Annotated in this window: 58 protein-coding genes and 1 pseudogene (1 of these 59 cut by a window edge); 34 read left to right on the forward strand and 25 right to left on the reverse strand. The window is 69.4% G+C overall.

All coding sequences use genetic code 11. The features are described 5' to 3' along the window. Positions 1-504, forward strand: a pseudogene (locus AXK61_RS25430) (3-hydroxyacyl-CoA dehydrogenase); the annotation flags it as partial. A gap of 192 nt (positions 505-696) precedes the next feature. Here AXK61_RS25430 and AXK61_RS14835 read toward each other — a convergent pair. The 3 genes from AXK61_RS14835 to AXK61_RS24425 all read right to left on the reverse strand — a co-directional run bounded on the left by AXK61_RS14835 (position 697) and on the right by AXK61_RS24425 (position 4,104). Then, positions 697-1,881 (reverse strand): acetyl-CoA C-acetyltransferase, encoded by a 1,185-nt coding sequence (locus tag AXK61_RS14835; protein WP_068746047.1) that lies wholly within the window; start codon positions 1,879-1,881, stop codon positions 697-699. A 108-nt stretch (positions 1,882-1,989) separates the two neighbouring features. Then, positions 1,990-3,150: a steroid 3-ketoacyl-CoA thiolase gene (locus AXK61_RS14840; protein WP_068746048.1), complete on the reverse strand. Its 1,161-nt coding sequence runs from the start codon at positions 3,148-3,150 to the stop codon at positions 1,990-1,992. 591 nt (positions 3,151-3,741) lie between these two features. Continuing rightward, on the reverse strand, positions 3,742-4,104 hold the full coding sequence (locus AXK61_RS24425; protein WP_082789360.1) for a zinc ribbon domain-containing protein YjdM: 363 nt from the start codon (positions 4,102-4,104) through the stop codon (positions 3,742-3,744). A 381-nt stretch (positions 4,105-4,485) separates the two neighbouring features. On the opposite strand from AXK61_RS24425, the gene AXK61_RS14845 reads away from it, so the two are divergent. The 7 genes from AXK61_RS14845 (at position 4,486) to AXK61_RS14875 (ending at position 10,309) form a co-directional block, all read left to right on the forward strand. After that, positions 4,486-5,757, forward strand: coding sequence for an APC family permease (locus AXK61_RS14845; RefSeq protein ID WP_068746049.1), 1,272 nt, complete (start codon positions 4,486-4,488; stop codon positions 5,755-5,757). 19 nt (positions 5,758-5,776) lie between these two features. Continuing rightward, positions 5,777-6,076 carry a PadR family transcriptional regulator gene (locus tag AXK61_RS14850; protein ID WP_068746108.1) on the forward strand — a complete coding sequence of 100 codons (300 nt, stop codon included), beginning with the start codon at positions 5,777-5,779 and terminating at the stop codon, positions 6,074-6,076. A 61-nt stretch (positions 6,077-6,137) separates the two neighbouring features. Continuing rightward, positions 6,138-6,512, forward strand: coding sequence for an ArsR/SmtB family transcription factor (locus AXK61_RS14855; RefSeq protein WP_068746050.1), 375 nt, complete (start codon positions 6,138-6,140; stop codon positions 6,510-6,512). Then, complete coding sequence (gene arsB / locus AXK61_RS14860; RefSeq protein ID WP_068746052.1) at positions 6,509-7,624, forward strand: ACR3 family arsenite efflux transporter; 1,116 nt, start codon at positions 6,509-6,511, stop codon at positions 7,622-7,624. Before AXK61_RS14855 ends, arsB begins: the two co-directional genes overlap by 4 nt. After that, positions 7,624-8,079 carry an arsenate-mycothiol transferase ArsC gene (locus AXK61_RS14865; protein ID WP_068746054.1) on the forward strand — a complete coding sequence of 152 codons (456 nt, stop codon included), beginning with the start codon at positions 7,624-7,626 and terminating at the stop codon, positions 8,077-8,079. Before arsB ends, AXK61_RS14865 begins: the two co-directional genes overlap by 1 nt. Before the next feature lie 40 nt (positions 8,080-8,119). Beyond that, the gene (locus AXK61_RS14870) at positions 8,120-8,779 is read left to right on the forward strand and encodes an arsenate reductase/protein-tyrosine-phosphatase family protein (protein ID WP_068746056.1); all 660 of its coding nucleotides are present in this window, start codon (positions 8,120-8,122) and stop codon (positions 8,777-8,779) included. 108 nt (positions 8,780-8,887) lie between these two features. Continuing rightward, positions 8,888-10,309 (forward strand): FAD-dependent oxidoreductase, encoded by a 1,422-nt coding sequence (locus AXK61_RS14875; protein WP_068746058.1) that lies wholly within the window; start codon positions 8,888-8,890, stop codon positions 10,307-10,309. Between the two features lie 24 nt (positions 10,310-10,333). Here AXK61_RS14875 and AXK61_RS14880 read toward each other — a convergent pair whose 3' ends face one another. Beyond that, a complete protein-coding gene (locus tag AXK61_RS14880) occupies positions 10,334-12,322 on the reverse strand; it encodes a heavy metal translocating P-type ATPase (protein WP_068746110.1) in 1,989 nt (662 codons plus the stop codon). Beyond that, entirely contained in the window at positions 12,319-12,756 is a 438-nt protein-coding gene (locus AXK61_RS14885) for an ArsR/SmtB family transcription factor (RefSeq protein ID WP_068746061.1), read from the reverse strand. Before AXK61_RS14885 ends, AXK61_RS14880 begins: the two co-directional genes overlap by 4 nt. A 108-nt stretch (positions 12,757-12,864) precedes the next feature. Between AXK61_RS14885 and AXK61_RS14890 the strand changes: the two genes are divergently transcribed. After that, the gene (locus AXK61_RS14890; protein WP_231855559.1) at positions 12,865-13,470 is read left to right on the forward strand and encodes a class I SAM-dependent methyltransferase; all 606 of its coding nucleotides are present in this window, start codon (positions 12,865-12,867) and stop codon (positions 13,468-13,470) included. A 93-nt stretch (positions 13,471-13,563) separates the two neighbouring features. Here the strand turns inward: AXK61_RS14890 and AXK61_RS14895 are convergent, their stop codons facing one another. After that, positions 13,564-15,054 carry a multicopper oxidase family protein gene (locus AXK61_RS14895; RefSeq protein ID WP_068746065.1) on the reverse strand — a complete coding sequence of 497 codons (1,491 nt, stop codon included), beginning with the start codon at positions 15,052-15,054 and terminating at the stop codon, positions 13,564-13,566. Positions 15,055-15,082: 28 nt separating this feature from the next. Here AXK61_RS14895 and AXK61_RS14900 point away from each other — a divergent pair, with 28 nt between their 5' ends. Then, positions 15,083-15,271, forward strand: a complete 189-nt coding sequence (locus AXK61_RS14900; RefSeq protein WP_068746066.1) for a hypothetical protein — start codon at positions 15,083-15,085, stop codon at positions 15,269-15,271. A gap of 88 nt (positions 15,272-15,359) precedes the next feature. Here the strand turns inward: AXK61_RS14900 and AXK61_RS14905 are convergent, their stop codons facing one another. Continuing rightward, positions 15,360-16,616: a sensor histidine kinase gene (locus AXK61_RS14905; RefSeq protein WP_068746067.1), complete on the reverse strand. Its 1,257-nt coding sequence runs from the start codon at positions 16,614-16,616 to the stop codon at positions 15,360-15,362. Beyond that, positions 16,613-17,383: a response regulator transcription factor gene (locus AXK61_RS14910; protein ID WP_068746068.1), complete on the reverse strand. Its 771-nt coding sequence runs from the start codon at positions 17,381-17,383 to the stop codon at positions 16,613-16,615. The genes AXK61_RS14905 and AXK61_RS14910 overlap by 4 nt, the downstream gene beginning before the upstream one ends. Positions 17,384-17,736: 353 nt before the next feature. Here AXK61_RS14910 and AXK61_RS14915 point away from each other — a divergent pair, with 353 nt between their 5' ends. Both AXK61_RS14915 and AXK61_RS14920 read left to right on the forward strand, forming a co-directional pair. After that, a complete protein-coding gene (locus tag AXK61_RS14915; RefSeq protein WP_068746070.1) occupies positions 17,737-18,816 on the forward strand; it encodes a PLP-dependent cysteine synthase family protein in 1,080 nt (359 codons plus the stop codon). Beyond that, complete coding sequence (locus AXK61_RS14920; protein ID WP_068746072.1) at positions 18,813-20,159, forward strand: MFS transporter; 1,347 nt, start codon at positions 18,813-18,815, stop codon at positions 20,157-20,159. The genes AXK61_RS14915 and AXK61_RS14920 overlap by 4 nt, the downstream gene beginning before the upstream one ends. A 97-nt stretch (positions 20,160-20,256) precedes the next feature. Here AXK61_RS14920 and AXK61_RS14925 read toward each other — a convergent pair whose 3' ends face one another. From AXK61_RS14925 to AXK61_RS14940, 4 genes are all read right to left on the reverse strand, one after another. Continuing rightward, positions 20,257-21,699 (reverse strand): MFS transporter, encoded by a 1,443-nt coding sequence (locus AXK61_RS14925; protein ID WP_068746112.1) that lies wholly within the window; start codon positions 21,697-21,699, stop codon positions 20,257-20,259. Between the two features lie 70 nt (positions 21,700-21,769). Then, positions 21,770-24,001, reverse strand: coding sequence for a heavy metal translocating P-type ATPase (locus AXK61_RS14930; RefSeq protein ID WP_414930002.1), 2,232 nt, complete (start codon positions 23,999-24,001; stop codon positions 21,770-21,772). Positions 24,002-24,082: 81 nt separating this feature from the next. Continuing rightward, the gene (locus tag AXK61_RS14935; RefSeq protein ID WP_068746078.1) at positions 24,083-25,057 is read right to left on the reverse strand and encodes a heavy metal-binding domain-containing protein; all 975 of its coding nucleotides are present in this window, start codon (positions 25,055-25,057) and stop codon (positions 24,083-24,085) included. Continuing rightward, positions 25,054-25,266 carry a heavy-metal-associated domain-containing protein gene (locus AXK61_RS14940; RefSeq protein ID WP_068746081.1) on the reverse strand — a complete coding sequence of 71 codons (213 nt, stop codon included), beginning with the start codon at positions 25,264-25,266 and terminating at the stop codon, positions 25,054-25,056. The genes AXK61_RS14935 and AXK61_RS14940 overlap by 4 nt, the downstream gene beginning before the upstream one ends. A gap of 232 nt (positions 25,267-25,498) precedes the next feature. Here AXK61_RS14940 and AXK61_RS14945 point away from each other — a divergent pair, with 232 nt between their 5' ends. From AXK61_RS14945 to AXK61_RS14965, 5 genes are all read left to right on the forward strand, one after another. Continuing rightward, positions 25,499-25,768 carry a YHS domain-containing protein gene (locus tag AXK61_RS14945; protein ID WP_068746082.1) on the forward strand — a complete coding sequence of 90 codons (270 nt, stop codon included), beginning with the start codon at positions 25,499-25,501 and terminating at the stop codon, positions 25,766-25,768. Beyond that, positions 25,765-26,154, forward strand: a complete 390-nt coding sequence (locus AXK61_RS14950; protein ID WP_082789363.1) for a metal-sensitive transcriptional regulator — start codon at positions 25,765-25,767, stop codon at positions 26,152-26,154. The genes AXK61_RS14945 and AXK61_RS14950 overlap by 4 nt, the downstream gene beginning before the upstream one ends. 41 nt (positions 26,155-26,195) lie before the next feature. Further along, positions 26,196-27,011: a hypothetical protein gene (locus tag AXK61_RS14955; protein WP_068746084.1), complete on the forward strand. Its 816-nt coding sequence runs from the start codon at positions 26,196-26,198 to the stop codon at positions 27,009-27,011. Positions 27,012-27,047: 36 nt separating this feature from the next. Continuing rightward, positions 27,048-28,379: an MFS transporter gene (locus tag AXK61_RS14960; RefSeq protein WP_068746088.1), complete on the forward strand. Its 1,332-nt coding sequence runs from the start codon at positions 27,048-27,050 to the stop codon at positions 28,377-28,379. A 90-nt stretch (positions 28,380-28,469) separates the two neighbouring features. Further along, positions 28,470-28,937 carry a hypothetical protein gene (locus tag AXK61_RS14965; protein WP_156485679.1) on the forward strand — a complete coding sequence of 156 codons (468 nt, stop codon included), beginning with the start codon at positions 28,470-28,472 and terminating at the stop codon, positions 28,935-28,937. Between the two features lie 18 nt (positions 28,938-28,955). Here the strand turns inward: AXK61_RS14965 and AXK61_RS14970 are convergent, their stop codons facing one another. Next, positions 28,956-29,285 carry a hypothetical protein gene (locus AXK61_RS14970; RefSeq protein WP_068746091.1) on the reverse strand — a complete coding sequence of 110 codons (330 nt, stop codon included), beginning with the start codon at positions 29,283-29,285 and terminating at the stop codon, positions 28,956-28,958. Between the two features lie 109 nt (positions 29,286-29,394). Here AXK61_RS14970 and AXK61_RS14975 point away from each other — a divergent pair, with 109 nt between their 5' ends. Then, positions 29,395-29,802: a hypothetical protein gene (locus AXK61_RS14975; protein WP_068746092.1), complete on the forward strand. Its 408-nt coding sequence runs from the start codon at positions 29,395-29,397 to the stop codon at positions 29,800-29,802. 52 nt (positions 29,803-29,854) lie between these two features. On the opposite strand, the gene AXK61_RS14980 is transcribed toward AXK61_RS14975, so the two are convergent. Both AXK61_RS14980 and AXK61_RS14985 read right to left on the reverse strand, forming a co-directional pair. Further along, positions 29,855-30,202: a hypothetical protein gene (locus AXK61_RS14980; RefSeq protein WP_068746093.1), complete on the reverse strand. Its 348-nt coding sequence runs from the start codon at positions 30,200-30,202 to the stop codon at positions 29,855-29,857. A 36-nt stretch (positions 30,203-30,238) separates the two neighbouring features. After that, positions 30,239-31,336, reverse strand: a complete 1,098-nt coding sequence (locus AXK61_RS14985; protein WP_068746094.1) for an ImmA/IrrE family metallo-endopeptidase — start codon at positions 31,334-31,336, stop codon at positions 30,239-30,241. 278 nt (positions 31,337-31,614) lie between these two features. On the opposite strand from AXK61_RS14985, the gene AXK61_RS14990 reads away from it, so the two are divergent. The 13 genes from AXK61_RS14990 (at position 31,615) to AXK61_RS25030 (ending at position 43,336) form a co-directional block, all read left to right on the forward strand. Then, positions 31,615-32,316 carry a hypothetical protein gene (locus AXK61_RS14990; RefSeq protein WP_068746116.1) on the forward strand — a complete coding sequence of 234 codons (702 nt, stop codon included), beginning with the start codon at positions 31,615-31,617 and terminating at the stop codon, positions 32,314-32,316. Positions 32,317-32,327: 11 nt separating this feature from the next. Continuing rightward, positions 32,328-33,464, forward strand: a complete 1,137-nt coding sequence (locus tag AXK61_RS14995; RefSeq protein WP_231855560.1) for a tyrosine-type recombinase/integrase — start codon at positions 32,328-32,330, stop codon at positions 33,462-33,464. Further along, positions 33,461-35,467, forward strand: a complete 2,007-nt coding sequence (locus AXK61_RS15000; RefSeq protein ID WP_082789364.1) for a tyrosine-type recombinase/integrase — start codon at positions 33,461-33,463, stop codon at positions 35,465-35,467. The genes AXK61_RS14995 and AXK61_RS15000 overlap by 4 nt, the downstream gene beginning before the upstream one ends. Then, a complete protein-coding gene (locus AXK61_RS15005) occupies positions 35,464-35,889 on the forward strand; it encodes a DUF6262 family protein (RefSeq protein ID WP_068746095.1) in 426 nt (141 codons plus the stop codon). Before AXK61_RS15000 ends, AXK61_RS15005 begins: the two co-directional genes overlap by 4 nt. 73 nt (positions 35,890-35,962) lie before the next feature. Next, positions 35,963-36,967, forward strand: a complete 1,005-nt coding sequence (locus tag AXK61_RS15010) for a DUF6414 family protein (RefSeq protein ID WP_068746097.1) — start codon at positions 35,963-35,965, stop codon at positions 36,965-36,967. 308 nt (positions 36,968-37,275) lie between these two features. Beyond that, entirely contained in the window at positions 37,276-37,761 is a 486-nt protein-coding gene (locus tag AXK61_RS15015) for a hypothetical protein (protein WP_068746098.1), read from the forward strand. 16 nt (positions 37,762-37,777) lie between these two features. Beyond that, positions 37,778-38,506 carry an ABC transporter ATP-binding protein gene (locus tag AXK61_RS15020; RefSeq protein ID WP_068746100.1) on the forward strand — a complete coding sequence of 243 codons (729 nt, stop codon included), beginning with the start codon at positions 37,778-37,780 and terminating at the stop codon, positions 38,504-38,506. After that, entirely contained in the window at positions 38,503-39,315 is an 813-nt protein-coding gene (locus AXK61_RS15025; protein WP_068746101.1) for an ABC transporter permease, read from the forward strand. The genes AXK61_RS15020 and AXK61_RS15025 overlap by 4 nt, the downstream gene beginning before the upstream one ends. 211 nt (positions 39,316-39,526) lie before the next feature. Then, on the forward strand, positions 39,527-40,885 hold the full coding sequence (locus AXK61_RS15030) for a hemolysin family protein (protein ID WP_068746118.1): 1,359 nt from the start codon (positions 39,527-39,529) through the stop codon (positions 40,883-40,885). Further along, complete coding sequence (locus AXK61_RS15035) at positions 40,878-41,873, forward strand: CNNM domain-containing protein (RefSeq protein ID WP_068746102.1); 996 nt, start codon at positions 40,878-40,880, stop codon at positions 41,871-41,873. Before AXK61_RS15030 ends, AXK61_RS15035 begins: the two co-directional genes overlap by 8 nt. A gap of 200 nt (positions 41,874-42,073) precedes the next feature. After that, positions 42,074-42,289, forward strand: coding sequence for a CbtB domain-containing protein (locus tag AXK61_RS15040; protein WP_068746105.1), 216 nt, complete (start codon positions 42,074-42,076; stop codon positions 42,287-42,289). Positions 42,290-42,303: 14 nt separating this feature from the next. Then, positions 42,304-43,059, forward strand: coding sequence for a CbtA family protein (locus tag AXK61_RS15045; protein ID WP_068746106.1), 756 nt, complete (start codon positions 42,304-42,306; stop codon positions 43,057-43,059). Between the two features lie 103 nt (positions 43,060-43,162). Continuing rightward, positions 43,163-43,336, forward strand: coding sequence for a hypothetical protein (locus AXK61_RS25030; RefSeq protein ID WP_156485681.1), 174 nt, complete (start codon positions 43,163-43,165; stop codon positions 43,334-43,336). Positions 43,337-43,386: 50 nt separating this feature from the next. Here the strand turns inward: AXK61_RS25030 and AXK61_RS15050 are convergent, their stop codons facing one another. Beyond that, entirely contained in the window at positions 43,387-43,902 is a 516-nt protein-coding gene (locus AXK61_RS15050; RefSeq protein ID WP_068570386.1) for a hypothetical protein, read from the reverse strand. Positions 43,903-44,003: 101 nt separating this feature from the next. On the opposite strand from AXK61_RS15050, the gene AXK61_RS15055 reads away from it, so the two are divergent. After that, complete coding sequence (locus tag AXK61_RS15055; protein WP_068570385.1) at positions 44,004-44,537, forward strand: peptidylprolyl isomerase; 534 nt, start codon at positions 44,004-44,006, stop codon at positions 44,535-44,537. Positions 44,538-44,903: 366 nt separating this feature from the next. Beyond that, a complete protein-coding gene (locus tag AXK61_RS15060) occupies positions 44,904-45,449 on the forward strand; it encodes a C40 family peptidase (protein WP_068570384.1) in 546 nt (181 codons plus the stop codon). Positions 45,450-45,452: 3 nt separating this feature from the next. Here AXK61_RS15060 and AXK61_RS15065 read toward each other — a convergent pair whose 3' ends face one another. Both AXK61_RS15065 and crgA read right to left on the reverse strand, forming a co-directional pair. Beyond that, positions 45,453-45,857, reverse strand: coding sequence for a PH domain-containing protein (locus tag AXK61_RS15065; RefSeq protein ID WP_068570383.1), 405 nt, complete (start codon positions 45,855-45,857; stop codon positions 45,453-45,455). 54 nt (positions 45,858-45,911) lie between these two features. After that, positions 45,912-46,205, reverse strand: coding sequence for a cell division protein CrgA (crgA, locus tag AXK61_RS15070; RefSeq protein ID WP_068570382.1), 294 nt, complete (start codon positions 46,203-46,205; stop codon positions 45,912-45,914). A gap of 81 nt (positions 46,206-46,286) precedes the next feature. Between crgA and AXK61_RS15075 the strand changes: the two genes are divergently transcribed. After that, a complete protein-coding gene (locus AXK61_RS15075; RefSeq protein ID WP_068570381.1) occupies positions 46,287-46,928 on the forward strand; it encodes an aminodeoxychorismate/anthranilate synthase component II in 642 nt (213 codons plus the stop codon). A 117-nt stretch (positions 46,929-47,045) separates the two neighbouring features. Here AXK61_RS15075 and pknB read toward each other — a convergent pair whose 3' ends face one another. The 7 genes from pknB to AXK61_RS15110 all read right to left on the reverse strand — a co-directional run. Then, the gene (pknB, locus tag AXK61_RS15080; protein WP_068570380.1) at positions 47,046-49,028 is read right to left on the reverse strand and encodes a Stk1 family PASTA domain-containing Ser/Thr kinase; all 1,983 of its coding nucleotides are present in this window, start codon (positions 49,026-49,028) and stop codon (positions 47,046-47,048) included. After that, on the reverse strand, positions 49,025-50,476 hold the full coding sequence (locus AXK61_RS15085) for a serine/threonine-protein kinase (protein WP_068570379.1): 1,452 nt from the start codon (positions 50,474-50,476) through the stop codon (positions 49,025-49,027). Before AXK61_RS15085 ends, pknB begins: the two co-directional genes overlap by 4 nt. Beyond that, complete coding sequence (locus AXK61_RS15090) at positions 50,476-51,990, reverse strand: peptidoglycan D,D-transpeptidase FtsI family protein (protein ID WP_068570378.1); 1,515 nt, start codon at positions 51,988-51,990, stop codon at positions 50,476-50,478. The genes AXK61_RS15085 and AXK61_RS15090 overlap by 1 nt, the downstream gene beginning before the upstream one ends. Beyond that, complete coding sequence (locus AXK61_RS15095) at positions 51,987-53,408, reverse strand: FtsW/RodA/SpoVE family cell cycle protein (protein ID WP_068570393.1); 1,422 nt, start codon at positions 53,406-53,408, stop codon at positions 51,987-51,989. The genes AXK61_RS15090 and AXK61_RS15095 overlap by 4 nt, the downstream gene beginning before the upstream one ends. After that, complete coding sequence (locus AXK61_RS15100) at positions 53,405-54,868, reverse strand: PP2C family protein-serine/threonine phosphatase (RefSeq protein WP_068570377.1); 1,464 nt, start codon at positions 54,866-54,868, stop codon at positions 53,405-53,407. The genes AXK61_RS15095 and AXK61_RS15100 overlap by 4 nt, the downstream gene beginning before the upstream one ends. After that, positions 54,865-55,329 (reverse strand): FHA domain-containing protein FhaB/FipA, encoded by a 465-nt coding sequence (locus AXK61_RS15105; RefSeq protein WP_068570392.1) that lies wholly within the window; start codon positions 55,327-55,329, stop codon positions 54,865-54,867. Before AXK61_RS15105 ends, AXK61_RS15100 begins: the two co-directional genes overlap by 4 nt. Positions 55,330-55,424: 95 nt before the next feature. After that, on the reverse strand, positions 55,425-55,726 hold the final stretch of the coding sequence (locus AXK61_RS15110; protein ID WP_068746107.1) for a DUF3662 and FHA domain-containing protein. The gene runs 964 nt beyond the window's last position; 302 of the gene's 1,266 nt are visible here — the last part of the coding sequence; its start codon lies off the right edge, out of view — the gene reads right to left on this strand; the stop codon is at positions 55,425-55,427.

The raw sequence follows: 55,726 nt of genomic DNA on the forward strand, positions 1-55,726 counted from the left end.
AAGATCCGCAAGGAGACCCGCGCCGCCGCCGAGGCCGCCGGCAACCCGCTGCCCGCGCACGGCAGCGACGCCGTCGTCGACGCGATGGTCGACGCGGGCCGCACCGGCCGCAAGGACGGCGCCGGCTTCTACGACTACGTGGACGGCAAGCGCACCGGTCTGTGGCCCGGCCTGAAGGACCTCCTGCCCGCCGGGCAGGACATCCCGCTGCAGGACATGATCGACCGGATGCTCTTCGCCGAGTCGCTCGAGACGGTGCGCTGCTTCGACGAGGGCGTCATGGACTCCGTCGCCGACGCCAACATCGGCTCGATCTTCGGCATCGGCTTCCCCGCCTGGACCGGCGGCGTGCTGCAGTTCATCAACGGCTACGAGGGCGCGAACGGAACCGTGGGCCCCAAGGCCTTCGTCGCCCGCGCGCAGGAGCTGACCAAGTACGGCGAGCAGTTCACCCCGCCCGCCTCCCTGGTCGCCAAGGCCGAGGCCGGCGAGACCTACGAGTAGGACTCACTGAGCCCCAGCAACACTGAGAGGTCCGGCATCACCCACGGGTGATGCCGGGCCTCTCGCCTTCCCGGGGTCGACGGTGCGCGCCGCAGAGCCACATCCCGGGTCGGACGGCCAGCGCCGTGGCGAGATCCAGGCGGTATTGGAGGTGGATTCACGAGATGGGTGGGCGACAGCGCGGGCATGTTGCTAGTAAATCCGGCGTGAAAGCTCGATCCGCTCGATGATGGTGACGTTGGCGGTGCCGCCGCCCTCGCATATCGTCTGGAGTCCGTAGCGGCCGCCGCGGCGCTCGAGCTCGTGGAGCAGGGTGGTCATGAGCTTGGCTCCGGTGGCGCCCAGCGGGTGCCCCAGGGCGATGCCGCCGCCGTTGACGTTGACCTTCTCGTGCGGGATTCCGAGCTCGTCCATCCATGCCAGCGGTACGGAGGCGAAGGCCTCGTTGCACTCGAAGAGGTCGATGTCGTCCACGGTGAGCCTGGTCTTCTGCAGTGCGTGCTGCGTGGCGGGGATCGGGCCGGTGAGCATCCAGACCGGGTCCGCGGCGCGGACCGAGATGTGGTGGATCCGCGCCCGGGGTCGTAGCCCGTGGCGCTGGACGAAGTCGGCGGAGGCCACCATGACGGCGGCGGTGCCGTCGGCGATCTGGCTGGCGACGGCGGCGGTGATGGCGGAGCCCTCGGCGAGCGGGGCGAGCTCGGCCATCTTCTCCAGTGTGGTTCCCCGACGGGGCGTCTCGTCCACCGCGAAGCCCTCGACCGGGGCGATCTCCGCGGCGAACCGGCCCTCGTCGATCGCGGCGATCGCCCGCTCGTGGCTGGCGAGCGCGAACTCCTCCGTGCGGGCGCGGGAGACGCCCCACTTGGTGGCGATCATGTCGGCGCTGGTGAACTGGGAGACCTCGACGTCGCCGTAGCGCTCGCGCCAGCCGATCGATCCGGAGAACGGGTCGTCGAAGCCGTACTCGCGGCCGGCGAGCATGGCGGCGCTGATGGGGATCGCGCTCATGTTCTGCACGCCGGCGGCGACCACCGCGTCGGCGGTACCGGAGAGGATCGCCTGCGCGGCGAAGTGGACCGATTGCTGGCTCGATCCGCACTGCCGGTCGACGGTGACCCCGGGGACGTGCTCGGGCAGGCCGGCGGCGAGCCAGGACGTGCGGGCGATGTTGCCGGACTGCGGGCCGATGGTGTCGCAGCAGCCCATGATGACGTCGTCGACGAGCTGCGGGTCGACGCCGGAGCGCAGGACCGAGGCGCGCAGGACGTGCGCGCCGAGGTCTGCGGAGTGCACCGTCGACAGGGAACCGCCGCGCTTGCCGGACGGGGTGCGCACCGCGTCCAGGATGTAGGCGCCGGGGGCGAGATCGGTCATGACTGCTCCTTCTCGGGGCTGGCGATCCCGAGTTCGAGGATCGCCACTGGCGCAGAAGCCGACCCATATGCCGTTCGTGGACGCGCAGTCAGCGCGGCGCGCATCGGCTCAGATCCGCTCGATGATGGTGCCGGTGGCCATGGCGCCGCCGCAGCACATCGCGATGAGGGCGGTCGAGGCGTCGCGCCGCTCCAGTTCGTGCAGCGCGGTGGTGATGAGGCGGGCGCCGGTGGAGCCGACGGGGTGGCCGAGCGCGATGGCGCCGCCGTTGACGTTGACCTTGTCCGGGTCGGGGCCGATCACCTGCTGCCAGGACAGGACGACGGAGGCGAAGGCCTCGTTGACCTCGAATAGGTCGATGTCGATCAGCGATCGGCCGGAGCGCTCGAGCACGCGCTCGGTGGCGCGGATGGGCCCGTCGAGGTGGTAGTAGGGTTCGCCGCCGACGAGGGCCTGCGAGACGATGCGGGCGCGCGGCGTGAGGCCGAGTGCGGCGGCGCGGTCGGAGTCCATGAGCAGGACGGCGGCGGCACCGTCGGACACCTGGGAGGAGGTCCCGGCGGTGTGTCGGCCCCCGTCGAGCATGGGCTTGAGCTTGGCGAGCCCCTCGGCGGTGCTCTCGCGCGGGCCCTGGTCGCGGGAGACCTCGATGGTCTCGCCGGTCGGCGCGCCGTCGGCCATGGCGGGCGCTTTGAGCGAGACGACCTCGCGGTCGAAGCGGCCTTCGGTCCAGGCCTGCAGGGCTTTGCGCTGGGAGGCGAGGCCGAAGGCGTCGATGTCCTCGCGGGTGAGGCCGCGGCGCTCGGCGATGCGCTCGGCGGCGAGGAACTGGTTGGGCATGTCGATGGTCCACGACGGGGGCCGGGAGTTGCCGAGGCCCTCCGGTCGGTTCGCGCCCAGGGGGATGCGGCTCATGGATTCGACGCCGCAGGAGACGCCGACCTCGATCGCGTCGGTGGCGATGAGGCCCGCGATCAGGCCTGTGGCCTGCTGTGCGGAGCCGCACTGCGCGTCGATGGTGGTGGCGCCGGTCAGCTCCGGCAGGCCGGCGTTGAGCCAGGCCGTGCGCGTGATGTTGCCGGCCTGCTCGCCGGCCTGGGTGACGTTGCCGCCGATGATCTGCTCGACCTGGGCGGGGTCGACGCCCGCGTGGTCGAGGAGTGCGGTGACGGTGCCGCCGAGGAGTTCGGCGGGGTGCAGTCCGCTCAGCCAGCCGCCCCGCTTGCCGATGGGGCTGCGGACGGCGTCGACGATGACGGGGATGCCCATATCGATCGTTCCTCACATTCTCGGCTCGCCCCGATTGGGTCGAGCACGTTCTCGATCGCGGTGCGCTAATCCGACGACAACTGACATGCCACAGAGTCACACTGACTCCTAGTCGCCGGAGCGCGACCACGTAAGGCAACGTACTAGAACATGTTCTAAACGGCAAGACGCAGGCTGGGTGAGGGAACGCCGCTTGACGCGAGGCGCGCCACCAGTGTCCGATCGAGCTGTCGAAGCGCCGGTTTGATAATTAGGTAACCGATTGGCGGATTTGCGACGCAGTAGGTAGCGAGAATGACGTGAACGCGCCCGCCATCTAACCTATTTGAGGCTCTGCCGAAAATGGCACAGTGTATTGTCGCAGCGGGCAAGCAAAGGGAGCCCATCTCGACCCGATGGTGGTGAAATGACGAGTTCGTGCGCTCGGAACGAGCCGACGTGCTAGCGGGAGAGGCGACCCACCTTCGGTGGCGAGAGTCATTAGCCTGCGCTGACGGACGAAGCCGGGCATTCATCGAACTTCGTGGTGGGGTGAAGAATTAGCTGAACGCGACGTGGTGGGCGTGTTTGGCTGCGGGCCAGCGGCGGTGGTCAGAGGGACTTCTTCACGATACTAGATTTTAGTTGCATTCGCCCGAAACCTGGGACAGTCGCATCAATATCGTGTTCGCCGACACCGTCTGTAATCAGCCGGATATTTCGGACCTTGGTGCCAGCCTTGATTGTGCCGCCACCACCGCCTTTGACCTTGATAGTCTTTACCACAGTGATCGCGTCTCCGTCATTCAGTACATTCCCAACGGAGTCCTTCACTTCGTCATTGTGGGGCGTTGTGCTGGGCGTGTCTCTATTCGCTGCCCATTCGTGACCACACATCGGGCAAACCAGTAGCCCTCCCTGCAAGTAGGTGTACATCTCGGCACACTCCGGACATGCAGGCAGCGACTGACTCATGGCTGAAGGATAACTGCTCCATTGTGACAAGTCGCGATCGACCCGCAGCAAGTCAGGACGAATGGCACTAAGGTGCCGCGGTATCGAATATGCCCCCGGCCGCCTCGTTTGCGGGCGATCCCCCGTCGGCACGATGAACGAGACCTGCGGGATGGGACCGCCACCGCTGGTGATCGGGTACAGATGCCGATACGACGACGACGAACCCATCGCCGCTCCCGCCGCACCGTTCGGGAAAGCGCGCGGTTCAGAGGCGACTGCGCGCACGTTGTCGGTGAACTCGTGACGAACATCCGAGCAACGACGCCTCGGCCAGCGATATCGGATGTAGATATCGGCTATCGTTCTCGGACGTACGGTCGTTGAGCGGAGGCGGGTGCGATGGCTACAGAGGCAGCGAACAGCGGGTTGGCGCGGCGACTCGGTCTGGGTGACGCGGTCGTGATCGGTCTCGGATCGATGATCGGCGCGGGGATCTTCGCCGCTCTCGGTCCCGCGGCAGCCACCGCAGGATCTGGCCTCCTGATAGGCCTGCTGGTTGCGGCGGTGGTGGCGTATTGCAATGCGGTCGCTTCAGCGCGGTTGGCGGCGCGGTATCCCCAGTCGGGCGGCACCTACGTCTACGGGCGTGAGCGCCTGGGGCCGTTCTGGGGTTACCTGGGTGGGTGGAGCTTCGTGGTCGGTAAGACGGCCTCGTGTGCGGCGATGGCGCTGACCGTCGGTGCGTACGCGTGGCCGGAGCACGCTCGCACTGTTGCGGTGGCCGCCGTTGTGGCGTTGACCGCGGTCAATTGCCGCGGGGTGCAGAAGTCGGCGATCCTGACCCGAGTGATCGTCGCCGTGGTGCTCGCTGTCCTCACCGCGGTGGTCGTCTCCGCAAACGGGGTCGGCGCCCTCGTCGCGGGCAAGTTGGCGATCGGTTCAGATGTGACCGTGTACGGGGTGTTGCAGGCTGCGGGGTTGTTGTTCTTCGCTTTCGCCGGGTACGCGCGGATCGCGACGCTCGGCGAAGAGGTCCGGGATCCGCAGCGCACGATCCCGCTGGCGATCCCGACAGCACTAGGCCTGGCGCTGCTGGTCTACGCGGCGGTCGCCACGACCGCGCTCGCGGTCCTCGGACCGGAGGTGATGGCCGCATCGATCGCGCCGCTCACCGATGTCGCCCGGGCGACCGAAGTGCCCGGGCTGGTCGTGGCCGTCGCGATCGGAGGTGCCGTTGCGGCGCTCGGGTCGCTGCTATCGCTGATCCTCGGCGTCTCGCGCACCGCCCTCGCGATGGCCCGCGACGGACACCTACCGGCCGCCTTGGCGGCGGTGCATCCGCGGTTCCAGGTGCCGCACCACGCCGAGTTCGCTGTCGGTGTCGTCGTCGCTGTGCTGGTGCTCGCGGTCGATGTGCGCGGGGCGATCGGCTTCTCCTCGTTCGGTGTCTTGCTCTATTACGCCATCGCCAACGCATCGGCGTGGACGCTCAGTCCCGATGAGGGGCGGCCCGCGCGACTGATACCTGTCGTCGGGGCCGGCGGGTGCGTGCTGCTCGCGTTCACGCTGCCCTGGCAATCGGTCGCGGCCGGAGCGGCGGTGGCAGGACTCGGTGGCGCCGTCTACGTGATCCGTCAGCGGCTCTCGGGCAGGCGAGGCGACGTTCGGTAGGGTGCCCGACATGGACTTGGTGCGCGAACTTCTGCGCGGCGCTGTGCCGGTCCATGTCCTGCACCATGCCGCCGAAGACGGCGGTGTCTACGGCGCGTGGATGGCCGAGGAACTCGCGCACCACGGCTACCGCATCTCACCCGGAACCCTCTATCCGCTGCTGCAACGCCTCGAAGACGGCGGACTCCTTCGCTCCTCAGAGCACCTCGTTGACGGCCGGGTGCGACGCGTCTACACAGCCACCTCGGCCGGTGTCGAGGAACTCGCCCGCCTCCGCGTGGTGATCAACGAACTGTCCGGGGAGATTCTCGACCGCTGAGCCCGTCGCGGCGGACCGCGACCATATTGCGTTCGAGATCGACGTCTGTCAATATTGATGTGTGTCGAATTCGCTTCCGTTGACCGACGTGACCGTGCGGTGCTCACCGCTGGTCCGCGAACCCTTATCGGAAGGGCAGTCCGTCGATCTGGCGGCGGTGTTCAAGGCTCTCGCCGACCCGATTCGGTTGCGGCTGTTCAGCTTGATCGCCAGCCACGAGAACGGCGAGGCGTGCGTGTGTGACATCTCGCCGGCTGTGGACGTCTCGCAGCCGACGATCTCGCATCACCTCAAGGTCCTCAAGACCGCGGGGCTGCTCGAGTCCGAGCGCCGCGCCTCGTGGGTGTACTACCGCGTCGTCCCCGACGTCCTGTCCTCGCTCGCCGGGATCCTGCAGTCCGGCGAACCCGCCACCTCGATGGAGGTTCTTTCGTGACCAGCCCCGCCCCGACCGCCGAGCATCAGCCGGTGGTCGGCAAACTCTCCACCCTCGACCGGTTCCTGCCGGTGTGGATCGGCGTCGCCATGGTCGCCGGCCTGCTGCTCGGCCGGATGATTCCGGGCCTGAACACCGCGCTGGAGAAGATCCAGGTCGACGGTGTCTCCCTGCCGATCGCGATCGGCCTGCTGATCATGATGTACCCGGTGCTGGCGAAGGTCCGCTACGACCGGCTCGACACCGTCACCGGCGACCGCAAGCTGCTCCTCGGCTCGCTGCTGCTGAACTGGGTGCTCGGCCCGGCGTTGATGTTCGCCCTGGCCTGGATATTCCTGCCCGACCTGCCCGAATACCGCACCGGCCTGATCATCGTCGGCCTCGCCCGCTGCATCGCCATGGTCATCATCTGGAACGACCTGGCCTGCGGCGACCGCGAAGCCGCCGCCGTCCTGGTCGCGCTGAACTCGGTGTTCCAGGTGATCATGTTCGCCGTCCTGGGGTGGTTCTACCTCTCGATCCTCCCCGGCTGGCTGGGCTTGCAGCAGACGACCATCAGCACCTCGCCGTGGCAGATCGCGAAGTCCGTGCTGATCTTCCTCGGCATCCCACTCCTCGCCGGATACCTCTCCCGCCGGATCGGCGAGAAGACCAAGGGCCGCGACTGGTACGAGTCGACGTTCCTCCCGAAGATCGGCCCGTGGGCCCTCTACGGTTTGCTGTTCACCATCGTCATCCTCTTCGCCCTCCAGGGCGAGCAGATCACCTCCCGCCCCTGGGACGTCGCCCGGATCGCAGTGCCGCTGCTGGTGTACTTCGCGATCATGTGGGGCGGCGGCTACCTGCTCGGCGCCGTCATGGGCCTGGGCTACGAGCGCACGACCACGCTGGCGTTCACCGCAGCGGGCAACAACTTCGAGCTCGCCATCGCCGTCGCGATCGCCACCTACGGCGCCACCTCCGGCCAAGCCCTCGCCGGAGTCGTCGGCCCGCTGATCGAGGTCCCAGTACTGGTAGCTCTCGTCTATGTCTCGCTGGCACTGCGTAAACGATTCCCTCTGTCCCTGTCCTCCACTGCTACCGCAGCTGATTCGTCCAGGAGCGTGAACTGATGCCCGACAACCAGACCATGCCTGATACCGCCGCCGGGACCGAGACCGGCACGCCGAGTGTGCTGTTCGTGTGCGTGAAGAACGGCGGCAAGTCGCAGATGGCTGCGGGCCTGATGCGCAAGGCCGCTGGCGACGCGGTCGCCGTGTACTCGGCCGGCACCAAGCCTGGGGCCGCGGTCAACGGCCTGTCCGCCGAGTCTCTCGCTGAGGTCGGCGTCGACATCACCGGTGAGACCCCGAAGCCGATCGACCCTGAGCTGCTTTCCCGGGTGGATCTGGTGGTCACCCTCGGCCGCGAAGCGGTCGTCGAGACGCCTGACGGTGTGGCGCTGGTGAACTGGGACACTGACGAGCCGTCGGATCGGGGCATCGACGGGATCGAGCGGATGCGTCTGGTCCGCGACGACATCGCCGCCCGCGTGACCGCGCTGGCCGCCGAACTCACCGCCCGGTAGCACCCCTGCAGGCCGGGATCGGACGAACGGGAGCATAGGAATGAACGCCACCACCGAACCGGCCCGCACACCGGAACTGCTGATGCCCCAGGCGCTTCTCGGCCGGACCGCGGAGCGGCTCGCGGTCCAGTACCGCGGGATCGTCTCCGAGCAGACCGTCGAACGGGTCGTCTTCGAGTCCTACACCGCGCTGCGGCGCACTGCCCGCATCCACACCCACCTGGTGACCCTGGCCGGCCGGTTCGCCGCCGAACGCCTCGCCGCACTCGCGCAGTCCACGGGTGCGACCAGCAAGACGGTGCCGGAGGTGCTGTTCGTCTGCGTGCACAACGCAGGCCGCTCGCAGATGGCCGCAGCCCTGCTCACCCACCACGGCGCAGGGCTTGTGCACGTCCGCTCCGCCGGCTCACTGCCAGCCGCGGCGATCAACCCGGTCGTCGAGCAAGCCATGTCCGAGGTCGGCCTCGACCTGGCCGCCGAGTTCCCCAAACCGCTCACCGACGACGTCGTCGCCGCCGCGGACGTGGTGATCTCGATGGGCTGCGGCGACGCCTGCCCGGTCTACCCGGGCAAGCAGTACCTGGACTGGCAGGTCACCGACCCCGACAACCACCCCATCGACACCGTCCGCCTGATCCGCGACGACCTCGACCGCCGCGTCCAGGCCCTGCTCACCGACCTCCTGCCGGCCACTACCTGACCCGCCCCGTCTCTGATCTGGCCGACGGCCCGTCTTCGCCGGGCTCTCGGCTGTGTTCCGCCTGCCCTGCTCATCTCGCTTGTGTTCTTGGAAGGGAACGAAATACCCATGTCTGCACGCAAGATCATCGCCATCGGCGGCTCGGACGCCGGGATCTCCGCTGCCCTGCGGGCCCGCGAACTCGACCCCACCACCGAGGTCACCGTGGTCGTCGCCGACGCCTACCCGAACTTCTCCATCTGCGGCATCCCGTACTACGTCTCCGGCGAGGTCACCCACTGGAGCAACCTCGCCCACCGCACCGCCGCCGACCTCGCCGCGACCGGCATGACCGTGCACACCGACACCAGAGCTACCGCGATCGACGCGGCCGGGCACCGCCTGACCGTCACCGGCCCCGACGGCGCCACCCGCGACCTCGACTACGACGCCCTCGTCATCGGCACCGGCGCCGTCTCCGTGCGGCCGCCGATCACCGGACTCGACCATCTCGGGCCCGACGACGGTGTGCACCTGCTGCACTCGATGGGCGACACCTTCGCCGTAATGAACACCCTCACCACCAAGGATCCGAAGACCGCGATCATCATCGGTGCCGGCTACATCGGCCTCGAGATGGCCGAAGGGCTCACCGCCCGCGGCATCCACGTGACCCAGATCGAAGCCCTCCCCGAAGTCCTGCCCACCGTCGAACCCGAACTCGGCGCCCTCGTCCACGACGAACTCGTCCGCAACGGGGTCGACGTCCGCACCAAGACCCTGGTCACCGCCGTCAACCGCACCGCCACCGGCGCACTGGCCGTGACCACCAGCCGCGACGGCGAGACCGACCAGGTCACCGCTGATTTGGTGCTCGTCGTCGTGGGTGTCCGCCCCGACACCGAGCTGGCTGCCGCAGCTGGCGTCGAGCTCGGGATCAAGGGCACGATCGCCGTTGACGAGCAGATGCGCACCAACCTGCCCGACGTCTTCGCCGCCGGCGATGCCGTGCACACCCACCACCGCCAGCTCGGCATCACCTGGCTGCCACTCGGCACCACCGCGCACAAGCAGGGCCGCGTCGCCGGTGAGAACGCCCTCGGCGGCACCGCCCGGGTCGCCGGCTCGCTGGGTACCCAGGTCGTGAAGATCTTCGACCTGGTCGCCGCCCGCACCGGTCTCAAAGAGACCGAAGCGCTAGCGGCCGGCCGGGGGTGGGTGCCGGTGTCGACGACGTCCACACCGGATGATCACAAGGCCTACTACCCGGGCGCCACCCCGATCAGCATCCGCATCACCGGCGACGAGAACACCGGCATCCTGCTCGGCGCCCAGCTCATCGGCCATCGCACGGCGGAGGTCTCCAAGCGCGTCGACACCTACGCCATCGCCCTGCATCACGGCATGAGCGTCGACGCCCTGTCCGAGCTGGACCTGTCCTACACACCGCCGCTCGGGTCCCCGTGGGACGCCGTGCAGGTCGCCGCCCAGAACTGGGTCCGCGAACACCAGCCGCATCACCAGCGTGCAGGGCTTGGCGTGTCCCGATAACCACCTGAGGGCTCGGTCGGTCGTCTACGCCGCGTGCGCAGCCACCGGCTCGGGCTTGGACGCCGGTGTCGACCGCAGGGCGGTCACGCGGCCCGCGCGGACCCCGTTGGCGATGACGACGATCTCTGCGAGTTCGTGGACGGCGACGACGGCGGCGAGACCGAGGATCCCGAACAACGCGAGGGGGATGAGGATCGCGATCAGCCCGAGGGATAGGCCGACGTTCTGCAGCATGATCGTGCGAGCCCGGCGGGCGTGGTCAAGTGCCTGGGGGAGGGTGCGGAGGTCTTCGCCCATCAGGGCGACGTCGGCGGTCTCGATCGCGACGTCGGATCCCATGGCGCCCATGGCGATGCCGAGGTCGGCGGTGGCCAGGGCGGGGGCGTCGTTGACGCCATCGCCGACCATCGCCGTGAACGCGCTCTGGCGGAGGTCGCCAATGATGCGGGCCTTGTCCTCGGGCCGCAGGTCGGCGTGCACGTCGTCGATGCCGGCGATGCGCGCCAGGGCGGTGGCGGCGGCGGTGTTGTCGCCGGTGAGCATCGCGACGGTGGCGCCGCTGCGGTGCAGATGGGCGATCACCTCGCCGGCTTCGGGGCGCAGCTCGTCGCGGACAGCGACCGCCCCGATGACTTGGCCGTCGTGTTCGACGAGGACGGCGGTGGCGCCGCCGGCCTGCATCGCCGCGATCCGCTCGGCGAGGGGGCCGGGTTCGATCCAGCCGGGACGCCCTAAGCGGGCGGGGCGGCCGTCGACGAGTCCGATCAGACCGGCCCCGGGAACGGCCTGCACATCGACCGCCGCGGTGGTCTGGCCGTGGGCGGCGAGGATCGAGCTGGCCAGCGGGTGTTCGCTGTGCGCTTCGAGCGCCGCTGCGACGGCGAGCACCCGCTCCTGCCCCGGAGAGCGGTCGCCGCTCAGGCTGTTCCCGGTGCTGGCAGGAGCGGTGTCGGCGGTGGCGATGTCGACGACGGTGGGCCGGTTCGCGGTCAGGGTGCCGGTCTTGTCGAGGGCGACGGTGCGGACTCGGCCGAGGGCTTCGAGGGCGGCTCCGCCTTTGACGAGGACGCCGATCGTGCTGGCGGCGCCGATCGCGGCGACCACGGTCACCGGCACGGAGATCGCCAGCGCGCACGGGGAGGCGGCGACGAGCACGACCAGGGCCCGCGCGATCCAGGTGGCCGGGTCCCCGAGCAGGGATCCGAGGATGGCGATGGCGGCGGCGAAGATCATGATCGCCGGCACCAGGGGTTTGGCGATCGTGTCGGCCAGGCGCTGCGCGTCGCCCTTGCGGGACTGCTCGGCCTCGACGATCTGCACGATCTTGGCCAGGGAGTTGTTCTCCGCGGTGGTGGTGACCTGAACGGTCAGGGCGCCGGTGCCGTTGATCGACCCGGCGAACACCTCGTCACCGGGACCGGCTTCGACAGGCACGGATTCGCCGGTGATCGCGGAAACATCCAGTGCGGTGCGGCCTTCGGTGATGGTGCCGTCGGTGGCGATCCGCTCGCCGGGTTTGACCAGCATCAGGTCCCCGACCGCCAGCTCCGACGGCGAAACGGTGACCGGACTCCCGTCACGGAGCACAGTCGCGGTGTCCGGGACCAGGTTCAGCAGGGCCCGCAGGCCGCGGCGGGTGCGGGAAACCGCGTACTCCTCGAGGCCCTCGCTGATGGAGAACAGCACGGCGAGCATCGCCGCTTCGCCGACCTCGCCGAGGATCACCGCGCCGACCGCGGCGATGGTCATCAGGGTGCCGACGCCGATCTTGCCCTTCGCCAACCGGCGCAGCGTGGAGGGGACGAACGTCCATCCCCCGATCAGCAGCGCCACCCACTCCAACACCAGCGTGAGGCGTTGGGGGCCGCCGGTCCAGCCGACGATGTACGCGGCGAGCAGGAACACTGCGGCCGCGGCGGCGGCCTGCAGCTCCCGCACCTGCCACCAGTGCTCCGGAGCCCGCTCGTCCTCACCGGCGGGTTCGTCGTGCCCGCAGCCGCATGCATCGCTCATCGCCGCACCGCCTTCGCCGCCGACGCCGAAGTTCCGTCGGTTCCGGCCGCGGTCGCGTCGTCGCTTCCGCAGCACGGTGCGGCGCTGTCCGTGACGTAGTTCGGGCACAACGCGACCGCGTTCCCGGTGGCCGCCAAGAGCTTTTCCGCGGCGGCGAGCAGGTCCATCAACTCCGGCCGGGCCAGGCTGTAGAACACCTGCCGGCCCTCCGGGCGGCCCTCGACGAGACCGCAGTCCCGCAGGCACGCCACGTGCGCGGACACGGTCGACTGCGCCAGCCCCAACTCGGCCATCAGGTCCGCCACCCGAGTTTCGCCGCCGTGGGCCAGGCGAGTCGCGATCGCCAGGCGGGTGCCGTCGGAGAGGCTGTGGAACAACGCCACCGCGGGATCGAGGCCAGCCCCGGCCGCCACCGAACACTCATTCATCGCCATACGGCGATGATAGCGGCCTTCTGTGGTGTAATCGAATCATCACGAAGAAACTCCCGGCCGCGGGCTCGCGGCCGGGCGAGCATGGTGGGAGCTGCTGGTATGCCGTCGATGTCGACGATCGAATCACTGTTCTGCCGCAGTGTTCCATGGGAGGCGGTCACCGGCAGGTGGGTGCTGCCGTGGGCGCTGCAGAACGTCCAGCCGCGGGGCAGGGTGCTAGAGATCGGCGGCGGGGGCGGTGCGATGGCTGCACAGATCCTCGCCACCAGCCCCGACGACGTGGAGGTGACAGTCACCGATTTCGACCCGGTGATGGTCGCGACCGCCGCTGATCGCCTGCGGCGGTTCGGTGACCGCGCCCACGCCCAGGTCGCCGACGCCACCGCCCTGCCGTTCGAGGACGGCGGCTTCGACACCGTCGTCACGTTCATCATGTTGCATCACGTCGTCGATTGGGAGCAGGCCCTGGGCGAAGCCGTGCGGGTGCTCGCTCCCGGTGGGATGTTGGTCGGGTACGACCTACTCGGCAGCGCACCGGCGCGGCTGCTGCACCACCTCGAAGGCGCTCCACACCGGTTCATCAACCGCGACGAGCTGCGCCCGCACCTGGCATCCCTGCCGCTCACCGACATCAAGGTCCGGGAGAATACTGTGCTCACACGGTTCCAGGCGCGCGCTGTGTCCACCCAGAGCAGTTACCAGACGATCATCTAGTTCTGCGCTGGCGGCGCGTCGATGTCGAGGCGCCAATTGGCGTATGGCCGACCACGGTCACTTGACACGATGGCTCGGCCGGGGCAGCACCCCCTAGGTGTATTTAAGGGTGGTCATCATGCCCATTTCCATGTGATAGATGTTGTGGCAGTGCAGGGCCCATGTTCCGGGGTTGTCGGCGTCGAGGTCCACCTCGACTGAGCCCATCGGTTTGATGAGCACAGTGTCCTTGCGCAGTCCGGCGCTGCCGGGCAGTGACCAGGTGTGGCCGTGGATGTGCATCGGGTGCAGCATCATCGTTTCGTTGGTGATCTGCATCCGCAGTCGTTGGCCCTTGCCGACCGTCAGCGGGTTGTCCTCGCCGTGCTTCTTGCCGTTGATGCCCCAGGCGTACGGGTCCATCTGACCGTTGAGCGCGACTTTGATCGTCGAGTCCGGTTCACGGTCGGGCAGGCGTGCGGAGTCGGCGGCGGCGAGCTCGGTGGCGCCGAGGAGCACAGGGCCGTCCAGTTCGGCGGGACGCACGTCCGGGGCGGGGGCAGCGCCGGAACCCGTGCGCAGGACGGCGAGTGCCTGGCCGTTCTTGCCTTCGGCGGCGGCGACGAGGGGGAACACGCCGTCGCCGACGGTGACGGTCACGTCGTAGCGTTCGCCCATCGCGACGAACAGGGCACGGGCCTGCTTGTCCTGCACTCGGTGGCCGTCGGTGTGGGTGACCCTCAGGGTGTGTCCGCCGAGGGCGACCCGGAAGACGGTGTCGGAGCCGGCATTGATGATCCGCAGGCGGATGCGTTGTCCGGGTTTGGCGCGGAACTCGGTGGGTGCGGCCGGGATCCGGCCGTTGATGAGGTAGTGCGGGTAGACCACGTCACCGGCATCGCCGAGCCGGGAACTGCTCATGCCGGGCATCGAGGAGTGGTCCATGCCGCCCATGTCCATGCCGGGTTTGATCGGGCCGGTCTTGGCCTGGAAGTCGGCGAGGATCTGGTCGGGGTTCTTACCGACGCCGTCGGTCCAGTCGTCGAGGACGACGATCCATTCGGCGTCGTAGGCGCCGGGTTCGTTGGGGTCGTCGATGATGATCGGCGCGTACAGCGCGCGGTCGAGTTGCGCGCCGACGTGCGGGTGGAAGAAGTGGGTACCGGCATCGGGGGCGGTGAACTCGTACACGAACCGCCCGCCGGGGCGAATCGGATCCTGGGTGACGCCGGGAACGCCGTCGGCCTGATTACGCAGCCGGATGCCGTGCCAGTGGATGCTGGTGTCGGCGGGGAGCCTGTTGTCGAGGGCCACGCGCAGGAAGTCGCCGGCGTTGGCGCGAATGACCTTGCCCGGCAGGGCGTCGTCGTAGGCCCACGTTCGAGCGGTGATGCCACCGAGGTCGACCGTGCTCTCCCGGGCGGTGAGTGTCGTTTCAACGACCTTCTGCCCGGGCTGGGGTGTTGCTTGCAGCGGGGGACCCTGCAGCGGACGGGAGGCGCCGCCGGGCGTGCTGGCGGTGTTGTCGCCGCACGCGGCGAGCGCTCCGACGCCGAGGGCGGCGAGGCCGCCGAACAGGGCTGTTCGTCTGGTCACCGGTGTCATGCGTGATCCCCTTGGGTCGAGTCGAGAGATGGAGGCAAGCAGCGGTGCCTACGGCGCGGCGGGGCTGGTGGAGGGGCTGCCGTGGTCCATCCCCGGCATGTTTGGCATCCCCGGCATGCTGGGGTGCGGTGCGGGGGGCGAACTCGGGGTGCTGCTCATCGAATGCCCGGCGGGCATCTGCGTTTGGGATGAGGCCGGTGTGCTGCTGGTGTCGTGATTCATCGACGACATACCGTCGCCGCAGGCGGTGGTGGCGAGGACGATGGTGGCGGTAACAGCTGCCGTGGTGAACAGTCGCTTGGGATTCATGGGTTCTTCCTTTTAGCCGGGATTCTCTGGGGGACTCTGCGGTGGGTTTGTCTGGGCGGTGAGTTCGGCACCTCGGTGGTGTCGGGGGTCGGCGCTGGGTAGCCACGCTTGGCGCTGCGGCACTGGTAGATCGGCAACGTTAGCGTGAACTGGGCGCCCCGGCCGGGCCCGCGGCTGGTGGCGGTAAGGGATCCGTCGTGGGCTTCGGCGAGCGCACGGGCGATGGTCAGTCCGATTCCGCTGCCGCCGGCGTCGCGATTGCGGGAGGTGTCGGTGCGGTAGAAGCGGTCGAAGACGTGTGGGAGGTGTTCGGGGGCGATGCCTTCGCCGGTGTCGTCGATGAGGATGTCGACGAGATTGTGGTCTCGGCGTCGGCTGCTGACGGTGACGCTACCGCCGGGTGGGGTGTGTCGGCGGGCGTTGCTGAGCAGGTTCGCCAGGGTCTGGCCGATGCGGGTGCGGTCCGCGGCGACCAGATCCGTGGTGGTCGGGCCGACGATCAGGTCGATACCTGCGTCGTCGTAGCCGGGTTGCGCTTCGCGGACCGCGGCGGTGGTGATGTCGTTGACCGCGGTCGGTTCGGGTTCGACACGCAGTTGGCGTTCGCCGGCGCGGGAGACCGAATCGATGTCGTCGGCGAGGCGTTTGAGCCTGCTGGTGGCGCTGCGGATGACGCCGTACATCTGCTCGCCGGGGGTGCGGATGCCGTCTTCGGCAGCTTCGATCTGCGCGGCGATCGTAGTGATCGGGGTGCGGAGTTCGTGGGCGAGGTCCGAGAGCATCTGCTGGCGGATCTCCTCGGTGGTATCGAGCTGCTCGGCCAGCCGGTTGACACTGCGGGTCAGGTCGCTGAATTCACGGCCCAGGCGGCTGGGCGGGACTCGGACGGCGTGGTTACCGGCGGCGATGTTCGCGGTCGAGGTGACCACGGCACTGATCGAGCGCTGCACCCGACGGGTGATCAGCCAGCTGACCACCAGTGCCAGCACCACCGAGCAGAGCAGGGCGACCGACACGGACACGATCAGCGAGGAGGCGAACGCCTCCTCGACGTGCTTGGCCTGCGGGGATGTGGTGGGCAGGCCGGCGTGGGCCATGTGGGTGTGGAACAGGTGCGGCGCGACCGTCCAGGCAACCAGAGCGGAGCTTGCAGCGCCGGCAGCGATCACGACGGTTTGGGCGATGAACAGGCGAGTGGTGAACCCCGAACGTTGCCGCCCGCCGGCCCGCCGCCCGGACAGCAGCGTGCTCATCGTTGCGACCGGCCGTCACCCATTCGGTACCCGATCCCGCGAATGGTGCGGATGTAGCGGCGCTCGGCCGCGGTGTCACCGAGCTTGCGACGCAGGCTCGCGATGTGGACGTCGACGACGTGGGCGTCGCCGACCCAACCGGGACCCCAGAGCTCGGAGAGGAGCTGATCGCGGCTGAACACCATCCCTGGTCGGCGGGAGAGCACATCGAGCAGGTCGAATTCAGTGCGGGTGAGCGCGATCGGTGTCCCCGCAAGGCTCACTTCCCGCCCCTGCGGGTCGATCACCAGCTCGTCGATCCGGCGTTCCCCGGGCAGCGGCATGCCAGAGGCGTTGACGGTTCCGGCGCGCGGCCTGCGGAGCATCGCTTCGATCCGGGCGATCAGCTCGCGGGGGCTGAACGGTTTGGTCAGGTAGTCGTCAGCTCCGACGGACAGGCCGACGAGGGTGTCGACCTCGTCGGCGCGGGCGGTGACCATCACCACGTAGGCATCGGAGAAGGTGCGCAGTTGCCGACAGACCTCGACGCCGTCCAGCGAGGGCAAGCCGAGGTCGAGGACGACGACGTCCGGGGGCAGGCGATGCGCGGCGGCCACCGCGGCGGCGCCGTCGCCGCTGATCTCGACGTCGAAGCCGCTGCGTTGGAGGTAGTCGGCGATGACCTCGGCGAGGTCGGGTTCGTCCTCGATGACCATCGCGCGCAGGCCCAGTTTCGGCCGCGGCTCAGTCACCGCCGCCGGCCTGGGCTCGGCAACAATCGCATCCATGCCTCCCATCGTGGCCTGACGGTATGCCGATGTTCGAGCCGAGACGGCGATCTTGAGCAAATCTTGATCTTGAGCATACGTAACCGCCCGGTTAGGGCACGCACAGTCGTAAGCGGTCAGACACCCCTCACCGGACTGATCACGATGTGGCGCGTTTTCACCAGGGCGCGCCCCAGGCGCGCCGCCCCCGCTGGCCCCTGCCGGTGCCGCAGCGGACCTCTGCTGTGGCCGGGCGGCGTCGCCGCACACCTGCGACATCCTGCTTCGCCCTCCGAAAGGAATACCCCGACGTGAGCCTCCACGCGACTACGGTTCCCGCCCAACAACCGCCGGTACCGCTGCATCATCCGGCGTTGCCGTACCGGCAGTTCGGCGAGCCCACGGCGTCCTCGGACCGGCCCGGCGCTTTGGTGGGCAACACCCCGGTGATGCGGATCGCAGAGCCGTTCACACCCGCCGGGCATGGTTTCTGGGCGAAACTGGAGGGCTTCAACCCCGGCGGGATGAAGGACCGGCCTGCCCTGCACATGGTCGAGCGGGCCAAGGCACGGGGCGATCTGGCGCCGGGAGCGCGGATCGTCGAATCCACCAGCGGCACCCTGGGGCTCGGCTTGGCGTTGGCGGGGATCGTGCACGATCATCCCGTGACGTTGGTGACCGACCCGGGACTGGAACCGATCCTCACCCAGATGCTCGCCGCGTACGGCGCCCGGGTGGACATGGTCACCGAACCGCACCCGAGCGGTGGGTGGCAGCAGGCCCGCCGGGACCGCGTCCAATCGCTCCTGGCCGCCGATCCGACGGCCTGGTGCCCGGATCAGTACACCAACCCGGACAACGTCAGCGCCTACCAGCCGCTCGCGCTCGAACTGCTCACCCAGCTCGGGCACATCGACGTCCTCGTCTGCTCGGTCGGCACCGGGGGCCACTCGGCGGGGATCAGCCGCACTCTGCGGCAGTTCCTGCCCGACGTCGAGCTCGTGGGCGTCGACACCATCGGATCGACCATCTTCGGCCAACCCGCGCACAAGCGGCTCATGCGCGGTCTCGGCTCGAGCATCTACCCGGGCAATGTCGACTACGCGGCGTTCTCCGAGGTGCATTGGGTCGCCCCCGAGGAATCGGTATGGGCGTGCCGGACCCTGGCATCGACGCACTACGCCACCGGCGGCTGGAGCGTCGGAGCGGTCGCACAGGTAGCCGGGTGGATCGCCGGTACCCGCTCCCCGGACACGGTCGTCGCCGCGATCTTCCCCGACGGCCCACAGCGGTACTACGGCACCGTGTACAGCGACGAGTACTGCCACGCCAACGGCATCGACCCGACCGTGGCGCCGCCATCGGCGCCCGTGACCATCGCCGACCCCACCGCGACCGTGGTGACCCGATGGTCTCGTTGCAGCGCCGTGCGCGACCCGCTCACTGCGCGATGACCGGTCCGATCGCCACGTTCCGCACCTTCGACCGGCCCAGCCAGGTGTTGATGGTCAACCAGTTCACCATCAACCTCGGCTTCTACATGCTCATGCCCTACCTCGCCGGATACCTGGCCGGGCCCGTCGGACTCGCCGGGTGGGCCATCGGTCTGGTGATGGGGATCCGCAATTTCTCACAGCAAGGCATGTTCCTCATCGGCGGCACACTCGCCGACCGGCTCGGATACAAACCGCTGATCGTCGCCGGGTGTCTGCTGCGGACCGTCGGATTCGGGCTGCTGGCCACCGTTGATTCCCTGCCCGCCCTGCTGGCCGCGTCCGCGGCCACCGGGTTCGCCGGCGCATTGTTCAACCCCGCTGTGCGGGCGTACCTCGCCGCTGACGCCGGGGACCGCCGCATCGAAGCGTTCGCGATCTTCAACATCTTCTACCAGGCGGGGATCCTCGTCGGCCCCCTGGTGGGGGTGTTGCTCATGGCGTTCGACTTCCGCGTGACCTCACTGGTGGCCGCGGTAGTGTTCGCCGCACTGACCGTCGCGCAGATCCTCGCGCTGCCCCGCGATCGCCGCGAAGGTGCACCTGCCGGCGAGCCGCGGCGCTCGGTGCTGGCGGACTGGCGGATCGTGGCCGGGAACCGCCGGTTCGTCCTGTTCGCCTGCGCGATGATCGGCTCTTATGTCCTCTCGTTCCAGGTGTACTTGGCGCTGCCGCTGCACGCGGCGGCGATCACCGGCAGTGAACCGTCGTCGACGTACCTGGTGGCGGCGGTGTTCGTGGTCACCGGAATCATCGCGGTCGCCGGGCAACTGCGGATCACCAGCTGGTTCCGCCGCCGATTCGGACCCACCCGCAGCCTGGGAGTGGGTATGGCGGTGATGACCAGCGCGTTCGTTCCCTTGTTCGTGGTACCGACCGCAACGCTAGCCGGAAAAGCCACCGCTGCCGGCGCGCTGCTGATCGCTGCCGCCGGCCTGGCAATCGCGACCGCGACCGTCTTTCCGTTCGAGATGGACACCGTGGTCAACCTCTCCGGCGACCGGCTGGTCGCCACCCACTACGGGCTGTACAACACAGTCGTCGGCGTCGGGATCCTCGCCGGCAACCTGGGGACCGGTGCGCTCCTTTCGCTGGGCATTCGCCTGGGATTCCCCGGGTTGATCTGGGCGGTACTGATCGCTATCGGCGCCGCGGCGACGATCGCGTTGGGCGCCCTGCACCGCACCGGCGCACTGACTAGACCCGAGCCGACAGGCGCCGCGGCCGCCGCATCCCCAGCCGCCCGGATCCGCGCCACGTCCCACCGAAGGCCTGCTGAGGCCGGCCGGCACCGGCGGTGGTAGGCGGATGCGGAGTCAGGGTCCGAAGGCCGCGCGGGTGCGTTCACACGCCGAACCCGGCGGGTTTGTTCCGCCGGGTTCGGATGGGGAGAACCTTGGTTCAGGTCGTAGTCACGTCTGTGTCCTTCGCCGGCTCAGCGGCTGGTGTGCGCCGCAGCGTGACCAGAGCTATGCCGGAGCCGACCAAAGCGATTGCGCCAGCGCCAAGGAAAGCGGCGGAGAATCCGTCAGTGAGTGCCTGCGCATTGCCGAGTTGATCGGCGCCGAACGCAGCGGCGATCGCGGTCATGGCGGCGAGCCCGAGCGCTGATCCGACCTGGTAACTGGTGTTGACGATGCCCGCGGCAAGACCGCCCTCCTCTGGGCGGGCAGACGAGATCGCGGTGCCCAGCGACGGGATGAAGGCCAATGACATGCCGAGTGCCGCGACCAGAGAGGCCGGCAGCACGTCGACCCAGAAGTTGCCGTCAGGACGGATCAGCGATAGCCATCCCATACCGATGGCGAGGATCAGCAGTCCGGCGACGATCGGGACCTTCGGCCCGAACGCACCCATGATCCGGGGCGCGAGCACGATCATGCCGAGCATGATCAGCGCGGTCATCGGCAGAAGCGCGGCGCCCGACGGGAACGCGGTGTAGTCGAGGACCTGCTGCAAGTAGAGGTTGAGGAAGAACCACATCGGGATCCACGCGCCGCCGAGCAGTATCTGGGCGAGGTTCGCCGCGCCCAGATTGGGAGTGCGGAAGATCGAGAGCCGCATGAGTGGTTCACGACTCACGGCCTGGGAGACCACGAACGCCACCAGCAGGGCCGCGGCTACGCCGAGAGCGATCCAGGTCTCGCCGGAGCCCCAGCCGACCTCGGGGGCACGGACGATGCCGTACACCGCGGCAGCGAGGCCGAGAGTGACGGTCAGCGCTCCGAAGATGTCTACTGAGCCACGGCCGCCCATCGCCCCGCCGGGCATCAGGGCCGGGGTGGCGATGAGAGCGACGGCGGCGATGGGGATGTTGATGAAGAAGACCCAGGGCCACGAGATGTACTCGGTGATCACGCCGCCCAGGAACACACCGGCGGTGCCACCGGCGGGGGCGGCTGCGCCGTAAAGCGCGAGAGCCTTGGTGAGTTCCTTCGGGTTCGCTCCGAAGATCATCATCAGCAATGTCAGCGCAGAGGGGGCGATCAATGCGGAGCCGGCGCCCTGGATGGCGCGGCCGGTCAGTTCGATGCCGACGTTGGTGGCGAGCCCGGCGACGAGTGAGCCGACGAGCAGGACGAGCCAACCGGTCGCGAACATCCGGCGGGCGCCGAACAGGTCGGACAACCTGCCGCCGAGCAGGAGTAGGCCGCCGAGGGCGATGACGTAGGCGTTGAACACCCACGACAGGTTGTGCTGGGTGAACCCGAGGTCGGCCTGCATCTGCGGCAGGGCCACGCCGATGATCGAGGTGTCCATGATGACCATGAACTGCGCGGTGGCGATCAAGGCGAGTGCCCACCAACGGGTGGTGCCTCCTCGTGTTGTGCTTTCGGTACTCATCATGTACTCCATTCCGGTAGGGGGTATGTGCCCGGCCGGAGGCCGGTGGCGGTTCTACTGTGTGTGGGATTCAGTCGGTGGAGATGCTGCGGAATCCGCGGAGCCGCAGGCTGTTTCCGACGACGAAGACGCTGGAGAGGGCCATCGCTGCGCCGGCGAGCATCGGGTTGAGCATGCCCGCCGCGGCGACAGGGATCGCTGCGGTGTTGTAGGCGAAGGCCCAGAACAGGTTGGTCTTGATCGTGCTCAGGGTCTTGCGGGACAGGCGGATCGCGTCGACTGCGCTGCGCAGGTCGCCGCGGACGAGGGTGATGTCGGATGCTTCGATCGCGACGTCGGTGCCGGTGCCCATGGCCAGGCCGAGGTCGGCCTGCGCGAGGGCCGGGGCGTCGTTGACGCCGTCGCCGACCATCGCCACGACCTTGCCCTGCTCCTGCAGCCGTGTGACGACAGCGACCTTGTCCTGTGGCATGACCTCGGCGATCACCTCGTCGATGCCGATCTCTGCCCCGATCTGCTGGGCGACGGCGGTGTTGTCGCCGGTGAGCAGCACGGGCGTCAGGCCCAGGGCTCGCAGTTCGTGGATGGCCTGTGCGCTGGTCGGTTTGACAGTGTCGGCCACCACGAGGACGCCCTTCGGGTGGCCGTCCCAGCTCACGGCGACGACGGTCTTTCCCTCCGCTTCCGCGCGGGCCTTACCCGCCGCGGTGTCCGCGCTCAGCGAGACCGCCCAGTCCGCCAGCAACGACTCGCGGCCGACGATCACGGCGTGGCCGTCGACGGCGCCCTGCACACCCTGACCCTCGATGTTCGCAAAGCCCTCCGGCGCCGGCAGTGCTCCGGTGGCTTCCGTCGCCGCGGTGGCAATGGCCTGCGCGATCGGGTGCTCAGAAGCGTTTTCCAGTGCGCCTGCCAGCCGCAGCAGTTCGTGCTCGTCCACGCCGTCCTCAGCGATCACCTCGACGAGCGTCATCTTGCCGGTGGTCACCGTCCCGGTCTTGTCCAGGACGATGGTGTCGACCTTGCGGGTGGACTCCAGCACCTCCGGCCCCTTGATCAGCACGCCCATCTGCGCGCCGCGGCCGGTGCCGACCAGCAGCGCGGTCGGGGTCGCCAGGCCCAGCGCGCACGGGCAGGCGATCACGAGGACCGCGACCGCCGCGGTGAATGCCGCCGCGATGGGGAAGCCGGCGCCGAGCCATCCGCCGAGGGTGATGATCGCGATCGCGATGACGATCGGCACGAACACCCCGGAGACGCGGTCGGCGAGGCGTTGGACCTCGGCCTTGCCGGTCTGCGCGTCCTCAACGAGTCGCGCCATCTGCGCCAGCTGGGTATCGGCGCCCACACGCGTGGCGCGCACCACCAGCCGGCCGCCCGAGTTCACTGTCGCTCCGGTGACCGTGTCACCGGCGGAGACTTCGACGGGCACCGATTCGCCGGTGAGCATCGAGGCGTCGATGGCTGAGGACCCGGCAGTCACGACGCCGTCAGTGGCGATCTTCTCGCCCGGGCGCACCACGAACTCGTCGCCGACCGCGAGGTCCGCGACGGGGATCCGCACCTCGGCTCCGTCGCGCATTACCGCCACGTCTTTGACGCCGAGTTCGAGCAGGGCGCGCAGCGCGGCGCCGGCCTGCCGCTTCGAGCGCTTCTCGAAGTACCGCCCGGCGAGGATGAACACCGTGACGCCCGCGCCCACCTCGAGGTAGATGTTCGCCGCACCGTCCGACGGTGCGATGGTGAACTCGAAGCCGTGCTTCATGCCGGGTGTGCCGGCGGTGCCGAGGAACAGTGCGTACAGCGACCACAGGAACGCTGTCAGGGTGCCCATCGAGATTAGCGTGTCCATCGTTGCGGTGCCGTGCTTGAGGTTCATCCACGCGGCGCGGTGGAACGGGAAGGCGCCCCACAGGATCACCGGCGCCGCCAGCACCAGGGATGCCCACTGCCAGTAGGTGAATTGCAGTGCAGGGGCCATCGCCATGGCGATCACCGGTACCGCCAGCACGGCCGAGCCAATCAGCCGCTGGCGCAGGGACGTCAGTTCCGGGTCCGATCCGCCGTCGCCGTCGGGATCGTCGCCGTTGCCCTCGCCCACCGTCCCAGCCCCGCCTGCGGGGGCCTGTGGCACGGTCGCCGAGTAGCCGGTCTGCTGCACCTCGTTGATTAGCTGCTGGGTGTCGTACGCCTCGGGCACATGGACTTTGGCCTTCTCGGTGGCGTAGTTGACCGTCGCCTCGACCCCGTCGAGACGATTGAGCTTGCGTTCGATCCGGTTGGCGCACGATGCGCAGGTCATCCCACCGATCGCCAGCTCGACGTCCTTACCGCCCGAAGGCGCTCTCACGCTCATATCTTTCCTCCGTGTGTCATTAGTGCTCTAGTGCCCGGATCCGTGCGACGGCGCAGCCCCCGCGTTGCCGCCCTGCTCATTCCGGCCCTGTCCGGCGTCGACGACGAACTGCGCGGTGCGCACTACGCCGTCGACCTGGAAGTCCAGGTAGAGCAGGTACCGGCCCACGGTGGGCACCTCGGCGGCGAACCCGATGTCCGGGCCGGATGTGGCGCCCGGGCGCGGCTCCTCGCCGGTGGCGTGCACGTGCAGGTAGGCGAGGTCGCCCTCGCGCAGCGCCACCAGGTGGCCGTACGCGCCGAGGTAGGGCTCGAGGCCCGTGACGGGTGCTCCGTTCCTGGTGATCGTCACCGTGAGGTCGCTCGATCCGCCGGAGGCGAGGTCGCCGCTCAGGGTGGCGGTGAACCCGTCCACCTGTGCGGTGCGGGTGGGCTCGCGCCGCTGGGCGACGGACGCGCCGTCGACCTGGACGGTCCGCGTCAGTGCGGTCGATCCCTTCGCGCCGGTTGCGGTGAAATCGGCGTAGACCCGATAGGTACCGGCCTCGGGCCAGGTGACGGGCACCGACCAGCGTCCGCTCGCGGCGTCGAGCGTGGGATGCAGGTGCTGATAGTGCGCGCCGTCGGCGCGCACGGCGATCAGATGCAGCTGCTTCTCATGCGCGACGTCGAACTCACGCACCGGCTCTCCCCGACGGTCGAGCACCGTGAAATCCACATTCCCGGCGACGTTCGGCACGGCCGGCGCCGTCACCGGCCCCAGGGTGTACCCGTCCGCGCTGAGCGAGACGCCCTTGATTGCGGCCGCGGCCGGGGCGGCGGTGTCGGCTGCGGTAGCGCTGCTGCCTGCTTGATGCTCCGACCCGGCGTGCGAGCTCGTGCTGCTTCGCTCCCAGCCGGCGACGACGGAATCGGGCACCACGGCGCCGGCGATGCCGTAGGCGCCGGCGAAAGCCACCACCAGCCCGGCCCCGTACGCGGCGAGCTTCTGCGCCGCGTTCATCGGTCACGCACCGCCGAATAGCCGGCCTCCTCGACCGCCGCGAGGACCCGGGCGTCGTCGATGTCCTGCGCCCCGGTCACCCGCAGCCGTCCGGTCTGCGCGCTCACCTCGATCGATTCGACACCGTCGATCAGGCTGACCTCCTCGCGGATCGACATCTCGCAGTGTCCGCACGTCATGCCGCTCACCTGGTACTCGTTCGTGGTCATGTCGGTCTCCCTTCCCTGATGCATACCCCTGTGGGGTATCTGGCCCTTTCAGGGATAGCATACCCATGGGGGGTATGTCTAGAGCGTCGGAGAGATCGGAGGGGAACCGCGCTCGGTCAGAACCAAGGGTTGACACCGATACCCCCAGGGGGTATATATCTAGGTACCCCGATGGGGTATCGGAATCCGGTTCGACCGTCGAACCCCGACCACGAGAGAAGTGAGGTTTCCCATGACCGAAAACGCACCGCGCCAGTCCTGCTGCGGCCACGCCGGCGACGCCGCTGAGCCGTTGGAGCTGTTGCAGAGCGCCCCTGCGGCCGGTAGCGAGGAGATGGCCGAATGCCCCGTGATGGCCGGTACCACCGTGCACAAGGCCACCGCGGTCAGCAAGGGCCTGTACCGGGACTTCGAGGGCACCCGCTACTACCTGTGCTGCGCCGGATGCGGTCCGCGATTTGACGCCGACCCCAACAAGTACGCCACGGCGGCGTCGGCATGAGCGCCGTGTCCGCAGACAACGTGCTCGTCCAGCCGGAGTGCGCAGCGGCCGGATCCGCGCTGGGCGCACCGGCGCCCGCGGCGTCGGAGGTCTGCTGCCAGTCGCAGCACGGGTATCTGACCGACAAGAGCCGATACCTGGCGCGAGCCAAACGGATCGAGGGTCAGGCCCGCGGAATCGGGCGCATGATCGACGAGGACCAGTACTGCATCGACATCCTCACCCAGATCAGCGCCGCGACCAGTGCCCTACAGGGGCTGGCGCTCGCGCTGCTCGATGACCACATCCGCCACTGCGTAGTGCAAGCCGCGCAGTCGGATCCAAACGAACTGACCACCAAACTCGACGAGGCGACCGCGGCGATCGCCCGCCTGGTCCGCACCTGACCAGACGAGCAGCGCCGGCCCGAACTCCCAAGGAGCACACCATGGACCACAGCGCACATGCAGGACACCCCGCCCCCGCGATCCCGCAAGGGTTGCAGGTGGCCGAGCAGGGCTACCGGATAACCCCGCCCTTCCACACCGCGGACGCGGGCACGAGCCGGATCGAATTCACCATCGTCGGCCCCGACGGGACGCCCGTGACCGACTTCGACGAGCGGCACGACAAGCGCCTGCACTTCATCGCAGCGCAGCGCGACACCAGCGTGTTCCACCACCTGCACCCGAGGATGGACGCGGCCGGCCTGTGGTCGGTAGAGGTGGACCTGACCCCGGGCGTATGGCGGCTGTCCGCGGACTTCGCGCCCACCGGCGCCGATACCGCGCTCACGCTCGGCGCCGACCTCGCGGTACCCGGCGACTTCCGCCCCCGTCCGCTTCCCGAGCCCAGCGCCACCTCGACGATCGACGACTACACGGTCACCCTCGCCGGGGACCTCGCGGCCGGCCGCGGCACCGAACTGCGCGCCACCGTCACCCGCGCCGGGGTGCCCGTCACCGACCTGCAGCCCTACCTCGCCGCCTACGGCCACCTCGTGGCGCTGCGCGCCGGCGACCTCGCGTACCTGCACATCCACCCCGAGGGCGACCCAGCCGACCCGACCACCCCGGCCGGGCCCGACATCCGCTTCCACGCTGTGGCTCCGTCGGCGGGAACATACCGATTGTTCCTCGACTTCCGGCACGGCGGGACGGTGCGCACCGCCGACTTCACCCTCACCGTCGACGACACGCCCACCGAGCACACCGCTGCGCCCCCCGCCCCGCACCACGCGGGACACGGCCACCACCACCACTGAGATCGAACGCGAATCCACTACCCGTCAGGAGCCATCGTGGGGCCCTTCTCCCATCGCGACTTCCGGCTGCTCTTCAGCGCGCAGATCGTCGCACTGCTCGGCACGGGACTGACCACCGTCGCACTCGGCCTGCTCGCCTACGACATCGCCGGCTCGTCGGCCGCGGTCGTTCTCGGCACCGCCCTGACCATCAAAATGGTGCTGTACGTGGTGATCGCACCGATCGCCGCCGCCTACGTGGACCGGTTGCCCCGCCGAGCGTTCCTGGTCTCGCTCGACATCCTGCGGGCGGCGATCGTGCTCGCGTTGCCGTTCGTGACGCAGGTGTGGCAGATCTACCTGCTCATCGGTGCCCTGCAGGCGGCTTCGGCGGCGTTCACGCCGACCTTCCAGGCGGTGATCCCCGACATCATCACCGACGAACGGCAGTACACCACCGCCCTGTCGGCGTCCCAGGTCGCATACACGATGGAGAGCCTGGCCAGCCCCGTCGTGGCCGCGCTCGCGCTCCTGGTGATCGAGTTCAACGTGCTCTTCCTCGGCACCGCCGCCGGATTCGTGATCTCAGCCGCGCTGGTGCTCCGCGCCGCCGTCCCCGACGCCCGCCGCGCGGCCACCGCCGGCGGCCCGGCTGAGCGGATCCTCGCCGGAGCCAGGATCTTCACCAGTACCCCCAGCCTGCGCGGGGTGCTGGCGGTGAACTTCGCCGTCGCCGCAACCGGTTCGATCGTCGTGGTCAACACCGTCAACTACGTCCGGGACCGGCTCGGCGGCACCGAATCGGATGTCGCCTGGATGCTCGCCGCCTCAGGCGGCGGCACCCTGGTAATGGCGCTCGCAGTTCCGCGGCTACTGGACCGATTCACCGAGCGGACGGTCATGCTCACCGGCGCAGCGCTTCTCACCGCCGCCGCCATCGGCGCGGTAGCCATGGCCTCAGCCGACCGCACCTCGTGGGCAGTGACCGCTACGGTGTGGCTGGCCAGCGGCGCCGGCTCGGCGATGGCCATCACACCGACCGGCAAAGTGCTCCGCGCGGCCGCAGCCCCCAGCGAGGTGGCCGCCGTGTTCGCCGCCCAATTCTCACTCTCGCACCTGGCCTGGCTACTGGCCTACCCGATCTCAGGCTGGGGCGCCAACCGCTTCGGGCTCGTCCCCGCCTGGGCGCTCCTGGCCTTGATCGCCGGTGCGGGGGCAGTCCTGGCCCCGCTACTGTGGCGGCGCACCCCGCCCACCGTTGCAGGCGACGACACTGCGGCAGGCACCGCGCCCAACCCACTCGAGCCCGGCAGCCCCGCCTGGCGGCACACCGCCGCCGCCGGCGGCACCCTCACCGAATGCCAATGCACCTGCACCCAGGCGGCGTGACCGCGCGGCGCCCGCGCCTGGGCGAACCGCATCGTCCACGCCACGGCAGTTGGCCGGGACGTGGTTCTTATCGACCACCGCCGGTGATCGATGAGCCACGGGTACCGTCTGCGCATTGCGGGCGGCTCGGCCCGGCACAAGGAGACGTGCGACGGACGGGCTGGCAGGCTCAAGAGCATGGCAGATGATCTGACGGACGACGCCCTCGCTGGTGTCCGTGCCCGCTTCTTTCCTGGGGCCTACCCGACGCTCGACATCAGGCCCGGCTGGTATTCGATCGTCATCGACCTCGACCAGGCGCTCGCGGCGATCGACCCCGATTACCAGCTGGTGCAGGTCAAGGAGAAATTCGGTGGCCTGCGGTACTACATCGAATTCGAGCCCGACAGGCCCCGGCCGGGTTTCGATGACCTCATCCGCGCGGCCGAACAGCGCTCGGAACGCACCTGCGAGGAATGCGGCAGCGATGGTGCCCTGGCGCACCGCGGCAGTTGGGCCCGGACACTGTGTGCCGCGGACGCCGCGGCGAGCGGTTTCGTTCCCGACGCATCCGAGTAGGGCGGCCGAACCCGTCATTTAGTGATCGGCGGCAATGATCCGCTCGAGAGGCAGCGTCATTTCGTGATCGCTGAACGTGAGCGTGATGCCGATGTCCCGGATCCCAGCGGCTGTCAGGTGTCGCTGTAGCGCCCGCAGAACCTCGGCGACGGCTGGCGTGCCCGCTGCGGCTGCTGCCGCGGCCGCGGCCCCGTCGAGCACCTGGGCCGCGTCGCGGTAGCGGCGGTCCATCTGATCCATCTCGGCGATGATGGCATCGGCCTGTTGCCGCCGGCCTGGATCGGGCAGGATCCGGGTCAGACGCTCATTGCCGGACACGAACTGCACCGCACCGTCCTGGTTCGCCATAGCTGCCAGTATCCCACTCCCAGGCCTGCCCGGTCCGGCCCGATTCCGGTGGTGGCTGCCTGGCCTCGTGAGTGGACAAGCCCGCCGCCGGCCACGGATCATCAGCACTGTGAACGACGCAGCCGATGCCGAGGACGCGGAGTCCGTGCTCGATGATGTGGTCGGGCCCTTCTATGACGCCGAGGGCGTCGTGCGGTATCTGGCGCTGTGCGAAGGCGAACTCGCTGAGCGGATCGCGACGAATGGGGTCATCTGGGCAGCGCTCGCGAACGGCACGCCCGTGTTTCCCGCCTGGCAGTTCGACGATGACGAGCGTGTCCGCAGTGGGCTGTTGCGGGTGTGGCAGACCCTGCGGAGAGGGGCTGATCCCTGGACTGCGGCGCTCTGGATGTGCGTGCCGGCACCCGATCTCGGCGGACTGACGGCGGCCGGGTACCTCGCCGAGGATGCCTCGGACGTTCGGCTGGAATACGTGACGATGCTCGCTGACCTCGATAGCGAGCGGTGGCTGCAGTAGGCCACGACCAGCGCACCGGGCGCCGCGATCGAGTGGCCCGGCCGCGAATCAGTCAGCCTTTGCTGCCCGGGGGCTGGGTGAGGCCTTCTTCATGGGCGCGTCGCCACGCTTCCGCCAAGTTCTTGGCGCGGGATCGCTCGCGGACTTCGCCGAGGAAGGCGCTTCTGGTCTCGCGGCCGGGTTCGCTTGCTTGCCACCGTAGCTCGGCATAGATGCGCCGGTAGCGGGGCTGCAGAGCGACCCGGCCGAGGGCACCGTTGGCGCCGTCGACGATGACGACGCGGCGTTCACGGCCACCGGCTGCGTGGTCCTGATCGATGGTGTGCGCCGGCTTCTTCGATCCCGGCGGTGTGCGCCACTGCTCGTCGCGGACCGTGGTCGGATTGCGCTTGGTCCCCATCTGCGCCCCAGAGGATCAGGTCCGTAGCGATTCGGGTCAGACCATGCTCAGGTGGCGTGGTGCCCGTGTCGGATCCGCAGTGCCGAAGAGCGCGGCACGCTGCGCCCCAGTCAGAAGCGTGATGTCGTCGAGCTCGGCGGTGGGGTAGCCGGCCTCATCGAGCTGCTCGAGGATATCTGCGACCAGGCGGGGCTTGTCGGCGTCGACGCCGGCGCGGTGCCCGTGGACGCGGCCGGTCTCATTGAGGAACCGGAACATCGACCGGTACTGGTAGTCGGTGAAGACGCCGCGGTCGCGGGCCCGCACCACCAGGGAGGATTCACTGACGCCCCAGGTCATGCGGAGCTCGTCCAGCTCGTGCACGGTCCGCACTGACACTCGGTCAAGGGCCGGGCCGATGTCGTCGATCGGTGCTAGGAACTCCGCGGCGAAGGCCGTCGCGCGGCGTTCGACCTCGACGGGGCTGACCAAGGTCATCGCGTCCATCACCAGGTGCCCCAGTTCGTGTGCGAGGGTCATCCGCATCCGGTCCGCCGGCAGCGCCGCGTTGACGTACACCACATGCGGATGGTGCTCGGTGGCACGCAGAGTGACCGCGTCGACCTCCCGGTCGGCGAAGTCCTCGGCGACGACGAATACGCCCGCGGCCTCGAGGACCTCGCTCATCGATTCGATGGGGCCCGCCAGCCGCCACAGCCGCCGCACCACCTGTGCCACGGTGATCTCACCGTCCTCAGCGGCGTAGTCTGACGGATCGAGCTGCGGCAAAGGGTATTTCGGGTTGACATCGGTGTACTTAGCCAGGCGGCCGATCCGCAGCGCCACCACGTTCGCCCGCGCCCAGATCCGGTCGCGCTTCCACTCGGCCGCGCTGGCGTTGGCCCGGAAATGAGTGCCCTCCGCAGGAGTGCGGCTAAACGGCACACACAACAGCTCCGTAGGGCAGGACAGCGCTGCGGCGTAGTCAGCCAGGGCCTTGCCGGCCAATGGAATCCGGCTGGCCTCGACCCGGCTGACGTGCGAGGAATGCACCCCGGCTTCTTCGGCGAGGCGCTTCTTCGACCAGCCGCACGAGAGCCGGACCAGTTCCACCATCACACTGTTCGCCTCGGCATACGGGTTCGGTGCCACCACAGATTCGCCTCCACATCCGTTCCCGGTGCTCCTGGTCTCCGACCCTAACTCCGACCGGCGACAAAACCGCGCAGAAACACCGTGTGATCTGCGTCTTCCTGCTCAGCCGCACTCCCACGCTCTGCGACGGATGAGGCTGATGTGACGAAAGCCGCAGCGTACACACCGAAACGCCAGGCAAATCGGCGTGCCGAACTCCGGCGTGTCGCGCCGGGCATACCTTACCACGGTCTGCACGATTCTGTGCAGATATTTCGGAGCGAATGGAGGAGGTAGCGATGAGCGAGATGATGGATGATCCCGAGCCGCTGGCGGTTCCGCTGACCCGCAAGCAGGCGCGTCGGATGCTGGGGCAGGTCAGCGTCGGGGTGGGCGCGATGCTGCTGTCGGCGGTCGATCACTGGAACACGCTCTCCGAGCTCAACTCCGCGCATCTGCGGACCGTGCTGCAGGTGCTGGGGCGCGGCTCGTACGTGGCGGCCCTTACGGCCGCCGGCACGGAGGTGTGGTTGAGCACCCACGGCGTGCACCCTCCGGGGCATACGGTGTGCAAGCAGCAGTCGGTCTGGCCGGCGGTCGCCGCGCTCGGCAAGGCCTACATGGAGATTCACCACAATGAGGCCCAGCCGACCAACGAACGGCGGCAGGCGTTCTGTGCGCAGGACTCCGGCGCCCTGGGGTTGCCCGGCAACCCGACGCACTGCGAGCTGACGTGGGAGTACGACCTGCGGACGGACAAGTACGTCAAGCACATCTGGGTGAGCGCACCCAGGGTGGACTGGGAGCGTTTCGAGGTGCCGATGGCCGCGGTGCAGGCCCAGTACGCGACCTGGAGTAAGCGCAACATGGTGTGGCTGCCGGGGGCGCTCCCAGTGGCTGCAGATGTAGCGGCAGAAGCGTTTCCCGCACGCGATGGTGCAGTGCGTCCCGACATCGTGGTGCGGCCCCGCCCGGGCGAGCAGACCGGGGACGCCAAGTGAGGGCGGTCCCGGTGACCGTGCACGGGCAGCCCTCCTGGACGGTCGTCGACACCACGGGCCTGCCGGTGACCGAGATCGAGCAGTTCCTGCACTGGCAGCGGGCGATCGACCGCTCCGCGAACACCGTGCGCTCGTACGCTCGGCACCTGAGCCTGTACTATCGCTGGCTCGCCGCGCGGGTGATCGACTGGGACGCGGTCACTTTTGACGGTCTCTGCGACTTCGTCGGCGTCCTGTCAGCGGGTCTGCCGCCGCTGGTTCCCCGCGACGGCGGAGGCCGCGCGCCGTCGACGGTCAAGGCGGTCAACGCCGCGGTCCGCGAGTTCTACGAGTTCCACCGCGTGGAGGGCCGCGGCCCCACCGATCTGGTGTTGACCCGCAATCCGTCGCGGCTGCCGCGCCGCTCGCACAGCTTCCTCGCGCACATCGAAGCGCGGCAGCCCTCGGACGTGCCGCGGCTCGCTCGCGCTGGTCGCCCGGCGGCGGAGACGGTGCACGTGATCGACTTCGATACCGCGTTTTGCCGGCTTCTCGACGCGGCGTCGACCGACCGCGACCGGCTTCTGCTGTCGGCGATGTACGACCTGGGCCTACGGATTGGGCAAGCGCTGGGCCTACGCCACGGCGACCTCGACCCTATGCGCCGGCGCGTGCGGATCGTCCGGCGCGAGGACAACCTCAACGGTGCCCTGTCGAAACAGCGGGCCCAGTTCACCGTCGACGCGCCACGCCGCTTCTTCGACCTGTACGCCAGCTACCTCCTCGGTGAGATCGCCGACCTCGACAGCGATTACGTCTTCGTCAACCTCTCCCGGCACCCGATCGGCGCGCCATTGACGTACTCGAACGCCTACCAGCTCATCGAGCACATCGGTGCGAGCGCCGGAATCGACGATCTGCACCCGCACATGCTGCGCCACACCCACGCGACCGCCCTCGCCAAGGCGGGGTGGACAGCGCCCGAGATCGCCGGCCGCCTCGGCCAATCCCACCCCTCCAGCGCCGATGTCTACATCCACCTCGCCAGCGACGACCTCACCGACAAACTCCGCCGCACCGAGCACCTCGTCTGGCCCGACCGGCAGGACAACACCCCTTGCGGCAGACCGCACGGACGAGCGCCCCGCGACGGGAGGGCCCGGCGATGAACCGACGTGAACCCCACCGCTCCCCAGCCCCCGCGGCGCGGCCGGCGCTGGTCATCCCGGAGGGCCCGTGGTGCGCGAGCACTTGGCAGGTCATCGAACCTGCCGGAGACCGCCGCCGGGCCGCCGCACCCGCCGACCTGTGCTCGGTCGACGCGTGTGACGGGGAGCGCTACTGGCTCGGCGGCCCCGTCGTGGGAACCGCTGTGCGGCGGGGACTGTGCTACGCCCACTACTTCCAATGGTTCCGCGCCGGCCAGCCGACCGACTTCACCGCCTGGGCCGCCGTCGACGCCAAACCCGTCGGTCGGCCCCGCGGCCGCACCCGCACCCTCACCGTCGACTTCCGCACGCTCCCAGCGACCGCCGCCGACGAGATCCGGTTCGTCGTCGCCACAAAGATTCGCCGCGGCGACTGGACCCCCAACGCCAGCCTGCGGCGCTTCCTGATCGTGCTGATCGACACCGCCGCAACCCGCATCACGGGCTCGCTGACCGAACGCACCGCAGACGACTGGGTCCTGCTGTGCCGGCAGAGCTGGCCCCACACCGGCTGCTACGAGACCCTCTGCGCGTCGTACGTGCGCCGCTTCTTCCGGCTGCGGGAAGGTGCCACGGACCCGGACCCGTGGAGCGCGGATCACTGGCGCTGGCGCGACGGCTTCGAGTTCGTCCTCGACGCCACCCAGTCCGGCTCGACCCACACCGCCGTCGACTGGGCGACCGTGCCGGTCCCGTGGCTGCGGGCGGCCGTCAAAGACCTCGCCCGACGACAACTGACCACCGCGCACCTGTCCTGGGGCACCCTGACCCAATGGGTCCGCGCGATCCGCCAGCTCGGCCAGTACCTGACCCTCAACGGCGAGATCCCCGATCCAGCGGCGGTGACCCGGCCGGTGTTCCTCGACTACCTCGCCTGGGCCCGCAGGCCCGACACCCCCGCCGATCCTCGGCTCGCGAACACCGCCGCCTACCTCCTGGAAACCCTGCACGACACCCAGATCGTTCCCGACCTCGGATCCGCCGTGTTCCTGCGACGCGGTGAGAACACCCACCGCAAGTCCCGCCGACCGCGGCCCTTCCCACCGGACGTCATCGAACGCGTCGACACCCTCATCGTCGACAACCCCGCCACCGACCCGACCCTGCGCGCCATGATCGCCACCACCCGATGGGCCGGCTGCCGGATCTCCGAGCTCGTCGCCCTGCCGATCGACTGCGTGCACCACAGCGACGCCGGCCACTGGATCGAATACTGGATGCCGAAAACCCGCTCCTGGCGCAGATTCCCCATCCCCGACAGCCTCGCCACGGTCATCCTCGACCAACAGGCCCGAGTGCGCGAAATCTACGGCACCGACGCCGAGCACCTGTTCCCCGGCGCCCGCTCGAGCGCCACAGCCGGCCGCACCCAGCCCTGGTCCGCCAGCGGCCTGCGGCACCGTCTGGCGAATCTGTTCACCGAACACGGCATCACCATCTCGACGACCACCGGGGAACCGATTTCCGGTGGCGATGTCCACCGCTTCCGGCACACCATCGCGACCACTCTGCTCAACAACGGATGGACCCAGCAAGAGGTCCGGGACTTCCTCGGCCACCAGAGCGACACCATGACTTCCACCTACGCCCGCATCACCGACGACACCCTCGCACGCAAGGCCCGCGAATTCTGGGACGCCGCAAGCAGTGGTGCCGATAGCCACCCCGATGTCGAACGGCTTCGCGCTCGCCTGGTCGCCGCCTTGCCCAACGGCTTCTGCACCCTCCCCGCCGCACAGCGCTGCGAATTCCGCCCCAACCCTTGCCTGGATTGCTCCTTCCACGAACCCGGCGGACCAACCTACCTCGGCAGCCACATCGCCCACCGCGACCAACTCCGACGCCTCACCGACGCCGCCACCGAGCGCGGCGACACCGAGGTCGCCGAGCTCAACGCGACCATGCTCGACAAGGTCACCAAGCTCATCGACGAGATCGGCCCCACCGAGCAGGATCAGCTGTGACCGCCACCGACCGTGCTGCCCGCACCGCCCGGCTCACCGCGGCCGCACGGGTCCGCAGCGCCGACACTGAAGCCCGAGCCCGGCGTGCGATCGCGCGCCTACACAACAGCGGGCGGCCCATCACCTTCACTGCGATCGCGCAGGCCGCCGGTGTCTCCACGAGCTTCCTCTACCAACATCGCGAGCTCCGCGCAGACATCATCGGCCGCAGAAACAGCCACGCGCCGAACACGAAGGCCCAGACCGTCTCTCCGGCGACGATGGACTCCCTGCGCGCCAAGCTCACCGCCGCGACCGCGCGCAATCGTCAACTGGCAGAACACGTCGGGCAACTCACCGCAGAGAATCAGGCCCTGCGCAGCCGCCTGCTTGAGCCCCATACCCCGCGGCCCCATGCCCACCGGCCAGCGGAGCCGCCCTAGCATCTGACCGCGCAACAACCCATCGCTATTTCCCAGTACCCCAACATGATTTACCCGAAAGGATCCCACCACTATGGCCAAGAATCCATCGCAAGAGCGACCGACGCAGGCCCAGACGCCGCGCACCATCGTCTACCAGAACGCCGATTTCGTCTCGGCGATGCTGCAAGAGATGTACCAGGCCGGTCTCCTCCAGTCCGCGGAGAGCGATACTGCCGGGAAGAAGACGACGACCGGGAACAAACAGAAGAAGGCCAGCGCCGGGGCTGGCGCCGAAGGGTCCGCGCCGCTCCTCGCCAAGGCCACCGGCAGGCTCGACGGCGAATGGGTCCGCCAGCAGACCGAGGCCGACGAACGGTCGAGCGCCCAACGACAGAAGTTCGTGTACTCACAAGCGCACTACCTCGACGCCGTGCGACGCGGACTCGCCGAACGCGGACAGCTCTCCACCGATGCGTTCGCCGCCTCAGCCGGCGACATCGCGGAGTTCACCGCCGTCACGGTGCGCCCGAACGAGGTCAACGCCCTGCTCGACATCGCAACCCCAACGCTGGTCAGAGAGGTCACCCGCTTCGCCATCCGACACAGTAAACGCGCCGAGATCCAGGAAGCGTTCGATCAAGCCGAAGCCGCAGGCGTCGACATCGACGCAGGGAAGATCGCCGCGCAGCGCGCCATCCACGAACTCACTGCCTCCGACGCGGCCACCGTCGCCGAGGCAATTGCCGAAGCACTCCACGTCGACGCACGACGCACCGCCACCCGCGAGTACCACGCCACTGTCACCGACGACCGCAACGCCGTCCTCATATGCGACGCCGCACATTTCGTGACCGCAGACCCCGATCGGCTCCTCGACGGCCAATTCACCGTCCTCGGCAAGGTCATCAAGCCCTTGACTCCCAGCACACCGATCCTCGCCAACAACAAGCTACTGCGACGATTCCAACCAGAGGCAGTAGCCGACCTCCTCGGTACGTTCGGCGCCGACGAGGCCGCAGCCGAGTACTTCGATCTTTCCTTCGACACAGAGATCACGAACGCGATCACCGTCATGCCCATCGCGATCTACATCTGAACCGTCGGTCCTGTCGTGGAGTAGGTGCAGATAACCGCTCCACGACAGAGGGCACTCTGAGCAATTAGCACTGTCGCCCACGTCGTGGACAGCCAGTAGTCACCTAGAGATATCGAATCTCCTAGGCTCCACAACAGAACAACGTCGTCAGAGCCGGTATCCGATCCGTTCGGGTACCGGCTCTGATGCGTTTCCCGGTCGCCGGCGGGCCCCGACCGTTCGCGTGACATTCGACGCAATGATTAGGGTTGCTTTACCTATATTGCGGCGCTAGCGTAGGCCTTCGAAACTCATGAAGGAGACGCCCCATGCGTAAGTCATTCACGGCAGTCCTCGCCGGCACGGCCATCGCCGCAGCCGCTGCGACCACGGTCGTCGCGCCCGCCTCGGCCGACACCGGCGTCCGCGACACCTCCGCCGCGGACCTGTACGTGCGCGCGGACAAGCCCACCGCCGCGCAGTTCGAACGCCAGGCGGCCGCGTTCTGGAACCCCAACATCTCGATGGACCAGAAGGTCGCCGTCTCCGTGAACGGCGCGAAGGCGCGGCCCGAGCTCGAGAAGGTCATGGCCTACAACAAGGTCTACGACTTCCTCGGCGCCTCGGCCCGCACCACCGGACCGGCGAACGTCAACGGTTCCAAGGCCACCGTCGGGCTCAGTGCGATCGTGGTCGGCTTCCCCGCCAACGGCTACAAGTATTACTACACCCGCGAGGGCGGCCTGTGGAAGTTCGACTGGAAGGCCAACTGCGCGTCGATGGGCTGCACGGGCAACCCGAACTTCGGCTACTGACACCCCGCGGCATCGGATGATCCGACTGAACGGCGTCGCCAAACGACTGGGCGGCGCCGTCGCCGTGGACGGGCTGAGTTTCGAGGCCCCGAGCGGGGCCATCACCTACCTGCTCGGCCCCAACGGAGCAGGCAAATCCACGGTGATGCGCATGATCGCGGGTCTGGTCCGCCCCGACTCCGGCGAGATCCTCGTCGACGGTGCGAAGGCGGGCCGGCAGCGGCCGGGCGACCTCGGTATCGGGCTCGGTCCGTTCGCCCGGAACCCCGCCCATACCGCGCTCGGCCACCTGCGGTGGCAGGCCCGGCTGGGCGGACTCCCCGACGCCGCGGCGCAGCACGCCCTCGAACGCGTGGGGCTGGCCTCGGCGTCCCGACAGCGGGTCGGGGGATTCTCGCTGGGCATGGCGCAGCGGCTGTCGATCGCGTCCGCACTCCTGGGTGATCCGCCGACCCTGCTGCTCGATGAGCCGGCGACAGGCCTCGACGTGGACGGACTGCTCTGGCTGCGTCGTCTCCTCGAGGAGCTGAAGGCCGACGGTCGCACCGTTCTGATCGCCTCGCACGATCTGGCGGAGGTCGAGGAGACGGCGTCGAGGATCGTGATCCTCGGTCGCGGCCGGGTGCTGGCCGATGCGACCCGTGACGAAATCCTCTCGCGCGCCTCGGGCCCGCGGCCGCTCGAGTCCGTCTACCTCGAGTGCACCCGGGGCAGTGTCGAGTACTCCGTCGAGGAGGCGTCGTGACCGCCGGTTCCCCGTCGCTGAGCGGTCTCGTGCCCGGGTTGGTCGCGGCGGTGCGCAGCGAAGCGGCGAAGCTCAGCGGGCGGAGCCCGGCGATCGCCGCCGGGGTGCCGCTCGCGATCGCCGTCCCGCTCCTCGTGAACTACGTCATCGCGGAGGCGGTCGAGCGCAACAAGATCAACGGCGCCGGCGGGATGGACACCAGCAACGCCGCCTACTGGGTACTGGTGTTCTCCACGTACATCCTCGTGTCCGGCGTCGTCTACTCCACCGCGGGCGAGTTCGGCAACGGGACGATCGACCTGGTCTTCGCGCGCCAACCCCGGCGATGGTTCCTGCCCACCGCCAAGGTCGCGGTCTTCGGTGCTGTCGCGGCGGGGACGAGCGCCGTCACCGTCGCCGTGCTCATGGTCGGGTTCCCGCGCCTGTACCCCGATACCTGGGGGCGAGTGGAGCTGTTCTCCGGAGCGGGGATCCGGCTCTGGTGCGGCATCCCGCTGTACATGGTGCTGGTGACCATGCTCGGTGTAGGGCTGGCGACCCTGCTGCCCAAGCCGGGTCTTGTGCTGACGCTCCTGTTGCTCTGGCGATTCGGCGTCGAGACCTTCGTGACGTTCATCCGCGGCGACCTCGGACTCGTCGTGCAGCGCTGGTCGCCGTTCCGCAACGCCGACCTCGGCGTCGGGCAGCTGAGCACGATCACCAGCCCGTTCGGTGGTCCGAACGGATCGCTGGCGTACTTCGGGCTGGTCTGCGTCGTCGTTTTCGCGGCGGGGGTCTGGAAGATGGTGCGGGCGGACATCACCCGCTGATCGTCGACCCCCGAGCGGCGACATGACGACGCTCGGACGCCCCTCCGGACCCGCCCGACCTGCGACGATGCCGGATCATCGGTTTTGACTTACTCTTTACTCCATGGCGGGACGGACCCGCTGCCCCGACGCAGAGAGAATCGATGAGACGCGCCTCGCGCAAACGCCGAAGACTCCGCCCTGAGCCGCTGGACCGTCGGAGGTGTTGCAGGTGATCACGGTCCTGACGATCCTCGCGGGCGTCCTGGTGGTCCTGCTGATCACCGCGTTCACCGGCTACTTCGTGGCTCAGGAGTTCGCCTACATGGCCGTGGACCGGTCGCGGCTCAAGGCCCGCGCCGCGGCGGGTGACGAGGCCTCGGCCCGCGCCCTGCAGGTCACCAAGCGCACCTCGTTCATGCTCTCCGGAGCCCAGTTGGGTATCACCGTGACGGGCCTGCTGGTCGGCTACGTCGCGGAACCCCTCATCGGTCGCGGGCTCGGCACGCTGCTCGGCGGCGTCGGCGTCCCGACCGCGGTCGGCATCGCGATCGGCGCCCTGCTGGCGGTGGCCTTCTCCACCATCGTGCAGATGGTCTTCGGCGAGCTCTTCCCCAAGAACCTGGCCATCGCCCGGCCGGAGCCCGTGGCCCGCGCGCTCGCGCTGTCGACGACGCTGTACCTGACGGTGTTCGGTCGGCTCATCCGGTTCTTCGACCAGTCCTCGAACCTGCTGCTGCGCGCCGTGAGGATCGAGCCGGTGCACGACGTCGAGCACTCGGCCACCCCGCGCGACCTCGAGCACATCGTCGCCGCATCCCGCGACGCCGGCGACCTGCCGCGCGAGCTGTCGACGCTGCTCGATCGCATCCTCGACTTCCCCACGCACACGGCCGAGCACGCGATGATCCCCCGCGCGCTGGTCGGCACCGTGTCCGCGGACGAAACCGCGGCCGCAGTCCTCGACCGCATGGCCGACGGCCACACCCGCTACCCGGTGGTGGGTGCGAGCGCCGACGACCTCATCGGTGTCATCACCCTCCACGACCTGCTCGCCGACACCTCGGGCGACGCCCGTACGCGGTGCCGGCCCGCGGTGATCGTGCCGGGTTCGATGCCGCTGCCGGCGGTCGTCGCCCAGCTCGCGGCGGCGGGCCAGGAGATGGCGCTGGTCATCGACGAGTACGGCGGATTCGACGGTGTCGTCACCGTCGAGGACATCGCGGAGGAACTCGTCGGCGAGATCGACGACGAGCACGACGGCACCGACGCCGAGCCCCTCGCGGCCGACGGCGAGGGCTGGATCGCTCGCGGAGACCTGCACCTCGACGAGGTCGAACGCCTCCTCGAGGTGGAGCTCGAGTCCGGCGACCACGAGACCCTGGGCGGCGCCGTGACCGCCCGAATCGGGGCACTGCCCCGCGTCGGCGACATCGCGGACCTGCCTCTCGTCCCGGACCCCGCGGCAGTGCCGGGCTCCGGCCCGCGCCGTCGGCTCCGGGCGGAGGTGCGCACCGTCGAACGACGGGTGCCCGCCTCCGTGCACCTGACGATCCACGAGGAAGACGCGGCGGAGGTCGGACATGAGTAGCCCCTGGGTGATCGTGGCCGTCACGGTCGCGCTGATCGCGGCCAGTGCCTTCTTCGTGGCTGTCGAGTTCGCGCTGATCGCTGCGCGGCGCTACCGCCTCGAGGAGGAGGCACAGCACAGCGCGTCGGCCCGCGCGGCTCTGCGCAGCGCTTCCGAGCTGTCGGTGCTGCTGGCCGGCTCGCAGCTGGGCATCACGGTCTGCACGCTGGCGCTCGGCGCCATCACCAAGCCCGCCGTGGACGGCTGGCTCAAGGCCCCCCTCGCGGCGACGGGCATGCCCGCGGTGGTCGCGAGCGTGACCTCCTTCGTGCTCGCGCTGATCGTCGTGACCTTCCTGCACCTGGTGGTGGGTGAGATGGCCCCCAAGTCGTGGGCCATCGCGCACCCGGAACGGTCCGCGATCCTCCTGGCCCTGCCGATGCGGGCCTTCATGGTGGTGACGCGGCCGCTCCTGCTCGTGCTCAACGAGGCCGCCAACCGATGCCTGCGCCTCGTGGGTGTGACCCCGGTCAACGAGGTGGAGTCCGGGCAGGACCCCACCGCGCTGCGCCAGCTCGTCGAGCACTCGGCGGTCGTGGGCTCACTCGACGAGCGCTACTCCGGCCAGCTGACCAGCGCGCTGGAGCTCGAATCGCTGACCGTCGGCGACATCGCCGACTGGGGCGTCGCACCGTCGACGGTCCCGGGCGCCGCGACGCCCGCCCAGGTCCGGGCGGTCGCGGACGAGACCGGGCACCTGCGGCTCCTCGTGACCGACGGTGCCGACCTGGTCGGGGTCGTGCACGTCCGGGACTGCCTCAAGGCGGAAGCCGGCGCGACCGCCGAGTCGCTCCGGCGACCGGTCCTCGTGCTCGGGGGCGCGGAGCCCGCGTACGCCGCGCTCGCGACCATGCGCGAGTCGCGCACGCACCTCGCCGTCGTCGAGGACGACGGTGGGCGGGCCGTCGTCACGCTGTCCGATCTGCTGGGCCGGCTCATGCCGGCCTGAGCGGCCGGGTGAGCGGCGAGGGGTGAAGGGCGGCGCCGGGGTGGGCGCGGGGTTACACTGCGCGAGCCGGATGCGGAATCCCCGTCGGGAGCGGTCGCGCCACTGTGAAGCCAGACCCGCGCCGGTGACGGACCCGGAACGCCGGGCACCGTCGAACCGCCTAACCCGGGCGCGAAGCCCCCGGAAGAAGGAGTGCGCTCATGGCGAACGCATCCACGACCACCGCGCACGCCGGTGATCTTTCCCTGCACATCTCCCGCCGCGCGGTGTGGCTGTCGGCCACGCTGATCCTGGCCGTGCTCGTGTACTACTTCATCGGCATCGACCAGGGCGCCGTCTCGGTGTTCGGGAGCGACATGCACGTGCACGAGTTCTTCCACGACGCCCGGCATTTCCTGGGCTTCCCCTGCCACTGATCGGGGACCGACAAGTGGAGAAGCAGGTCATCGCCCGCGGCGCACTCGCCGGGGCGATCGCAGGGCTGTTCGCGTTCGCCTTCGCCCGGATCATGGTCGAGCCGATCATCGGCCGGGCCATCGATTTCGAAGAGGCCCGCAACGCCGCGGAGCACGCCGCGCACCCGGGGATGGCGATGGACGAGCCGGAACTGTTCACCCGCGCGATGCAGCAGAACGTGGGGCTCGGGGCGGGCCTGATCCTGTTCGGTCTCGCGATGGGCGCCCTCTTCGCGGTCGCCTACTGCGTCGCGGCGCCGAAGCTCGCGCAGTGGACCCCGCGGTCGGTGGCGCTCGCGGTGGCGGGCTCGCTGTTCGCCGGGGTCTACGCCCTGCCCTACCTGAAGTACCCGCCGAACCCGCCCGTCGTGGGCGATCCCGACACGATCCGCGAGCGGACCGGCGCGTACCTGCTCATGGTCGCGATCTGCGTCGCGCTCGTCGCCGCCGCGTGGGTCATCGGCCTGGCCGTGGTCCCGCGCCTCGGTACGTACGGCGCGGCGCTGGCCGGCGGGGCCGTCGTGATCGGCGGGCTGATCCTGGCCTGCCTGCTCCTGCCGGCGAACGCCCCGACGACGAAGGGTTTCGACCCCGACGACCTGTACTGGTTCCGGACCTACTCGTTCCTCGCGCAGGCCCTGCTGTGGGGCGCGATCGGGCTGATCGGCGGGGAACTACTGCATCGCCTGACGGTGCGCAGCGCTTCCCGGGCGGTGCCCGCCGCCGCCTGAACGATCGTCGGTGGAACTCTGCGACGACGCCTCGGCGTGTCGTCGCCGACACGCACCGAGGAACGGGGTGCGGCACGACGCAGCGGCGGCATACCCTGAGGGTATGAACCGCCGCTGCGCTCTGTGCTGGGTGGCCGCGTTGATCTCGGTCGTCGTGGCCGCCACCGCTCACTACCGCGGGGGCTGGGGCGGCCTCGACGGCCTGTTCTTCGTCATCGCACTGGCCTGGGCGCTGGTCGCGATCCAGGCGCACCAGCCCGCGGGGTGGCGCGGTTAGGTCGTGCGCGCCGGTCCGCCTGCCCGACGGTGCGCCGCCGGACCCGGTGGCTACTCGCCCTTCTTGCGCGGATCCTCGTCGGCCGCCGACTCGACCGCGACGACGACCTCCTCCTCGAGCTCCTCGACGGGGGCCGGTGCGCTGTCCGCGGTGGCGCCGGTGGCGGGCCGCACACGCGGCGGCTCCGGTGCGATCGGCGGGACCTTCGGGGTGCGCAGGACCTTGAAGGCGACGCCACCGAGGGCGAGCACGAGGGCGATGATCGCGCCGATGACCAGCGGCTTCCGCAGGGCCGGGCGGGCCGGCGCACCGTCGGACAGGGTGATCGCCTGCTCGGGATCGACGTCCGCAGGAGCGAGCCACGACCGCACCAGGCGGTAGAGCGCGGCCAGGGTGCGCCCGGTGAGCGAGAGCCCGAGGCCGGTCAGGGCGCGCGCGATGTTCGCCGGACCGACGATGCTCTGGCCGAGTCCGGAGACCAGGCGTTGGGTGTTCGTGGGGCGGTTCGCGGCGGCCGACGGGGCGTCGGCGGCGGGTGCATCCTCGAGCAGAGGGGTGGTGGCCATCGGAGGCGTGATCCTTTCAGCGGACGAGTATGAGTGCATCCACCGCCGGATTCTTACGATCTCTACCGGTTCGCACCTGCGGAGAATGGCAGAATGGCGGTGTGACCAACTCCAACGCTACCGCCCACGCGACCCTGCACACCTCTGAAGGCGACATCCGTATCGCGCTGTTCGGCAATCACGCTCCCGTGACCGTGGCGAACTTCCTCGGACTCGCGCAGGGCACCAAGGAATACACCACGACGAACGCGGCCGGTGAAGCCGCGGGTCCGTTCTACGACGGGTCGATCTTCCACCGCATCATCGACGGCTTCATGATCCAGGGCGGTGACCCCACCGGTACCGGCACGGGCGGCCCGGGTTACGACTTCGTCGACGAGTTCCATCCGGAGCTGCGCTTCGATCACCCGTACATCCTCGCGATGGCCAACATCGGCCGCCCGGCGACGAACGGCTCGCAGTTCTTCATCACTGTCGGCAAGACCCCGCACCTCAACAACCGGCACACCATCTTCGGTGAGGTCGAGGACGAGGCCAGCCGCAAGGTCGTCGACGCCATCGGCAGCGCGCAGACCGACCGCGCCGATCGTCCGCTCAAGGACATCACGATCAACTCGATCACCGTCGAGCAGTAGTCCGCTCCATCGTCGAAGAACGCCCGGTCTCCCGCGGGGAGGCCGGGCGTTTCTCATGCCCTCAGGGCGACGGTGCCGCGCGAGCGGCGGAGAGCCCCGGCAGATTCATTACTTAGCGCAGCACATTCACGATGTCGGAGTCTGTTCGCGCGGAAATTGTCGGACGGGCAAGGATTCCTGTGACTCCGGTCTCGATCGGCCCAGCTCGGTGAGCATGTTCACCCCGCAACGGGCCGTCTGAGATGGACACCCGAAGTCCGCGCTTCGTAACGTTGCCGTGATCTTGTGGAGACCGAGGCGTGATCGACACGCCGCTCCACCGGAGTCGGGAGTTCGACGAAAGTGTCCAGCGACAGTACGAAGACCATGACCGGCCGCACCACCCGCGGCACGATGCGCGCAGCCCTCGGGGCCGCAGTCGCAGTGATCGGAATCGTCGCAGCACCCGCCGTGGCCCAGGCCGCGCCGCTCCCGGCGTCCCAGGCGCCCGCTCCCCAGGCCCCCGCCGCCCGCGTCCCCGCGCCGCAGGCCCCGGCTCCGCAGGCTCCTGCCGCCCGCGCGGCGCAGGCCGCCGGCCCCGACCGTTCCGCGGTCGTCCAGGCCGCGCTCACGCGCCTCGGCATGCCCTACTCGTACGGCGCCGCTGGCCCCAGCTCGTTCGACTGCTCCGGCCTCGTCACCTGGGCGATGAACCAGGCGGGCGTGAGCGTGCCGCGCAGCAGCTACTCGCTGATGAGCGCCGGCACCCCGGTCTCGCAGGCCGAGCTGCGCCCCGGCGATGTCGTGATCACGAACGGCGGCGGCCACGCCGCGCTCTACGTGGGCAATGGCCAGGTCGTGGAGGCCGTCACCTCCGGCGTGCCGGTGCGCGTGGCGGGGATCCGCGGCTTCGTCACCGCGCGCCGCTACTGAGCCTCACGCCGGACGCAGGGCCTCGAGCTGCTGGAGCACGAGCGTGGGCGCTTCGCCCAGCTCCCAGCGGCCGAGGAACAGCAGGTCATCGCCGCGGGTGAGCTCGAGCAGCACCGACTCGCGGCCCCAGTGCCGCGTGGTCGTGCGCTTGATCTCGAGGCCGTCCCACGCGAACGTCTTACGGCCGAGCACACCGCGGTAGGTGACGCCCGCACCGTCGGCCTGCAGGCGGGGACGGAGCACCAGGACGGACACCCCGAGGAACACGAGCGCGAGGGCTCCGGCACCGATGAGCACGATCCCGACGGGGTCGGCGATGGCGTCCGTCAGTGTCGCGACGATGAGCAGCGCGAGCGCCGCCACCAGCATCACGACGCCGACACCGCGCGGCGGGCTCCAGTTATCCACAGGTTTATCCACAGCTGGGGATGAATGACATCGATGTGATTCCGCTGGTCAGAGCTACTTCCACCACATGGTCATCAACAGGCCGGTGATCATCAGGCCGAAACCGATGGCGAAGTTCCACGCCTCGAGGTTGGCCATCCACTCCAGCGGCTTGCCCGGCGCGCCCAGACCCTGCGGGTCGGCGCCGACGTAGTAGACGAGCAGCCAGGCCAGACCGGCCAGCATGAATCCGAGGAACAGCACCACGAACCAGCGGCCCGAGGGGGCGCCCACCTTGACCGGCGTCCGCGAATCGGCGGCGGCGTTGATCGTGTAATCGGTCTTCTTCCGGACCTTCGACTTCGGCATGGCTTCCTTCTACCTGGGTGCTTTTCACCTGCCAGGTTATCGGATGTACCACCGCGACCCCACCCGGCTACGCTGGAGCACGTGCGGATCCTCGTCGTCGACAACTATGACAGCTTCGTGTTCAACCTGGTCCAGTACCTCGGCCAGCTGGGCGTGGAGGCGGACGTGTGGCGCAACGACGATCCGCGACTGGACGATCCGGCCGCGGCGGCCGCTCAGTACGACGGTGTGCTGCTGAGTCCCGGTCCCGGCACGCCGCAGCGCGCGGGACGGACGATGCCCATGGTCGAGGCTGCGCGCGCCGCCGGCTCCCCGCTGCTCGGCGTGTGCCTGGGGCACCAGGCCATCGGCGCGGTCTTCGGCGCGACGGTGGACCGCGCGCCCGAGCTGCTGCACGGCAAGACCTCGCTCGTGCACCACAACGGCCACGGGGTCCTGCAGGGCCTGCCCGACCCGTTCACGGCCACCCGCTACCACTCGCTGACCGTGCTCGAGCCGACGATCCCCGACGAGCTCGAGATCACCGGCCGCACCGACTCGGGTGTGGTCATGGGCTTCCAGCACCGCGAACTGCCCATCCACGGCGTGCAGTTCCACCCCGAATCCGTGCTCACGCAGGGCGGTCACCGCATGCTCGCGAACTGGCTGGCCGTGTGCGGCTTCCAGGTCGCCGAGGCGCGTGTCGCCGAGCTCGAGCAGGAGGTCGCCGCGGCGCTCGCCTGAGCGCGGCACCGACCGGACCCGCGAGCGTGGTCGTTCTCCCCACCGATAGCGCGGGAAACCGACCGCACTCGACGGCACCGTCGGGCGGCAGGGGGACCGCCGCCCGTGCGCCGTGGGCTAGCCGCGCCGCACGTGCAGCGTGATGGTGGCCGACGAGTCCACCGGCGTGCCCGGCTTGGGATCGGTGTTCCAGACCTGCCCGCGGTCGAACAGGCCCGATGCGGCGTCCACGACGACCGTGATGTTGCTCGACGAGAAGCCCGCCTGGATGAGGGCCGCGCGCGCGGCGTTCTGATCCTGGTTGATCACGTTCGGCATGACGATCGGCTTGGCCTTCGACACCTGCAGGGTGACAGAGCTGCCCTTGTCGGCGGTCGATCCCGCGGTCGGGTTCTGGCGCACGACGGTGCCTGCCGGGGCGCTGTCGTCGACCTGGGTGACGGTCACCTTGAAGCCCGCGCCCTCGAGGTTCGAGGTCGCCTGCGAGACCTGCGTGTTGGTCACGTCGGGCACGCGCACCTGCTCCTTGCCGGAGCTGATCGTGAGCTGGATCGGCGTGTTCTGCTGCGTGTTCGTGCCGATCGCGGGGTTCGTGGAGATCACGTTGCCCTTGGCCACGGTCGGCGACGGATCGTTCTTGACGTCCTTGGCCACGGTGAAGCCCGCCTTCTCGAGGATCTCGCGGGCCTCCTTCTCGGGCTTGTTCGCGACGTCCGGCACGCCGGCGATCTTCGGCCCCGTCGAGACCTGCATGACCACGGTCGAGCCCTTCGCGACGCTCGCGTTGGGCCCCGGCAGGGTCGAGATGACGTGCTCCGCGGGAACGGCGTTGTCCGGGATGCGCTGTACCTCGACGGTGAAGCCCAGCTTCTGCAGCGCGACCTGGGCGTCGGCCGCGGGCTCGCCGATCTGCGAGGTGACGGTGGCCGTCTGGTCGCCGTTGTTGGAACTGAGCAGGTACCAGGTGGTGCCGCCGATGAGCACCAGCGCGATCACCGCGGCCGAGAGCAGCATCACAAGGCGGGAGCGGCTGCCGGACGGCGCCGGGGCGGTGTGCCTGCGCCGCGGGGCGTCGGGGGTCGCGCTGACGACCTCGGTCGGCGGATCGTCGTCCGACGGTGCGCCGTCCTCGGCGGTGGCCACCGCCGAGGCCGCCGCGGGTGCGGTCTTGGCGGCCTCGCGCCGCCGGGGCTTCGCGGGCTCGGTGAGCAGCGCGTCGCGCTCCTCGTCGGACAGCACCATCGGTGCCTCGGGCTTGCGACCCGCGAGCACCCGGATGAGGTCCTGCCGCATCTCGCCGGCGGTCTGGTAGCGGTTCGCCGGGTTCTTCGACAGCGCCTTGAGCGTGATCGAGTCCAGTTCCGGCGGGATGGTGTCGAGGATCGCCGACGGCGTGGGCGGGTCCTCGCGGACGTGCTGGTAGGCGACGGACACGGGCGAGTCACCCGTGAACGGCGGCTGGCCGGTGAGCAGCTCGAAGATCACGCAGCCGGCGGCGTAGACATCGGAGCGGGCGTCCACGGAGTCGCCGCGGGCCTGTTCCGGCGAGAGGTACTGCGCGGTGCCGATCACCGCGGCCGTCTGGGTCATGCCCGCCGACGGGTCGCTCATCGCGCGCGCGATGCCGAAGTCCATCACCTTGATCTCGCCGGCGCGGGTGAGCATCACGTTGGCGGGCTTCATGTCGCGGTGCACGATGCCGTTGCGGTGACTGAAGTCCAGGGCCGCGCAGACATCGGCCATCCAGGTCATCGCGGCCTGCGGCGCGATGGTGCCGTCGCGGCGCAGCACGTCGCGCAGGGTCTCCCCGTCGACGTACTCCATGACGATGTAGGGCAGCGGTCCGGACGAGGTCTGGGCCTCACCCGTGTCGTAGACCTGCACGATCGTCGGGTGGTTGAGCGACGCGGCGTTCTGCGCCTCCCGCCGGAAGCGCTCGTAGAAGCTCGGATCCCGAGCCAGGTCGGCGCGCAGGATCTTGATCGCGACGTCCCGGGACAGCCGGGTGTCGCGGGCCAGATGCACCTCGGACATGCCACCGAACCCGAGCGTCTCACCCAGGTCGTAGCGGTCGTTGATGCGCCGTGGCGGGGTCGTCATCGATCGTCGCTTCCGTGCAGGATCGCGCCGGGGATGGGCAGGCCGAAGATGCCGCGCGGCGGCGGCGTCGTCGTCGGCTCAGGACCGGTGGGCGGCGGCTCCGTCGTCGTGGTGGGCGGCGGCGTGGTCGTCGTCGGTGCCGGAGTCGTGGTGGTCGGCTTCGGCGGCGGCGGGGGCGGCGTGGTGGTCGTCTGCTGCGCCGTCGAGGTCTCCGTCACCGTCCGGGTGGGCGGCGGCGTCGTGGGTACGGTCCGGGCCGTGGTGCCGGCCCCGGTCGGCGGAGGTGCGACGGTGCCCGCGTCGGTCGTGGTGCTCGGCGTCGTCGGGGTGCCGTTCCCGGTGTCGTTGAAGAGCAGGTAGCCGCCGACGATCGCCGCCGCGAGCAGCAGCAGCGCGACGGAGGCGCCGAGGATCGTCTTCTGGGTCCGGGTCCAGCCGCTCTCGTCCGAGTAGGTCGACGATGCCGCGGCCCGCGGCGTGGGGTTCGAGTTGCGGACCACGGGTTGCGGGCCCGGGCGTGCGGGCGGCGGCACGATCGCCGTGGCGGCGGTCTCCGGCGCGCGCGAGGCCCCGGTGGAGCCACCGGTCCACCCCCGCGGCATCGGCGGGCGCTGGCCCGCCTTCACCGCGGCGACGGCGTCGGCGAACTCGCCACCGTTGGCGTACCGCTGCCGGGGGTCCTTGCCGAGGGTCAGCGTGATCAGCTCGCGGACCGGCGCGGGCAGGTCGGTGGGCAGCGGCTCGGGCTGGTCCCGGATGTGCTTCATGGCGACGGTGATCGCACCGTCGCCGGAGAACGGGCGCTTGCCCGCGAGGCACTCGTACCCGACCACGCCGAGGGAGTACACGTCGGAGGCGGCCGTGGCGTCCTCGCCCGAGGCCTGCTCCGGTGAGATGTACTGCGCCGTGCCCATGACCATGCCGGTCTTGGTGACCGGCGCCGCGTCGACGGCCTTGGCGATGCCGAAGTCGGTGATCTTCACCTGGCCCGTGGGCGTGATGAGGATGTTGCCGGGCTTGACGTCGCGGTGCACGAGGCCCGCGGTGTGCGCGACCTGCAGGGCGCGGGCCGTCTGCTCCAGCAGGTCCAGGGCCTGCGCCTGGCTGAGGTGGCCGAGGCGGGAGAGCACGGCGTTGAGCGGCTCGCCGTTGACGAGCTCCATCACCAGGTACGCGAGCGGCGCGCCGCCGGCCTGGTCCTCGGTCTCGCCGTAGTCGTACACGCCGGCGATGCCCGGGTGGTTCAGTGCGGCGGTGGTGCGGGCCTCGTTGCGGAAGCGGGCCAGGAACTCCTGGTCCTCCGAGAACTCGGCCTTGAGCACCTTGACGGCCACGCGCCGGTCGAGGCGGGTGTCCATCGCCTCCCACACCTGGCCCATGCCGCCGGTGGCGATCAGCCGGAGGAGTTCGTAGCGGTCGGCGATCACCGAGCCGGTCTGCAGACTCATCAGTTCCCCTGCCCGTTCACCGCGGCGCTGATCACCGCTCGTCCGATCGGCGCTGCGAGCGACCCACCGGTCGCCGCCTCGCCCTGGTTTCCACCGTTCTCAATGATGACCGCCACCGCTACCTTCGGGTCGTTCACCGGGCCGTACCCGATGTACCAGGCGTGCGGCGCTTCGCCGCCGCGCTGGCCCTGTGAGTGTTCCGCCGTGCCGGTCTTGGAGGCGATCGACACCTTGCCGCCGGCACCCTTCGTGTGCTGTTCCGATGCGACCATCAGCTCGCGCAGCTGCGCCGCGACCTGCGGTGAGATCGCCTGGCCCACGCGCTTGGGCGAGGTGCTGCCGAAGGTCGTGAGGTCCGGTGCCTGGAAGGAGTCGACCAGATAGGGCTGCATGCGGACGCCGCCGTTGGCGAGCGTCGCCGCGATCACCGCGTTCTGCAGCGGCGTCAGCGCGACGTCGAGCTGCCCGATCGCCGACTGGCCCGTCTGGGCACCGTCGGACAGGGGGCCGGTCACGGACTGCGCGACGCGCAGCGGGATGGGGTCGGGCGTCGAATTGACGCCGAAGTTGTTCGCCATCGCCTTGATCGCCTCTCCTCCGTCCTGCATCTTCGCCGTGGCCAGGTCCACGAACGCGGTGTTGCACGAGTACTGGAACGCCTGCAACAGGCTGACGGTACCGCCCGACGATTCCGGGCACGTCATCCCCGCATAGTTCTGCAGCGTCGTCCCGCCGCCGCCCGGCAGGGTGATCTGCTTGTCGGCGGTGAGCCGCGTGTTCAGATCGATCCCCTTGTTCTCGGAGAGCGCCGCCGCGGTGGTGATCACCTTGAACGTCGATCCCGGGGGGTAGGTCCAGCCGGTGGCCCGGTTGTCCATGGGCTTATCGGGATCGTCCTTGAGTTCGTTCCAGGTCTTGTTCACCGCGTCCGTGTCGTGCGAGGACAGCGGGTTCGGGTCGTAGCTGGGGGTCGAGACCATCGCCAGGATCTTGCCGGTGGACGGCTCGATCGCGACGGCCGCGCCGTGGCACGGGCCGTTCGACCCGCAGGCCGTGGACAACTTCTCGTAGGCGATCCGCTGCATCGTCGGGTTGATCGTGGTGATCACGTTGCCGCCGCTCGGGTCGCGACCGGACAGCAGGTCGACGACGCGTCGGCCGAAGAGCCGGTCGTCGCTGCCGTTGAGTATCGACTCCTCGGCGTGCTCGAGCCCGCTCGAGCTGAAGATCATCGAGTAGTAGCCCGTCAGGGGCGCGTAGGCGCGCGCCATCTGCTCGGGATAGGTGCGCAGGTACTTGTACCGGTCGTCGGTCTTGACCGACTGGGCCATCACCTGGCCGCCGGCGAGGATCGAACCTCGCTGCCGCGCGTACTCGTCGAGGAGGACGCGCTCGTTGCGGGTGTCGGAGCGCAGTTCGGACGCGCGGAAGACCTGCACCCAGGTGGCGTTCGCGAGGAGCGCCGCCACCAGCAGGATCACGACGAACGAGATGCGGCGGATCGGTGCGTTCATACGCGCTTCACGATCTCGGTCGGCCGGTCGGGGACCGGCGCGCCGGGCTTGCGGGCGACCTTGGGCTCGCGCGCCGCGTTGGAGATGCGGAGCAGGATCGCGATGAGGGCGTAGTTGGTGAGCAGCGAGGATCCGCCGTAGCTCATGAAGGGCGTGGTGAGGCCGGTCAGCGGGATCAGCTTGGTGACGCCGCCGACCACGACGAACAGCTGGATCGCCATGGTCGAGGCCAGGCCTGCGGCCAGCAGCTTGCCGAAGCTGTCGCGCACCGTCAGGCTCGCGCGGAAGCCGCGGAAGATCAGCACCAGGAACAGCATCAGCACGGCGGCCAGGCCGATGAGGCCCAGTTCCTCACCGATCGCGGCGATGATGAAGTCGGTGGACGCGAAGGGCACCATCGTGGGCCGGCCGGAGCCGAGGCCGGTGCCGGCGAGACCGCCCGTGGCCAGGGAGAACAGCGCCTGCGCGGGCTGGTAGCCGATGGTGTCGTACTTGGCGAACGGGTCCTGCCACACCTCGACGCGCACCCGCAGGTGGGGGAAGAGCTGGTACGCCGCGACGGCGCCGACGACCGCGAGGCTCAGGCCCACCACGATCCAGCCGATGCGCTCGGTGGCGATGTACACCATGGCCAGGACGGTGAAGAAGATGAGCATCGGCGTGCCGAGGTCGTTCTCGATGCCGAGCACCGCGATCGCGAGCAGCCAGACGAGCAGCAGCGGCGCGAGGTCGCGCGCGCGGGGAAGGTCGACGCCGAGCACGCGCCGGCCCGCCGACGTGAACAGGTCGCGCTTCGACACCAGGAACGCCGCGGTGAAGATGATCAGCAGGATCTTGCTGACCTCGTTGGGCTGGATGTTGAACAGCGGCGTCTTGATCCAGTTCTTGGAGCCGTTGATCTCCGACAGGCTCGACGGCAGCAGCGCCGGCAGCGCGAGGAAGATCACGCCGCCCAGGCCGATCGTGTACGCGTACTTCGACAGCGTCCGGTGATCGCGCAACAGCGCGAGCACACCGACCATGACCGCGAGGCCGAGCAGCGTCCACAGGACCTGCTGGTTGGCCTCCTGCGTCTGGCTGACGCGCCCGCTCTCGGCGTGGGCGTTGCCCAGGTCGAGTCGGTGGATCAGCACCAGGCCCAGGCCGTTGAGCATGGCCACCACCGGCAGGATGACCGGGTCGGCGTAGGGCGCGAACCGCCGCACTGCGTAGTGCGCCGCGCCGTAGAGCACGACGAACGCCGCGACGTACTTCGCGAGGTCGAGAGTGACGCGCTGTTCCTGCGCCCATTCGACGAGCGCGAGCGAGGTCCCCGTCACCACCGTGGCGGCGCCGAGGAGTACCAGCTCATGGGTTCGGGAGCGGCGGTTCGGGTCGAGCGCGATGCCCGCGCCGGGGGTGCTGACGCCGGACGTCACGAGGGCCCTCCGCGGCACGGGCGTTCGGGCGTCGAGGTCTGGGTGACGACCCGGGTGACGGGTGCGGGCGGCGGCGCGAGGGTCTCGCCCGTGGGGGGCGCGACCGTCGGGGCCGTCGTCGGCGACGGTGCCGGGGCGTTCGGGTCGGTCGGGTGCGGCGCGGGCGAGGGGTCGACCTCGGTGGTGATCGCGCACCGTTCGATGAGGTTGACCCGTTCGATGAGGTTCTTGGCCTGCTCGCGGGCGTCGTCGAGCGAGCTCGCGTAGGGCAGGCCGGCCAGGTTGGCCCGTCCGCGCGGGGTCAGGTCGTCGACGGTGAGCGGTGTGCAGCCCTGCGGCGCGCGCCCGTCGGCGGGGGCGTCCGCGATGCAGACGACCTCCTGCTGCGTGTTCAGCGCGCGACCGAACAGGGAGACCTTCACGCCGTGCGAGATCACGATGGTGCCCTTGTCGGTCGAGGCCACGAAGTAGCTCGAGTTCACGACGGACCGGGTCACGAGCAGGCCGATGCCGCCGGCGACGAGCAGCACGAGGACCGCGGCGAGCGCGATCCACTTGCGGCGGGAGCGGCGCGCGGGCTCGTCCGCGTCGTCGACCTCCGTCGCCACGACCCGACGGGGCGCCTTGCGCGGGGGCCGGAGCGCGGCGGCGCGGCCGGCGGCGGTGTTGGCCGGGGGGACGTAGTCCTCGTCGTCGTCGTTCGCGGCGCCGCCGACGATGGGGCGGCTCTGGCCGAAGCTGCTGTCCTCGACCCGCGCGACGACGACGGTGACGTTGTCCGGGCCGCCGGAGCGGAGCGCGAGCTCGATCAGACGGTCCGCGGCGGCCCCGACGTCCTCGCTGGCCAGGGCCAGGGTCTCGCCGATGGTCTCGTCGCTGACGACGTCCGAGAGGCCGTCGGAGCAGAGCATGTAGACGTCGCCGTCCTTGGCCTCGCGCAGGGTGAGCGTGGGCTCGACCTCGTGGCCGGTGAGCGCCTTCATGATCAGCGAGCGCTGCGGGTGGGTGTGCGCCTGCTCGGCCGTGATCCGGCCCTCGTCGACGAGGGTCTGGACGAAGGTGTCGTCCTTGGTGATGCGGGTGAGCTGGCCGTCGCGCCGCAGGTAGCCGCGGGAGTCGCCGACGTGGATCAGTCCCAGCTTGGACCCGGCGAACAGGATCGCGGTCAGGGTGGTGCCCATGCCGTCGAGCTCGGGGTCCTCGGCGACCTGCTCGGCGATGGTCTCGTTGCCGGCGACCATGGCGTCCTCGAGCGTGCCCAGGAGGTCGCCGCCGGGCTCGTCGTCGTCGAGCGGCTCGAGTGCGGCGATCATCAGCTGCGAGGCGACCTCGCCGGCGGCGTGGCCGCCCATGCCGTCGGCCAGGGCGAGCAGCCGGGCGCCCGCGTACACGGAGTCCTCGTTGTTGCTACGGACGAGGCCCCGGTCGGAGCGCGCTGCATATCGAAGGACGAGGCTCACGGGCGCAACTCGATCACTGTCTTGCCCACGCGCACCGGGGTGCCCAATGGGACGCGGGTGGGAGTGGTGACCTTGTTGCGGGCCAGATAGGTGCCGTTCGTGGACCCGAGGTCCTCGACGTACCAGTCGTCACCGTCGCGGGCGAGGCGTGCGTGCCTGGTCGAGGCGTAGTCGTCGTTGAGGACGAGGGTGGAGTCGTCGGCGCGGCCGATGAGCACCGGTTGTTGGCCGAGGGTGATCCGCGTGTTCGCGAGGGGGCCGTGGGTGACCACGAGGTACTTCGCGACCTTGCTGGTGCGGGAGAACAGGGCCCGACGGGGCGCCTTGGCCTCCTTCTGCCGCGGGCGCAGGCCCGAGGCGAGGCGGGCGTCCGTGCGGAGCGCGCTGATGACGAGCCAGACGCAGAGCCAGAGCAGCAGGAGGAAACCCGCCCGGGTCAGCTGCAGCACGAGTCCCTGCACGGTGTCTCCCTCCTGGTCCTGTCGACGCACACGCGCTCGGCGCCCGGTGGCCGGGCGCTTGTTGCGGGCGTACTTCCGCCGCCCCCACGTGAAATCTACTGGAAGCGGACCACGATGTCGGAGTGGCCGACGCGGATGCGGTCACCGTCGGCGAGCTCCCAGTTGGAGACGGGCACGTCGTTGACCGAGGTCCCGTTGGTGGAGCCGAGGTCGTTGAGGACGGCGGCGTAGCCGTCCCAGCGGATCTCGACGTGCCGCCGGGAGACGCCCGTGTCGGGGAGACGGAACTGGGCGTCCTGGCCGCGGCCGATGACGTTCGTGCCCTCGCGGAGTGCGAAGGTGCGGTTGGAGCCGTCCTCGAGGTACAGCGTCACGGCCTGCGCCTGGTAGCCGCCCT

Source organism: Tsukamurella pseudospumae, from assembly GCF_001575205.1.
Lineage (GTDB): Bacteria > Actinomycetota > Actinomycetes > Mycobacteriales > Mycobacteriaceae > Tsukamurella > Tsukamurella pseudospumae.

Bases quoted from the DNA above. Each gene is read 5' to 3' on its own strand.
- AXK61_RS14835 (WP_068746047.1), bottom strand. From the start codon at position 1,881: ATGACCGATCTCGCCCCCGGCGCCTACATCCTGGACGCGGTGCGCACC.
- AXK61_RS14840 (WP_068746048.1), bottom strand. From the start codon at position 3,150: ATGGGCATCCCCGTCATCGTCGACGCCGTCCGCAGCCCCATCGGCAAG.
- AXK61_RS24425 (WP_082789360.1), bottom strand. From the start codon at position 4,104: ATGAGTCAGTCGCTGCCTGCATGTCCGGAGTGTGCCGAGATGTACACC.
- AXK61_RS14845 (WP_068746049.1), top strand. From the start codon at position 4,486: ATGGCTACAGAGGCAGCGAACAGCGGGTTGGCGCGGCGACTCGGTCTG.
- AXK61_RS14865 (WP_068746054.1), top strand. From the start codon at position 7,624: ATGCCCGACAACCAGACCATGCCTGATACCGCCGCCGGGACCGAGACC.
- AXK61_RS14870 (WP_068746056.1), top strand. From the start codon at position 8,120: ATGAACGCCACCACCGAACCGGCCCGCACACCGGAACTGCTGATGCCC.
- AXK61_RS14875 (WP_068746058.1), top strand. From the start codon at position 8,888: ATGTCTGCACGCAAGATCATCGCCATCGGCGGCTCGGACGCCGGGATC.
- AXK61_RS14880 (WP_068746110.1), bottom strand. From the start codon at position 12,322: ATGAGCGATGCATGCGGCTGCGGGCACGACGAACCCGCCGGTGAGGAC.
- AXK61_RS14885 (WP_068746061.1), bottom strand. From the start codon at position 12,756: ATGGCGATGAATGAGTGTTCGGTGGCGGCCGGGGCTGGCCTCGATCCC.
- AXK61_RS14890 (WP_231855559.1), top strand. From the start codon at position 12,865: ATGTCGACGATCGAATCACTGTTCTGCCGCAGTGTTCCATGGGAGGCG.
- AXK61_RS14895 (WP_068746065.1), bottom strand. From the start codon at position 15,054: ATGACACCGGTGACCAGACGAACAGCCCTGTTCGGCGGCCTCGCCGCC.
- AXK61_RS14900 (WP_068746066.1), top strand. From the start codon at position 15,083: ATGGAGGCAAGCAGCGGTGCCTACGGCGCGGCGGGGCTGGTGGAGGGG.
- AXK61_RS14905 (WP_068746067.1), bottom strand. From the start codon at position 16,616: ATGAGCACGCTGCTGTCCGGGCGGCGGGCCGGCGGGCGGCAACGTTCG.
- AXK61_RS14910 (WP_068746068.1), bottom strand. From the start codon at position 17,383: ATGGATGCGATTGTTGCCGAGCCCAGGCCGGCGGCGGTGACTGAGCCG.
- AXK61_RS14920 (WP_068746072.1), top strand. From the start codon at position 18,813: ATGACCGGTCCGATCGCCACGTTCCGCACCTTCGACCGGCCCAGCCAG.
- AXK61_RS14925 (WP_068746112.1), bottom strand. From the start codon at position 21,699: ATGAGTACCGAAAGCACAACACGAGGAGGCACCACCCGTTGGTGGGCA.
- AXK61_RS14930 (WP_414930002.1), bottom strand. From the start codon at position 24,001: ATGACCTGCGCATCGTGCGCCAACCGGATCGAACGCAAGCTCAATCGT.
- AXK61_RS14935 (WP_068746078.1), bottom strand. From the start codon at position 25,057: ATGAACGCGGCGCAGAAGCTCGCCGCGTACGGGGCCGGGCTGGTGGTG.
- AXK61_RS14940 (WP_068746081.1), bottom strand. From the start codon at position 25,266: ATGACCACGAACGAGTACCAGGTGAGCGGCATGACGTGCGGACACTGC.
- AXK61_RS14945 (WP_068746082.1), top strand. From the start codon at position 25,499: ATGACCGAAAACGCACCGCGCCAGTCCTGCTGCGGCCACGCCGGCGAC.
- AXK61_RS14950 (WP_082789363.1), top strand. From the start codon at position 25,765: ATGAGCGCCGTGTCCGCAGACAACGTGCTCGTCCAGCCGGAGTGCGCA.
- AXK61_RS14955 (WP_068746084.1), top strand. From the start codon at position 26,196: ATGGACCACAGCGCACATGCAGGACACCCCGCCCCCGCGATCCCGCAA.
- AXK61_RS14965 (WP_156485679.1), top strand. From the start codon at position 28,470: ATGAGCCACGGGTACCGTCTGCGCATTGCGGGCGGCTCGGCCCGGCAC.
- AXK61_RS14970 (WP_068746091.1), bottom strand. From the start codon at position 29,285: ATGGCGAACCAGGACGGTGCGGTGCAGTTCGTGTCCGGCAATGAGCGT.
- AXK61_RS14980 (WP_068746093.1), bottom strand. From the start codon at position 30,202: ATGGGGACCAAGCGCAATCCGACCACGGTCCGCGACGAGCAGTGGCGC.
- AXK61_RS14990 (WP_068746116.1), top strand. From the start codon at position 31,615: ATGAGCGAGATGATGGATGATCCCGAGCCGCTGGCGGTTCCGCTGACC.
- AXK61_RS15000 (WP_082789364.1), top strand. From the start codon at position 33,461: ATGAACCGACGTGAACCCCACCGCTCCCCAGCCCCCGCGGCGCGGCCG.
- AXK61_RS15010 (WP_068746097.1), top strand. From the start codon at position 35,963: ATGGCCAAGAATCCATCGCAAGAGCGACCGACGCAGGCCCAGACGCCG.
- AXK61_RS15015 (WP_068746098.1), top strand. From the start codon at position 37,276: ATGCGTAAGTCATTCACGGCAGTCCTCGCCGGCACGGCCATCGCCGCA.
- AXK61_RS15020 (WP_068746100.1), top strand. From the start codon at position 37,778: ATGATCCGACTGAACGGCGTCGCCAAACGACTGGGCGGCGCCGTCGCC.
- AXK61_RS15035 (WP_068746102.1), top strand. From the start codon at position 40,878: ATGAGTAGCCCCTGGGTGATCGTGGCCGTCACGGTCGCGCTGATCGCG.
- AXK61_RS15040 (WP_068746105.1), top strand. From the start codon at position 42,074: ATGGCGAACGCATCCACGACCACCGCGCACGCCGGTGATCTTTCCCTG.
- AXK61_RS25030 (WP_156485681.1), top strand. From the start codon at position 43,163: ATGAACCGCCGCTGCGCTCTGTGCTGGGTGGCCGCGTTGATCTCGGTC.
- AXK61_RS15050 (WP_068570386.1), bottom strand. From the start codon at position 43,902: ATGGCCACCACCCCTCTGCTCGAGGATGCACCCGCCGCCGACGCCCCG.
- AXK61_RS15060 (WP_068570384.1), top strand. From the start codon at position 44,904: ATGACCGGCCGCACCACCCGCGGCACGATGCGCGCAGCCCTCGGGGCC.
- crgA (WP_068570382.1), bottom strand. From the start codon at position 46,205: ATGCCGAAGTCGAAGGTCCGGAAGAAGACCGATTACACGATCAACGCC.
- pknB (WP_068570380.1), bottom strand. From the start codon at position 49,028: ATGACGACCCCGCCACGGCGCATCAACGACCGCTACGACCTGGGTGAG.
- AXK61_RS15085 (WP_068570379.1), bottom strand. From the start codon at position 50,476: ATGAGTCTGCAGACCGGCTCGGTGATCGCCGACCGCTACGAACTCCTC.
- AXK61_RS15090 (WP_068570378.1), bottom strand. From the start codon at position 51,990: ATGAACGCACCGATCCGCCGCATCTCGTTCGTCGTGATCCTGCTGGTG.